This is a genomic window from Citrobacter sp. LUTT5, from assembly GCF_009905315.1.
GTDB classification, from domain to species: Bacteria; Pseudomonadota; Gammaproteobacteria; order Enterobacterales; family Enterobacteriaceae; genus Citrobacter; species Citrobacter freundii.
In genome coordinates this window covers 2,755,665-2,810,164 of the sequence record NZ_CP047606.1, presented here as the reverse complement: position 1 = coordinate 2,810,164, position 54,500 = coordinate 2,755,665, and the positions used below count along the sequence as shown (strand labels likewise).

69 protein-coding genes, 1 pseudogene and 1 other annotated feature (2 of these 71 cut by a window edge) are annotated in these 54,500 nt (G+C 51.3%); of the genes and pseudogenes, 59 read left to right on the top strand and 11 right to left on the bottom strand.

The window, feature by feature from the left end; translation table 11 throughout:
- The 17 genes from GUC46_RS24260 to GUC46_RS13440 form a co-directional block, all read left to right on the top strand.
- On the top strand, positions 1–77 hold the end of the coding sequence (locus GUC46_RS24260) for a DUF5320 domain-containing protein (RefSeq protein ID WP_312038875.1). The gene continues 346 nt to the left of window position 1, outside the view; 77 of the gene's 423 nt are visible here — the last part of the coding sequence; its start codon lies beyond the left edge, outside the window; it ends in the stop codon at positions 75–77.
- Between the two features lie 348 nt (positions 78–425).
- Positions 426–1,568, top strand: a complete 1,143-nt coding sequence (locus GUC46_RS24085) for a DUF551 domain-containing protein (RefSeq protein ID WP_236654167.1) — start codon at positions 426–428, stop codon at positions 1,566–1,568.
- Between the two features lie 3 nt (positions 1,569–1,571).
- Positions 1,572–2,159, top strand: a complete 588-nt coding sequence (locus GUC46_RS13510) for an NUMOD4 domain-containing protein (RefSeq protein WP_160180336.1) — start codon at positions 1,572–1,574, stop codon at positions 2,157–2,159.
- A complete protein-coding gene (locus GUC46_RS13505) occupies positions 2,156–2,428 on the top strand; it encodes a hypothetical protein (protein ID WP_049003300.1) in 273 nt (90 codons plus the stop codon). Before GUC46_RS13510 ends, GUC46_RS13505 begins: the two co-directional genes overlap by 4 nt.
- Positions 2,429–2,866: 438 nt before the next feature.
- The gene (locus GUC46_RS13500) at positions 2,867–3,124 is read left to right on the top strand and encodes a DNA polymerase III subunit theta (protein ID WP_106672185.1); all 258 of its coding nucleotides are present in this window, start codon (positions 2,867–2,869) and stop codon (positions 3,122–3,124) included.
- Between the two features lie 453 nt (positions 3,125–3,577).
- Positions 3,578–4,027: a recombination protein NinB gene (locus tag GUC46_RS13495; RefSeq protein ID WP_049003308.1), complete on the top strand. Its 450-nt coding sequence runs from the start codon at positions 3,578–3,580 to the stop codon at positions 4,025–4,027.
- Positions 4,020–4,190 carry a NinE family protein gene (locus tag GUC46_RS13490; protein ID WP_160180335.1) on the top strand — a complete coding sequence of 57 codons (171 nt, stop codon included), beginning with the start codon at positions 4,020–4,022 and terminating at the stop codon, positions 4,188–4,190. Before GUC46_RS13495 ends, GUC46_RS13490 begins: the two co-directional genes overlap by 8 nt.
- Positions 4,183–4,473 (top strand): DUF1364 domain-containing protein, encoded by a 291-nt coding sequence (locus GUC46_RS13485; RefSeq protein ID WP_160180334.1) that lies wholly within the window; start codon positions 4,183–4,185, stop codon positions 4,471–4,473. The genes GUC46_RS13490 and GUC46_RS13485 overlap by 8 nt, the downstream gene beginning before the upstream one ends.
- Entirely contained in the window at positions 4,470–4,832 is a 363-nt protein-coding gene (gene rusA, locus GUC46_RS13480; protein WP_160180333.1) for a crossover junction endodeoxyribonuclease RusA, read from the top strand. The genes GUC46_RS13485 and rusA overlap by 4 nt, the downstream gene beginning before the upstream one ends.
- The gene (locus GUC46_RS24255) at positions 4,829–5,026 is read left to right on the top strand and encodes a Lar family restriction alleviation protein (RefSeq protein WP_160180332.1); all 198 of its coding nucleotides are present in this window, start codon (positions 4,829–4,831) and stop codon (positions 5,024–5,026) included. Before rusA ends, GUC46_RS24255 begins: the two co-directional genes overlap by 4 nt.
- Positions 5,023–5,169, top strand: a complete 147-nt coding sequence (locus GUC46_RS13470) for a YlcG family protein (RefSeq protein ID WP_103770175.1) — start codon at positions 5,023–5,025, stop codon at positions 5,167–5,169. The genes GUC46_RS24255 and GUC46_RS13470 overlap by 4 nt, the downstream gene beginning before the upstream one ends.
- A complete protein-coding gene (locus GUC46_RS13465) occupies positions 5,166–5,780 on the top strand; it encodes a hypothetical protein (RefSeq protein WP_160180331.1) in 615 nt (204 codons plus the stop codon). Before GUC46_RS13470 ends, GUC46_RS13465 begins: the two co-directional genes overlap by 4 nt.
- 737 nt (positions 5,781–6,517) lie before the next feature.
- The gene (locus GUC46_RS13460; protein WP_099530457.1) at positions 6,518–6,847 is read left to right on the top strand and encodes a phage holin, lambda family; all 330 of its coding nucleotides are present in this window, start codon (positions 6,518–6,520) and stop codon (positions 6,845–6,847) included.
- Entirely contained in the window at positions 6,834–7,283 is a 450-nt protein-coding gene (locus GUC46_RS13455; RefSeq protein WP_160180330.1) for a lysozyme, read from the top strand. Before GUC46_RS13460 ends, GUC46_RS13455 begins: the two co-directional genes overlap by 14 nt.
- A gap of 225 nt (positions 7,284–7,508) precedes the next feature.
- Positions 7,509–7,715 (top strand): lysis system o-spanin lipoprotein Rz1, encoded by a 207-nt coding sequence (locus tag GUC46_RS13450; protein WP_160180328.1) that lies wholly within the window; start codon positions 7,509–7,511, stop codon positions 7,713–7,715.
- A 259-nt stretch (positions 7,716–7,974) separates the two neighbouring features.
- Positions 7,975–8,493 carry a Rha family transcriptional regulator gene (locus GUC46_RS13445; protein ID WP_152960167.1) on the top strand — a complete coding sequence of 173 codons (519 nt, stop codon included), beginning with the start codon at positions 7,975–7,977 and terminating at the stop codon, positions 8,491–8,493.
- 155 nt (positions 8,494–8,648) lie between these two features.
- Positions 8,649–8,852: a hypothetical protein gene (locus tag GUC46_RS13440; RefSeq protein ID WP_160180326.1), complete on the top strand. Its 204-nt coding sequence runs from the start codon at positions 8,649–8,651 to the stop codon at positions 8,850–8,852.
- 11 nt (positions 8,853–8,863) lie between these two features.
- On the opposite strand, the gene GUC46_RS13435 is transcribed toward GUC46_RS13440, so the two are convergent.
- Together GUC46_RS13435 and GUC46_RS13430 are read right to left on the bottom strand one after the other, a co-directional pair.
- Entirely contained in the window at positions 8,864–9,100 is a 237-nt protein-coding gene (locus GUC46_RS13435; RefSeq protein ID WP_160180797.1) for an ATP-dependent RNA helicase HrpA, read from the bottom strand.
- Positions 9,101–9,147: 47 nt separating this feature from the next.
- Positions 9,148–9,366 carry a DUF2158 domain-containing protein gene (locus GUC46_RS13430; RefSeq protein WP_160180324.1) on the bottom strand — a complete coding sequence of 73 codons (219 nt, stop codon included), beginning with the start codon at positions 9,364–9,366 and terminating at the stop codon, positions 9,148–9,150.
- Positions 9,367–9,398: 32 nt separating this feature from the next.
- On the opposite strand from GUC46_RS13430, the gene GUC46_RS13425 reads away from it, so the two are divergent.
- From GUC46_RS13425 to GUC46_RS13290, 27 genes are all read left to right on the top strand, one after another.
- Positions 9,399–9,971 carry a terminase small subunit gene (locus GUC46_RS13425; protein ID WP_160180322.1) on the top strand — a complete coding sequence of 191 codons (573 nt, stop codon included), beginning with the start codon at positions 9,399–9,401 and terminating at the stop codon, positions 9,969–9,971.
- A complete protein-coding gene (locus GUC46_RS13420; RefSeq protein ID WP_160180320.1) occupies positions 9,968–11,530 on the top strand; it encodes a terminase in 1,563 nt (520 codons plus the stop codon). The genes GUC46_RS13425 and GUC46_RS13420 overlap by 4 nt, the downstream gene beginning before the upstream one ends.
- A gap of 28 nt (positions 11,531–11,558) precedes the next feature.
- Positions 11,559–13,016, top strand: coding sequence for a DUF1073 domain-containing protein (locus tag GUC46_RS13415; RefSeq protein WP_201743316.1), 1,458 nt, complete (start codon positions 11,559–11,561; stop codon positions 13,014–13,016).
- The gene (locus GUC46_RS13410; protein WP_160180315.1) at positions 12,943–13,941 is read left to right on the top strand and encodes a phage minor head protein; all 999 of its coding nucleotides are present in this window, start codon (positions 12,943–12,945) and stop codon (positions 13,939–13,941) included. Before GUC46_RS13415 ends, GUC46_RS13410 begins: the two co-directional genes overlap by 74 nt.
- Before the next feature lie 62 nt (positions 13,942–14,003).
- Entirely contained in the window at positions 14,004–14,270 is a 267-nt protein-coding gene (locus GUC46_RS13405; protein WP_160180313.1) for a hypothetical protein, read from the top strand.
- Positions 14,271–14,329: 59 nt separating this feature from the next.
- Positions 14,330–15,715: a DUF2213 domain-containing protein gene (locus tag GUC46_RS13400; protein ID WP_160180311.1), complete on the top strand. Its 1,386-nt coding sequence runs from the start codon at positions 14,330–14,332 to the stop codon at positions 15,713–15,715.
- 3 nt (positions 15,716–15,718) lie between these two features.
- Entirely contained in the window at positions 15,719–16,150 is a 432-nt protein-coding gene (locus tag GUC46_RS13395; protein WP_160180310.1) for a hypothetical protein, read from the top strand.
- Between the two features lie 11 nt (positions 16,151–16,161).
- The gene (locus GUC46_RS13390; protein ID WP_160180309.1) at positions 16,162–17,259 is read left to right on the top strand and encodes a major capsid protein; all 1,098 of its coding nucleotides are present in this window, start codon (positions 16,162–16,164) and stop codon (positions 17,257–17,259) included.
- Between the two features lie 9 nt (positions 17,260–17,268).
- The gene (locus GUC46_RS13385) at positions 17,269–17,517 is read left to right on the top strand and encodes a hypothetical protein (RefSeq protein ID WP_160180308.1); all 249 of its coding nucleotides are present in this window, start codon (positions 17,269–17,271) and stop codon (positions 17,515–17,517) included.
- 2 nt (positions 17,518–17,519) lie between these two features.
- Positions 17,520–17,900 carry a hypothetical protein gene (locus GUC46_RS13380; RefSeq protein WP_057780789.1) on the top strand — a complete coding sequence of 127 codons (381 nt, stop codon included), beginning with the start codon at positions 17,520–17,522 and terminating at the stop codon, positions 17,898–17,900.
- 106 nt (positions 17,901–18,006) lie between these two features.
- Positions 18,007–18,219 carry a hypothetical protein gene (locus tag GUC46_RS13370; protein ID WP_201743311.1) on the top strand — a complete coding sequence of 71 codons (213 nt, stop codon included), beginning with the start codon at positions 18,007–18,009 and terminating at the stop codon, positions 18,217–18,219.
- A gap of 3 nt (positions 18,220–18,222) precedes the next feature.
- Complete coding sequence (locus tag GUC46_RS13365; RefSeq protein WP_160180306.1) at positions 18,223–18,459, top strand: hypothetical protein; 237 nt, start codon at positions 18,223–18,225, stop codon at positions 18,457–18,459.
- A gap of 3 nt (positions 18,460–18,462) precedes the next feature.
- Entirely contained in the window at positions 18,463–18,813 is a 351-nt protein-coding gene (locus tag GUC46_RS13360) for a hypothetical protein (RefSeq protein ID WP_160180303.1), read from the top strand.
- A 2-nt stretch (positions 18,814–18,815) separates the two neighbouring features.
- Entirely contained in the window at positions 18,816–19,256 is a 441-nt protein-coding gene (locus tag GUC46_RS13355) for an HK97 gp10 family phage protein (protein WP_160180301.1), read from the top strand.
- Positions 19,253–19,636, top strand: coding sequence for a hypothetical protein (locus GUC46_RS13350; RefSeq protein WP_160180299.1), 384 nt, complete (start codon positions 19,253–19,255; stop codon positions 19,634–19,636). The genes GUC46_RS13355 and GUC46_RS13350 overlap by 4 nt, the downstream gene beginning before the upstream one ends.
- 64 nt (positions 19,637–19,700) lie before the next feature.
- On the top strand, positions 19,701–20,444 hold the full coding sequence (locus GUC46_RS13345; protein WP_160180296.1) for a phage tail tube protein: 744 nt from the start codon (positions 19,701–19,703) through the stop codon (positions 20,442–20,444).
- A 57-nt stretch (positions 20,445–20,501) separates the two neighbouring features.
- Complete coding sequence (locus tag GUC46_RS13340) at positions 20,502–21,173, top strand: DUF6246 family protein (protein ID WP_160180294.1); 672 nt, start codon at positions 20,502–20,504, stop codon at positions 21,171–21,173.
- Positions 21,174–21,423: 250 nt separating this feature from the next.
- Complete coding sequence (locus GUC46_RS13335) at positions 21,424–21,984, top strand: NYN domain-containing protein (protein ID WP_160180292.1); 561 nt, start codon at positions 21,424–21,426, stop codon at positions 21,982–21,984.
- 57 nt (positions 21,985–22,041) lie between these two features.
- Positions 22,042–24,981 carry a tail protein (tape measure) gene (locus tag GUC46_RS13330; RefSeq protein ID WP_160180289.1) on the top strand — a complete coding sequence of 980 codons (2,940 nt, stop codon included), beginning with the start codon at positions 22,042–22,044 and terminating at the stop codon, positions 24,979–24,981.
- A gap of 8 nt (positions 24,982–24,989) precedes the next feature.
- Positions 24,990–25,220 (top strand): hypothetical protein, encoded by a 231-nt coding sequence (locus tag GUC46_RS13325; RefSeq protein WP_097759335.1) that lies wholly within the window; start codon positions 24,990–24,992, stop codon positions 25,218–25,220.
- A 37-nt stretch (positions 25,221–25,257) separates the two neighbouring features.
- Positions 25,258–25,755 carry a hypothetical protein gene (locus GUC46_RS13320; protein ID WP_160180287.1) on the top strand — a complete coding sequence of 166 codons (498 nt, stop codon included), beginning with the start codon at positions 25,258–25,260 and terminating at the stop codon, positions 25,753–25,755.
- Complete coding sequence (locus tag GUC46_RS13315; protein ID WP_160180285.1) at positions 25,755–26,225, top strand: hypothetical protein; 471 nt, start codon at positions 25,755–25,757, stop codon at positions 26,223–26,225. The genes GUC46_RS13320 and GUC46_RS13315 overlap by 1 nt, the downstream gene beginning before the upstream one ends.
- A gap of 76 nt (positions 26,226–26,301) precedes the next feature.
- Positions 26,302–26,766, top strand: coding sequence for an HNH endonuclease signature motif containing protein (locus tag GUC46_RS13310; RefSeq protein WP_121567062.1), 465 nt, complete (start codon positions 26,302–26,304; stop codon positions 26,764–26,766).
- Entirely contained in the window at positions 26,763–27,155 is a 393-nt protein-coding gene (locus tag GUC46_RS13305) for an NlpC/P60 family protein (protein WP_160180283.1), read from the top strand. The genes GUC46_RS13310 and GUC46_RS13305 overlap by 4 nt, the downstream gene beginning before the upstream one ends.
- Positions 27,142–29,619, top strand: coding sequence for a host specificity factor TipJ family phage tail protein (locus GUC46_RS13300; protein ID WP_160180281.1), 2,478 nt, complete (start codon positions 27,142–27,144; stop codon positions 29,617–29,619). The genes GUC46_RS13305 and GUC46_RS13300 overlap by 14 nt, the downstream gene beginning before the upstream one ends.
- Positions 29,620–29,676: 57 nt before the next feature.
- Complete coding sequence (locus GUC46_RS13295; RefSeq protein WP_160180279.1) at positions 29,677–31,407, top strand: hypothetical protein; 1,731 nt, start codon at positions 29,677–29,679, stop codon at positions 31,405–31,407.
- A 136-nt stretch (positions 31,408–31,543) separates the two neighbouring features.
- The gene (locus GUC46_RS13290) at positions 31,544–32,596 is read left to right on the top strand and encodes an acyltransferase (RefSeq protein ID WP_160180276.1); all 1,053 of its coding nucleotides are present in this window, start codon (positions 31,544–31,546) and stop codon (positions 32,594–32,596) included.
- Positions 32,597–32,667: 71 nt separating this feature from the next.
- On the opposite strand, the pseudogene GUC46_RS24080 reads toward GUC46_RS13290, so the two are convergent.
- Positions 32,668–32,781, bottom strand: a pseudogene (locus GUC46_RS24080) (hypothetical protein); the annotation flags it as partial.
- A gap of 269 nt (positions 32,782–33,050) precedes the next feature.
- Here GUC46_RS24080 and thrS point away from each other — a divergent pair.
- From thrS to selO, 14 genes are all read left to right on the top strand, one after another.
- Positions 33,051–34,979, top strand: a complete 1,929-nt coding sequence (thrS, locus tag GUC46_RS13280) for a threonine--tRNA ligase (protein ID WP_003832572.1) — start codon at positions 33,051–33,053, stop codon at positions 34,977–34,979.
- Positions 34,980–34,982: 3 nt separating this feature from the next.
- A complete protein-coding gene (gene infC, locus GUC46_RS13275; RefSeq protein WP_048997935.1) occupies positions 34,983–35,525 on the top strand; it encodes a translation initiation factor IF-3 in 543 nt (180 codons plus the stop codon).
- Positions 35,526–35,621: 96 nt separating this feature from the next.
- Complete coding sequence (gene rpmI / locus GUC46_RS13270; protein WP_003030583.1) at positions 35,622–35,819, top strand: 50S ribosomal protein L35; 198 nt, start codon at positions 35,622–35,624, stop codon at positions 35,817–35,819.
- 55 nt (positions 35,820–35,874) lie between these two features.
- Positions 35,875–36,231, top strand: coding sequence for a 50S ribosomal protein L20 (gene rplT, locus GUC46_RS13265; protein WP_003030578.1), 357 nt, complete (start codon positions 35,875–35,877; stop codon positions 36,229–36,231).
- A gap of 120 nt (positions 36,232–36,351) precedes the next feature.
- Positions 36,352–36,476: a sequence feature (Phe leader region), on the top strand.
- A complete protein-coding gene (gene pheM / locus GUC46_RS23935; protein WP_001386830.1) occupies positions 36,357–36,401 on the top strand; it encodes a pheST operon leader peptide PheM in 45 nt (14 codons plus the stop codon). Its footprint overlaps the feature before it by 45 nt.
- 124 nt (positions 36,477–36,600) lie before the next feature.
- Positions 36,601–37,584 carry a phenylalanine--tRNA ligase subunit alpha gene (gene pheS / locus GUC46_RS13255; RefSeq protein ID WP_003832580.1) on the top strand — a complete coding sequence of 328 codons (984 nt, stop codon included), beginning with the start codon at positions 36,601–36,603 and terminating at the stop codon, positions 37,582–37,584.
- Between the two features lie 15 nt (positions 37,585–37,599).
- A complete protein-coding gene (pheT, locus tag GUC46_RS13250) occupies positions 37,600–39,987 on the top strand; it encodes a phenylalanine--tRNA ligase subunit beta (protein ID WP_003030574.1) in 2,388 nt (795 codons plus the stop codon).
- Positions 39,988–39,991: 4 nt separating this feature from the next.
- Complete coding sequence (gene ihfA / locus GUC46_RS13245; RefSeq protein WP_003030571.1) at positions 39,992–40,291, top strand: integration host factor subunit alpha; 300 nt, start codon at positions 39,992–39,994, stop codon at positions 40,289–40,291.
- 153 nt (positions 40,292–40,444) lie between these two features.
- On the top strand, positions 40,445–41,425 hold the full coding sequence (btuC, locus tag GUC46_RS13240; RefSeq protein WP_003832584.1) for a vitamin B12 ABC transporter permease BtuC: 981 nt from the start codon (positions 40,445–40,447) through the stop codon (positions 41,423–41,425).
- A gap of 60 nt (positions 41,426–41,485) precedes the next feature.
- Positions 41,486–42,037, top strand: coding sequence for a glutathione peroxidase (locus tag GUC46_RS13235; RefSeq protein ID WP_049014469.1), 552 nt, complete (start codon positions 41,486–41,488; stop codon positions 42,035–42,037).
- A complete protein-coding gene (gene btuD, locus GUC46_RS13230; protein WP_003030567.1) occupies positions 42,037–42,786 on the top strand; it encodes a vitamin B12 ABC transporter ATP-binding protein BtuD in 750 nt (249 codons plus the stop codon). Before GUC46_RS13235 ends, btuD begins: the two co-directional genes overlap by 1 nt.
- A gap of 77 nt (positions 42,787–42,863) precedes the next feature.
- Positions 42,864–43,328, top strand: a complete 465-nt coding sequence (locus tag GUC46_RS13225; protein WP_003836644.1) for an NlpC/P60 family protein — start codon at positions 42,864–42,866, stop codon at positions 43,326–43,328.
- A gap of 316 nt (positions 43,329–43,644) precedes the next feature.
- Positions 43,645–44,358 (top strand): EAL domain-containing protein, encoded by a 714-nt coding sequence (locus GUC46_RS13220; RefSeq protein WP_003836643.1) that lies wholly within the window; start codon positions 43,645–43,647, stop codon positions 44,356–44,358.
- A 61-nt stretch (positions 44,359–44,419) separates the two neighbouring features.
- Positions 44,420–45,862, top strand: coding sequence for a protein adenylyltransferase SelO (gene selO / locus GUC46_RS13215; protein ID WP_016150131.1), 1,443 nt, complete (start codon positions 44,420–44,422; stop codon positions 45,860–45,862).
- Here the strand turns inward: selO and GUC46_RS13210 are convergent.
- From GUC46_RS13210 to ppsR, 8 genes are all read right to left on the bottom strand, one after another.
- Positions 45,859–46,638, bottom strand: a complete 780-nt coding sequence (locus GUC46_RS13210) for a heme ABC transporter ATP-binding protein (protein ID WP_003836641.1) — start codon at positions 46,636–46,638, stop codon at positions 45,859–45,861. The genes selO and GUC46_RS13210 overlap by 4 nt on opposite strands.
- Positions 46,631–47,623, bottom strand: coding sequence for an iron ABC transporter permease (locus GUC46_RS13205; protein WP_130714721.1), 993 nt, complete (start codon positions 47,621–47,623; stop codon positions 46,631–46,633). The genes GUC46_RS13210 and GUC46_RS13205 overlap by 8 nt, the downstream gene beginning before the upstream one ends.
- Positions 47,623–48,444, bottom strand: a complete 822-nt coding sequence (locus GUC46_RS13200; RefSeq protein ID WP_003843463.1) for a hemin ABC transporter substrate-binding protein — start codon at positions 48,442–48,444, stop codon at positions 47,623–47,625. The genes GUC46_RS13205 and GUC46_RS13200 overlap by 1 nt, the downstream gene beginning before the upstream one ends.
- A complete protein-coding gene (gene chuS, locus GUC46_RS13195; protein ID WP_130714720.1) occupies positions 48,441–49,472 on the bottom strand; it encodes a hematinate-forming heme oxygenase ChuS in 1,032 nt (343 codons plus the stop codon). Before chuS ends, GUC46_RS13200 begins: the two co-directional genes overlap by 4 nt.
- Positions 49,473–49,519: 47 nt before the next feature.
- A complete protein-coding gene (locus GUC46_RS13190; RefSeq protein ID WP_044712270.1) occupies positions 49,520–51,502 on the bottom strand; it encodes a TonB-dependent hemoglobin/transferrin/lactoferrin family receptor in 1,983 nt (660 codons plus the stop codon).
- 74 nt (positions 51,503–51,576) lie between these two features.
- The gene (gene hemP, locus GUC46_RS13185) at positions 51,577–51,765 is read right to left on the bottom strand and encodes a hemin uptake protein HemP (protein WP_003030556.1); all 189 of its coding nucleotides are present in this window, start codon (positions 51,763–51,765) and stop codon (positions 51,577–51,579) included.
- Between the two features lie 169 nt (positions 51,766–51,934).
- Positions 51,935–52,981: a 3-deoxy-7-phosphoheptulonate synthase AroH gene (aroH, locus tag GUC46_RS13180; RefSeq protein ID WP_003030555.1), complete on the bottom strand. Its 1,047-nt coding sequence runs from the start codon at positions 52,979–52,981 to the stop codon at positions 51,935–51,937.
- 126 nt (positions 52,982–53,107) lie between these two features.
- Positions 53,108–53,941, bottom strand: coding sequence for a posphoenolpyruvate synthetase regulatory kinase/phosphorylase PpsR (gene ppsR / locus GUC46_RS13175; RefSeq protein WP_003030553.1), 834 nt, complete (start codon positions 53,939–53,941; stop codon positions 53,108–53,110).
- 327 nt (positions 53,942–54,268) lie between these two features.
- On the opposite strand from ppsR, the gene ppsA reads away from it, so the two are divergent.
- On the top strand, positions 54,269–54,500 hold the 5' portion of the coding sequence (gene ppsA, locus GUC46_RS13170; RefSeq protein ID WP_003836625.1) for a phosphoenolpyruvate synthase. 2,147 nt of this gene lie beyond the right edge of the window; 232 of the gene's 2,379 nt are visible here — the first part of the coding sequence; its start codon is at positions 54,269–54,271; its stop codon lies beyond the right edge, outside the window.

The following is a 54,500-nucleotide window of genomic DNA, read 5'->3' as shown; positions in this document are numbered from 1 at the left end:
GTGGTCAATGGGTTCAGGATGGAGATGAGTACCTGCATATGATGACCGCCGCTGGCATTGGCGTGAAGGGAGAGTGAGATGGCGGACGTAACAAAAATGGAGTGTGTTCACTCCACTAATCCTGAGTGGTTTTCACCAGGTGATATTTATGATTCCGAGAAACGCGGACCTGATATTTGTATTTGTGGTGACAACCTCGTGTCCGACCTTAACCCGGAAGACTGGTACGAGATGAGCCAGCGAGTAGATGGACTATGGTTTCTTACCGGATTTCAGCAATCAGTCTTGTTTAGAGCCGTGAGGAATAACCCATGACAACTAACCACCCGGCGCACGGTCCTGTGTCACTCGATCGCCTGCACCAGATAAGCGAAATACTCAGCAAAGCAGCAGCACAAAGCGACGGCGGTAATCTCGGCTACGCAATGGCTGATGCTGTGAAGGCTATCGACGAGTTGCTGTCGGTGCGGAAGACGGCGGCGCAGGAAGCGGTGTATCAGGTATTAGACGATGGAAGTTGGACTGATTACAGCAAACAGCAACTGGAGGTCCTGCTTGAATCGAAACCATCCACACTTTTCCGAGTTGCCTACCCATCTCCAAGTTTAACGCAGCCAGCGCCGGTAGTGCCGGAAACTCTTCCATGCCCCGTGCATCTTGAGCCGGGTCTTAAATTCGGTAAGGGCGTTCGCACTCAGTGCATGCTGGGCGCATTGCGCTGTCGCGCTGACTACTACGCAGAACTGGAAGCCATGACGCCGGAACAGCGAGCAGAGCATGATGCCAATATCGCAGCATTCAAAGCCATGTTGCCGAAGCCAGATATTGAAATGCTGTCCTCTGCACTGAGAAATGCACCTTTAGCGCCGTCAGATAGCCAGGGCAAGCCGAGAGCGCCGGTAGTGCCAGAAGAAATCAGCATGTCCTCATTGCTTCCAGTCATGAGTGACCGGTTGGAGGCAGTAGGTTATGTGAATGGCTGGAACGCATGCCGTGCCTCCATGCTTCAGGGTAATTACCGAGACTTGTCGCAACCAGTAGACCCGCAAGTAGCAGAGTACGAGGAAATGATGAATCAGGCTGGCAACTCTCCATCAAAATACAGTCTACGTGATGGTATTGAATATATCCGCAACTCAGGCATTCCTGTAGATGTCGATAAAATTCAATCTGAACGTGTAGCTGGAAACCATACCGAGCAACACCTCGACATGGTCGAACATTCAGGTGATGCCAACGAAAATGTCGATTGCAGGTTGCCATTCGACCAATGGCTATCACAACAAAATGAGCAGATAGATGTCGATTGTGGCTGTGTAACCACTGAGGCATTTTACCACTGGTTGCGCGTTGCGTATGAGGCTGGCAACTCTCCGGTAACTACGGATGGTTGGATTCCGGTAAGCGAGCGGATGCCTGAAGGCATGAAAACTGTAATCACATCCAATGGTTTCGATATTGGACAAGGTTGGTGGGATGGAGAATGCTGGAAGTCATTTGACTGTCATGATGTCGTTCCCGGAAAGGTAACCCACTGGATGCAACTGCCAAATCCTCCTAAGGAGTAATTCATGAAATTATTACCAGTTGTTGACTGGGAAGGAATCTACCAGGTTAATGAGCATGGAGATGTCATAAGCATGCCTAGGATAATTTTGAGGAGAGATGGATCTAAACAGCGTTTTAAAGGAAAACAATTAAAGCCGTTTCTAAACGATGCTGGCTATCTCGTTGTCAGGTTGAGTGATGCCTCAAATGGCCGAAGGGAAGTTGCAAGAGTGCATAGGTTAGTAGCAGAAGCGTTTATACCGAATCCAAATGCCAAGCCAGAGGTTAACCATATCGATGGGGATAAAGCCAACCCGTCCTTATGCAATCTTGAGTGGGTTACTCCTCATGAAAATAGGATGCACGCCTGGAATACAGGACTAAGAAACCGGTCACACCTGCCAGCATACAAAGGGGAGATGCAGGCCAATTCGAAATTAAATGATGCAAGCGTCACAGAAATAAGATCGCTTAGATGCTCTGGGGTTTCATACGGAGTTCTATCTAAACGATATGGAGTTTCGAAACGAACCATTATCAGGGTTGTTACTGGAGAATCATGGTCTCACTTACCACTGCCAGCAGCACCGCAGCAGGAGGTGAAGCCGTGAAACATTTACGCTATGACTGTATTGGCGCTGCTTATGCCGGTAAAAGTAGGCACCCGCAAGAAGTAATTCGCGAACTTGGCATCATGTATGAACTAGCCATTCCTCAAAGCATGGGAGATCAGTGGTGGTTTTTTAATTGTCAGTACACAAATCTACCTAAATACATCACCGAAATGGAATGCGATAACTGGCTGGCAAACCAATACAAACTCCCTGGTGTGTATGTAACTTCATCGCATCATATCCCCCGGCAGGAGGTTAAGTCGTGAGCAAGCACATCATCAAATATGACTATCGTGACGGAGTTAAACTCCCTAAGCACGAGATTGAAACATGGTGCGGTCATCGGCCTGGGTCATTCGAATGGCTTTTTCGGGATGCTCAGCATGCGCTATTGAGCATTGAACAGGGATCTCTGCATGTTCCTTGTAAGAATTGTCTGTCCGCAATCATCAAAACGGCGCAGGAGGTGAAGTGATTGATTATCTCTTATTTTTCTACTCCGGAGGCATATTAGGTTGTATGCCTTTTCACTGGCAACTTCGTCGCAGTGAGAGGGTCATGTATCGTGTTATTAACACTATTCTCTGTTCCGCTATATGGCCGATACTGAGCATTCCTAAGGTGAATATCGATGGCTAAATCCGCAGCAGAACGCAAATCCGCGTAGTGATGTATAATCCCCTCAGGCCATCGAGGGGATTCTTATGTCTGACTGGAACATCGCAGCAAAACCAAAAGAAGAGCAGGACAAGGTTAACGTTGACCTTGCCGCCAGTGGTGTCGCGTACAAAGAGCGCATGAATATGCCAGTTATCGCTGAACAGGTAGCCCGTGAGCAGCCAGAGCATCTGCGTGAATACTTCATGGAACGAGTGCGCTTCTACCGCGAGCAGAGCCTGACGCTGCCAAAAGCATCCGATCCGCGGTATCTGGATATGGCAGCTCAGAACGAGAAGAAATAATGGGGTGCTTAATTGTTGCCGGTATAAATTTTTATATGCTGGCAGAAGGTGAATCATACCCAACCCCTAATATCGGCAACAATTACTCCGTTTCATACGTGGTTTTCCCTTACGAAGGCAAATGGGTCGCTCAGAAGCTTCGTAAAGGCGGTCGTTGGATAGATATAACAGACAAGCGATTCGACACCGAGAACGAGGCTTTCAACTTCACATACGAATACGCATTCACGCACAAAGACCGACACAATTTTTAATCCGCGCAACAGAAAGCAACGTTTGATTTCCCATAATCAACAAGCCATAATTACTTCACCAGAGCCTGAACAACTCCGGTGACTTCTGCGCATTTAAGGGGACTTAAATGCGACCACAATCTGAACTATCCACTTTTTCACAGATGCAGAAATGCACCTGCGATTTTCTGCATTCTGCGTTACCTCACGGAGGTGGCGTATGAAGCAGCAATTTCACCTCATTAACGACGCAATCAAGCAGAACGCTATCAACTACATCCGACAGTTGCCGGTGGATTCGAAGCGCCCACTGATTCTCGATATCAAAGAGATGACTCGTACACTGGATCAGAACCGCAAGATGTGGCCGCTACTGAAAGACCTGTCTGACCAGGTAACCTGGTTCGGCAATAAGTACGACTCTGACGACTGGAAAGACCTGATAACCGCTATGGTCGCCAAGGCCAAAAAACAAGAGCAGAGAATGGCTCCAGGTCTGGACGGAGGCGTTGTGATGTTCGGTCAGCGCACAAGCAAAATGACCGTTCGGCAGATGGTTGAAGTCATCGAGGCTATCTACTGGTTCGGCACTCAGCAGGGTGTGAAGTTCAGCGAAAAATCCCGGCTTGAAATCGAATGGGCGAAACAGTGGGGTGAGCAGCATGGCTAACCTCATCAATCGCGTCATGAATGGTGGTATTTACAAAGTGCCAGCTCGCGGCAAGCGTAAGCCGGAACCAAACCCTTCAGAGATCCCAACACTTCTCGGTTACACCGCCGGGCTCGTCGATAAGAAATGGCTGCGTCTCGCGGCACGGAGGAAGCATGGCTAATTTGTGCAAAGCAGCACGTGGTCGCGAATGCCAGGTGCGTATTCCGGGAGTATGCAACGGAAACTCTGAAACGACTGTACTGGCGCATATTCGCTTGGCGGGTCTGTGTGGCACAGGAATCAAGCCGCCAGACCTGATCGCCACGGTGGCATGCAGCCGGTGTCACGACGAGATAGACAGGCGAACGCATCTGGTTGATGCGGAGTATGCGAAAGAGTGCGCTCTGGAAGGAATGGCACGAACTCAGGTTATGTGGCTGAAAGAGGGGCTAGTGAAGATATGAACGAATATCGAATTAGCCTGGCATGGCCTCCAAGCAATAACCGGTATTACAGGCACAACAGGGGGCGAACGCACATCAGCACCGAAGGTAAGGCGTACCGAGATCTGGTAGCGGAAGTCATCAAGGCAGAGATGCTCGACATTGGCGTGACTTGCCCACTGAAGGTTCGCATTGAATGCTACATGCCCGATCGCCGTCGTCGCGACCTGGACAACCTGCAAAAAGCAGCATTCGATGCGCTGACTAAAGCCGGTTTCTGGATGGATGACGTTCAGGTAGTGGATTACCGGGTGGTGAAAATGCCGATCGTTAAAGGTGGTCGCCTTGAGTTGACGATTACTGAACTGGAGGACAAATGATTTACGACCTAAAGCTTCCGCAATGGGCCTCACTGCTACGCTGTCCATTTTGTGGGGGTGATGCTGAACTGGTTGCCGATGGTGACGGTGTTTATGCTGGATGCACTGAAAAAAATTGCCTGATTAAACCGATCACTGACACCTATCAAACAAAGCGCGATGCAATACGTGCATGGAATCGGAGGCCATCATGACATTCGAATCCTACTTTGCTGATCACCTTCGACTGCGCTGGACACGGTTACGCATCTATCGTCGGCCGGGCTCATTTGCCACTGACTACCGGATATTACGCAATTACATCAGTCGCTATAAAACATCAGGAGCAGAAGCATGAAGACAACGCCGATATTCTCAATGGTGAACTTTGTTGATGACGCTCATTTTCGGCGCGTGTGGCGTCACCCAAAAAAGACCATCACCAAAAAACAGCAGGCATGGGTGCATTACATGCTGTCAGTCTGGGGGCGCGTTAATCGTGGTGATGATTCTCCAGCAGGTGCTATCAACGTTATCGGTCGCCTGATGATTCGCAGCCACTGGAGCGAGGATAAAGCCAACCAGATAGAAAGAGTTGTTATGCGGCTTTATGAAGAGGATGGCCTGCGTGGTGATGTTCTCTATCAGAAAGCCAGAGAGCTGGTTATCCCTCAATCATCGTTCAGCAATATCATCGCTCTCGCCAAAGAATCAGATGATGCCGCTTTCGTTGAACGCGTGATGATTAAAACGCTCCACCGGGAAAGCCCCGTTCGTGATGTCGCTATTAGACGATATTGTGATTGCAACAACACGCAAGACATCGCTCGACGAATTCAATACCACACTGGTGCTGATATTCAATATTGCCGTAAGCGCGTTGTGTGGTGCGAGAACGTACTCGATGCGGAAATGTTTTACGCAATGAAGCGCGAATTAGAGAAGGAGATTCCAGAAATTGCCGCGTAAGTAGAAATATTTTGTAAATATCTTGATTTCGGGAAATAGAAGTGTATATTTCCATGTATGCTCGGACGTCAACGGCGAAAGAGCGAGGTGGTGAGATAAGCTAGGCGGCTCTCACCACTGAACCGCCTAGTTGGTATCTTCGACGCATCGTCTGGTACTCCAACCATCGCAGGCTGAGAGGTTTGCAAGAGCGTACGACACCATCGCTCAGCAAGTAGGTGTCCGGGGTGACTAATCAATGCGCCTGATGATTCTCTGAGATGAGATGAAACACATCGTGTAGCGTAGCCCATCAAAGGTCACTTGGGTGGATGGGGTGAGCTGAGCAACTATTTAATGGCCCTGAGTTAATAGCTCGGGGCTTTTTTGTATCTGCACAACAGGTAAGATTACTGACTGGATAAACAAAGCTCCGCACCCTACCAGACGAGGAATGCGGCAGTGCTCTTTCCGTTGTGGTGAATGCGCAGGCTGTTGCGCGCAGGAAAGCTTCGAGAGAACAAGGTGCCTGTTATGAGCCGGAGTTCAGCACCGGCCGCCACACACCAAATACCTACCAGGACCATAAGAGCGAAAGCTCAACGCACCACCCTCATATTGCCAGCCATCGTGCTGGCTTTTTCTATTTCAGGCCCCGGGAATCATCATCGACATGCTTCGTTGTTAAATCCAGCCCGAGGGCCTGACCCTTTCATCACACACAGCACCCGCTAACTATGCGAGGTGAGGCTATGAAAATGAATGACAAGAACCCTGAATTCTGGGCTGCGGTTTTGACCGGACTCAAAAATGCGTGGCCCCAGATTCTGGGGGCGTCAATGGCCGGACTCATTGCCTATGGTCGTCTGATATATGACGGTGCAACACGAAAAAATAAATGGCTTGAGGGCGTCCTTTGTGGCGCCCTTTCTTTATGCATCACCAGCGCGCTTGATGTGGTTGGCCTTCCTGTATCGATATCACCGTTCGTCGGTGGTGTGATTGGATTCGTCGGCGTAGACAAGCTGCGCGAAATCGCTATCAGCGCACTTAAAAAACGGGCAGGAGTGAACGATGATCACCAGTGAAAAGGGTATTCGCCTGATTAAGCAGTTCGAAGGCTGTAGGCTCACTGCATATCCTGACCCCGGAACTGGTGGCTATCCGTGGACCATCGGATACGGCTGGACTCACCCTGTAGACGGTAAACCAGTAAAGCGCGGCATGACCATCGACCAGGCCACCGCAGATCGGTTACTGAAAACCGGGCTTGTTGGTTATGAGAATGACGTTCTGAAAGTAGCGAAGGTTAAATTAACGCAGGGTCAATTTGATGCTCTTGTCTCATTCGCTTACAACGTTGGTTCTCGCGCCCTTTCCACATCAACCCTGCTAAAAAAACTGAATGATGGCGATATCAAAGGTGCTGCCGATGAGTTTCTTCGCTGGAATAAAGCTGGCGGTAAAGTTTTGAATGGGTTGACCCGTCGTCGTGAGGCGGAGCGTGCTCTGTTCCTGTCGTGATTGGCGCATTGGTAAGGCGTTACTGGTTGCAGTTGCTTGTGGTGGCAGTAATTGGCGTACTGGCTTTCTTCGTGAACCACTACCGCGACAACGCCATCACCTACAAAGACCAGCGAGACAAAGCCGCCAAGAATCTCAGCACGGCTAACGCCACCATCAAAGATATGCAGGTACGCCAGCGAGATGTCGCTGCGCTGGATGCCAAATACACGAAGGAACTGGCAGATGCTAAAGCTGAAAATTATGCTCTGCAGCGCAGGCTTGATAATGGTGGTCGGGTGCTCGTCAAAGGAAAGTGTCCAGTGCCTACCTCAACCGAAGCCTCCAGCCCCTCCGGCATGGGCAATGATGCCACCATCGAACTCTCTCCAGTTGCTGGACGAAACGTTCTCGGTATCAGAGCAGGAATTATCAGTGACCAAACATCACTGAGAGCTCTACAGGAATACATCAACACACAGTGCCTGAAATGATGGACAACCCGCACTAAGAATAGAAGAGCAGTAAACGGCAATATCAGCCTCGCGAAATGCGGGGCTTTTTTATGCCCGCAGTAAACCGCGCATCGCAGCGCATGACAATCCCGAGTCTTTCAGAAAGCTGAGCCTGGGAACTGCCGTATATGGTGGCGACCATCTCGGGGCGGCTTTTCTGTGCGAACAGGCTCATCTTTCTAAAAGGTAAAGACGCTATGAATAATCCGTCAGTTATTCCGGCCTTCGATTTCCGCGAAATGGTCACGACACTCGACAACAAGATAATCACCACATCGCTAAAGGTGGCTAACTATTTTGGTAAACGACACAAAGACGTATTGCGAGCCATCAGAAACCTTAAATGCTCCGATGATTTTACCCAGCGCAATTTTGCGCCCATTGATTTCATTGATAAAAATGGCGATGTTCAGCCGATGTATAACATCACCCGAGATGGATGCATGATGCTCGTGATGGGATTCACTGGTAAAACCGCCGCCGCAGTTAAGGAGTGTTACATCAATGCCTTTAACTGGATGGCTGAGCAACTTAGCAGAAGAGTTGCCATGGGCGAAGAAATGCAGCACCGCTACGCCATCAAAGAAACACGCTCAAAGCTGAAAGGCACGATCGGCAGCCGGTTGATGAACGAGCGGAAGAAAGAGAAGCGCGTCCTGGCGCTTGAACATGACCACATCATGCAGGTGACCCAGCCAGAATTGCTGATTGGTTGATCGCGACATTACAGAGGCTCTTCACCGAGGGGCTTCGATAATGATTTGTGTAACCCCGCAAGGATGGTGATCACATCTTGCTGACGGGTAAGCCGTAAGTGGCTAAGCACTTCTGAGAAGCAGGGCAACAGCTGCGACAAGGTAAAGAGGTAATCATGCCAGACATCTACCAAATCACGCTAACCACCCAAACAGGCGAAACCTTCACGGGCAAGATGTCACGACGTCAGCCTGAGCTGGTTAACGGCTTTGTGCCGCTGGCGACGGAGACGGGGGAGTGGCTGTATTTTTCCCCTGATGATGTGAAGCGCGTGCAATTCACGCCTGTGATAGACATGGTTGAAGAGAAGGGCGAGTGATCGCCCTATGTTTACCCACGAGCCTCTCGACCTTCCTCGTCCTCAGGAACTCGGTATCGCCAGTATTTGTCCGGCTTAACCCAAACGACGCTTTCACCGCTATCAACTCTGAATTTTTTGATTACTTCTGTTGATAGAGCTTGGTTACCATCAGCATTTTCTTTCAGATGTTGCTCGTTATCTTCTTTTATCAAGTAATCAACAACGTCTTCTTGATAAAGGCATCCATCTCTTTGAAGAGAGCTCATCATCAGATTAGAGACATCTTCAATGGAGAGCTTTATCGCGTTTGGGTTTATGGCTTTGGGTTAGTTTTGGTGAGTGACTCTTCAGGGAATTTTGCATCTGCTTCTTTACGCCCGGCAAACCATTGGCAGCGATAAGTACCGTTGAACTTCATTGTTCCATCAATATATTCTTTGACATGCTCGGCAACTGCCATAGCAGGACTGCCAACTACTAGGTATACGGTATCACCAATATTAAACTTTGGTGTGCGGTTATTATTTGACATAAATAATCCTTTTTTATAAATGAGAATAGGTTATGGCACTCACCGACAAGCAAGAAATGTTCTGTCGCGAGTACCTCATCGATTTAAACGCCACGCAAGCGGCTATTCGGGCGGGGTACAGCGCAAAGACAGCTAACCGCACCGCGTCCGAAAACCTGTCAAAACCTGACATCCAAAACAGAATCGCCGAACTGAAAGCGAAGCGCAACGAAGATGTGGGTATTGATGCAGATTATGTTCTACGGCGCTTGGTTGAGATCGACCAGATGGACGTCCTGGATATCCTCAACGACGATGGCAGCCTTAGACCGATTAGCTCATGGCCTAAAGCGTGGCGAACATCGCTAACCGGCCTGGACATCAGCACCACGATTCAGAACTTCGACGAGGAGACGGCGGAAACCATCCTCAAAAAGGTTAAATGGCCGGATAAGGTCAAGAACCTGGAGCTGCTTGGCAAGCACATTAAAGTGCAGGCGTTTAAAGAGCAGGTCGAGCAGAATGTTACGGCGACCCACAGCATTATGCCCGTTCCGTCCTGCGATAACGTGGACGACTGGGAAAAAGCGGCCCAGAAACAGCAGGGCGAGGTATTAGGTGGATGAATTACAAAGCCGTCTGGAAACCTCTGCCTGGATCGCAATCGCTCTCCCTTAGTTGCCCGTGTAACGAAATCCTCTACGAGGGGACGCGAGGGCCGGGTAAAACTGCTGCGCAGCTGGCGCGCTTTCGTCGCCTGGTCGGTCTGGGCTATGGCTCGTTCTGGCGTGGCGTCATTTTCGATACCGAGTATAAAAACCTCACCGATATCATCACGCAGTCAAAGCGCATGTATCGCCTGTTTAACGACGGCGCCCGCTATCTGGCATCTGCCAGTGAATTGCGATGGGTGTGGCCGACTGGTGAAGAGTTACTTTTCCGCTTCGGAAAAGAAGAGAGCGACTACTGGGACTACCACGGGCAGGAGTTTCCTTTTATCGGCTTTAACGAGCTGACTAAACAGCAGTCTGCCGAGTTTTACGAAATGATGTTCTCCTGCCGACGCTCGTCGTTCCGGCCTGAGAACTATCCGCTGGCTGACGGTGGGCTGCTGAAGCCTATCCCGCTGGAAACATTCAGCACGACAAACCCTTTCGGGATTGGTCATACGTGGGTTAAGAAGCGCTTCATTGAGCCAGCGCCACGCGGCACCATCATTCGTGAAACGCAGAAGGTGTTTAACCCGCAAACAGAGCGCGAAGAGGATGTGACGCTGACCCGCGTGGCCATCCACGGATCGTTCAAAGAGAACCCTTACCTCGACCCGCAGTACATTGCGACCCTGATGGCTATTAAAGACCCTAACCGACGCAAAGCGTGGGTAGAGGGCTCCTGGGATGTGACCAGTGGCGGGCGATTCGACCACCTGTGGAATGAATCGCTGCACGTCATTAAGCCATTCCGCATACCGGATAGCTGGACAGTTGACCGCTCTCACGACTGGGGGGAGTCGAAGCCGTTCTCTAACCTCTGGTGGGCGCAGGCTGATGGCACCGCTGCTGAGCTGCCTGATGGTCGGCAGTTCTGCCCGCCGGCAGGGACGTTAATCCTGATCGGAGAATGGTACGGGTGCCCGCCTGACGAGCTGAACAAAGGCCTGAATATGTCATCCACCAACGTCGCGAAAGGCGTGGCGTGGATTGATAAGCGGCTGGTGGGCGAAGGCGTCGACGAACCGGAAGAGATTCAAATCGACGGTGTTACGCAGGGCCAGCTCAACATTGTTCCGGGAATTAGCTCGGAGGTTATTCCGGGCCCGGCTGATAGCGCCATTTTCAACACTGGCGACGATGAGTTATCGATCGGACAGAAAATGGAAAATCAGGGTGTCGAATGGCTTGAGGCCAATAAGAAGCCTGGCTCGCGAGTAAACGGGGCCTCGGTATTCGCTGACATGCTTGAGGCGGTAGTTGAAGGTAAGAAGCTGGAATCTGGCATCCCTGAGAAACCTGCATTTTACGTGTTTGAGCATTGCCGCGGATGGATTAGCCGCATACCCGTGCTGGTTCGCGACAGCAAAAACCCGGATGACGTAGATACCCAGCAGGAAGACCACGACTGGGATGCAACGCGTTACCGCGTGCTGCACTCACCTCGCCGTTCAGGGGCGATATTCTTCACATAAGGACAACTCAGTGAGTAACGATACAGAAATGCAAGTCCTCGCTGGGCTGATTGTGAATAGCCTCAACGAGGTATCGCGATCTCGACAGCTTTATGCGGCTGGATTCAATAAATCAGGCAACACCAAGCGACATCATCTGTGGTGTGAATTTGGCTATCCTGAGCGCCTAGACTTTGACCACTTCTACAACATGTATGAGCGCAACGGTGCCGCGTTCGGTGCTGTTCATAAGCTACTGGATGCTTGTTGGTCTGATAACCCTGTAATAGTGGATGGTGACGAGACGAAGAAGTCTAAAAAGTCGACGCCATGGGAAAAGAAAGTCACCAAGCTCATGAAGAAATACTGGGCGAAGGTGAAGGACGCGGATAGACGTAACCTTGTCGGTCACTACTCAGCTCTCATTCTTCAGTTTGCCGATAGTCGTGAATGGTCTGAGCCAGTTAATCGTGACGTAATGCGTAATTCACGCGAACGCGGCCTGGTGAAGATGATTCCTGCATGGGAATCGCAGGTTAAGCCTGGGGAATTAGAGCAGGATCAGAAGTCCCCTGATTACGCCATGCCGAAGTTTTATTATTTCCAAGAGCAACCTGTAGGTGACAACGGCAGTATCGTTGGCCCTATGCGCTCCATCAAAATTCATCCTGAGCGCATCATCATTTTTTGCGAGGGCTCAGAAGATGAATCTTCACTGGCTGGCATCCCGTTCTTGCGTGCAGGCTATAACGACCTGCTTGATATGGCTAAAACCTCCGGCGGCAGCGCTGAGGGGTTCCTTAAAAACGCCAGCAGGCAGCTCGGCATTAACATGTCGAAAGACACCAAGATTGACAAAATCATGGAGGATGCCAAGAAGGCTGGTTACTCGGGGCTGGCTGAGGCGCTTAACGCAGCCATCCAGAAGCTTAACTCTGGAACAGATTCGGCTCTGGTAACCCAAGACGGAGAGGCTAAGGTGCTTTCCGTTGCTGCTGCCGATCCGAGTCCAACGTGGACAGTGTCAGCTAACCAGTTTTCCTCTTCAGTTCAGATGCCATTCACCATCTTGTTTGGTCAGCAGACGGGAAGGCTTGCTTCAGATCAGGACAAAAATGACTTTGCCAAGCGCTGTAATGGTCGCCGCAACGGGTTCCAGACTGGCCGGGCAAGTGCAGTTATAGAACGGCTTTGGACTGTGGAGGTTATCGAACCACCTAAATCTGGCGAAATCACGTTAACCTGGTCTGATCTACTCGCTCCAAGCGAGAAAGAGAAGATTGCCAACATGAAGGAAATGGCTGCGGTGGCGAAGGATACCCAGCAAGCCTACGGCACACCTGCTGTTGATGAGAACGAGGTCAGGGAAGCGGGAGAACTTGAGCCGCGTGAAGATGTAAAGCCGCCTGACCCAAATAAAAAGGTAACGACCGATGATCCTCTTTCCGATGACACCGGAGCAAAAGACGAAAGTCGGGACACCGGTAGTTCCGCGCAGCAAGGTTGACCCGACCCGATCGGCAAAGCAGGTAACCGCCATGTTCCGGGATATCGAGGAGCGGTATCTCGACATCAAGCGTGCGCTGAAAGCCCTGTTCGACCAGCGCCTGACCGGGCGAGAGCGTGAGGTTAACAGCCATAACTGGCACTTCCTCTGCCACGATAACGGCGCGGATATGCGGCTCTACCAGGTCAACGCCGGGAAGTTCATCTACGACATGTCGGCGCAGGAACTGGCTGACCTACTGGAAGCGGTGCAGTCGATTCTGGATGATTACCTGCTGGATGGTGGCGAGCAAAACCTCTGGGCGATGGATTACGTCGTCGCAGAAGTGCAGCGCGGCACGCTGGAGGCATTCAACAACCTCTCCCAGCAGTCGCAGGTTTACGCCAGTCAGACGACGTTACAGCAACTTTTAAGCAGCCCCGGTCACCTTAACCAGATAGCGGCGGCCAGGCTGACAACGTTCAGCGACTGGAAGGTTATCAGCGACACAGCCCGCGGTGACCTGACCAATATCATCACCGATGCGGTAGCCCGTGGAGTTAACCCACGTGAAACGGCCAGCGTCATCAGCAAGCGCCTCGATGTGTCGATGTCGAAGGCCAAGGCCATCGCTCAGACTGAGCAGGTTGGCGCGCTGCGGCAGGCACAATGGAACGAAACGGACTGGGCAGCGGATCGTCTTGGACTGAATACCGGCCTGCTGTGGCTATCTGCGCTCAAACCGACGACGCGCAGTTGGCACGCCAGCCGTCACGGAAAGGTCTACACCACCGAGCAGGTGCGTGACTTCTACGCCGAGAACGGAAACCGGTACAACTGCTATTGCAGCCAGATTCCGGTGCTGCTCAACGACGATGGAAGTATCTTCAACGACGGGCTGGCGGATAAACTGAAGAAAGAGCGCAAGGCATGGAAAGCTGGTTAAAATCATTTTTTCAATAACGTTATACATGCAATGATTCAGGTGTTCTTTAATTGGAGAAAGGCATGCATAACATACAAGCTCTTGATAAGTGGTTGCTTGGTCTTTGGTACACCTCCGGCGGATTAAACGATCAGCAGTTCAACATTGCTGCTTATGAGTTAATACGCTCCAACCCGGGAAGAATTTTAGATAGTGGAGAGATAAGAGAGTACATTCTATCCAAATACGATGGTGTCGCCGAAGAGGGGGGCGATATTTGGAACCGAGCATGCGAGAGAGCTTTCTTGGTGACAAATCTATCTGAATTCATGAAGATAAATAACATCTGATAAAAGGTCGCTTCGGCGGCCTTTTTTATTGCCAGAAAATCCACCAATAAGGACCCAGCATGAAACGCAATCGCGTTAACGTGCTGACCGTCGTCAACTCCGCTTCAAACATCACCACTGAAACCATCGACGGCAAGCCACATATCGTGGTTCGCGGCATCACGCCTGTCGTGGACGATATCGTGATGAACCGGAAGTTGTACCCGGCAGCAGAAATCGAAAAGGCCTACAACACGCTTGAGCGTAACCCCATGCCGCTGGGCCACCCGAAGGTTGACGGCAAGCATGTGTCTGCTCGCGATGTCCGGGCGGTGAATGAATATCACGTCGGCGCATGGTTGCAGAACGTCAGCCACAAAGACGGGAAAGTGACGGGCGATATGTACGTTAACCGCCAGTACGCCGAGTCAAGCGAGAAGGGCAAGCGCCTGATTAACCGCCTTGATGAGATGATTGCCGGTACCAACTCAGAACCCATCCATATCTCCACAGGACTGTTGTATTCCGGCATTGCTGCTAATGGCGAGTCGAAGGGCAAGAAGTACAACGAGATCGCCACCAACATGATGTTTGACCATGTGGCGGTGCTGCTCGACGAACCCGGCGCCGGAACGCCTGCAGAAGGCGTCGGCATCTTCGTGAACGCAGAAGGTAATGAGCAGCAGATCGAAGTTGCTCGCCTTGCTGATGGTATCGACTGCACCCGTGAAGGTCTGCTCAACAAGACCAAATTCTTTTTCACCAATGCCTCCAACTTCTCTTTTGACGACATTTCACGCGCTATCAGCGACAAGCTGCGCGAGGGCGACACAGAAGATAAGTGGCTATGGCCAGAAACGGTGTGGCCAGACAGCTTCATCTACCGCGATGACACCAGATACCTAAAGCAGAAGTACCTCATCGATGATGACGGCAAAGCCGTGTTCGTCGGCGAACCTGTAGAAGTCGTGCGCAAACCCATTGAGTACGAGATTAAAACCAACGGAGAGAACGATCCGATGAAAGAACTGATTATCAATGCGCTGCAAGCCGCGGGTAAGCCGACTGAAGGCAAGTCCGATGCCGAACTGATGGACGCTTACAACCAGTTGGCGGCTGAGAAGGCGGCAGCCAAAAAAGAAGGCGAAGAAGACATCGACCCCGCAACCGGCAAGCCCAAGAAAAAAGAACAGGCCAGCAACAGCGAAGAAGCACCGGCATGGTTTAAACCCTTCGCTGACGATCTCGCCGCTGTTAAGTCTGGCATTGCTGCCAACTCTGACAAAGAGAAAGGCGAAAAGCGCGCTACCGTAAAAGCTAAATTCGGGCTGGATGACCTCGCAGTGAATTCCCTTGACGGCGCGGCTCTTGATGGCCTGTTTGCTCAGTGCCAGACCTCCATCGGCCTGAATGGTGCATTCCGCCAGGTCAACAACAACGATTCTTTCAGCGAAATGCCGGAGTAAAAAATGGCTAAAGACGGGAAACACGTAATTCACGCGGGCGGTATTTTCCCCAACCCGCAACTTAATCGTGAAGGTTCTGCGGCCGCAGCGTTTCTGCCGGGTACCGTTATTTTCTTCAGTGCAGCTAAGCCGACTCCGTCGGTTGACGGCACCGAAGATGCGATCCTCTACGTCGCTAACTACGACTATCTGCGCTGCAAAACAGTTGACGATGCCTATGCTATCGGCGACTGGGTGGTAAACATCCAGCCAACCCCGGGCGTATTCCTCAACGTTCGCGCTGCCGCCGGAACCTACACCAAAGGTCAGCCGGTTTCTGTGGCCAACGGCAAAATCAAAGCACTGGCAGCAGATGAAACCATCTTTGCCTATGTCGAAGAAGACAAGTCCCTGACCGCTGCAGCAGGCGATCTGGTTCGCGTCGTGTTCAAGTAAGGAGAGAGTGAATGTTTGTATTTTCCACCCGACGCGCGACCGAGACGGGCAACCTCGAAGCGAACCAGGCGCAGTTCAATGAGCTGCAACTGGCGCGTAACATGAGTGCTCAGGCCGTTGCTGATTTCGTATCCCGCACCCGCTGGCGTGGTGATGCGGCGAACACACCAGTGCTGGACGCGACGAACGCTGTCGACGATATCCGCCGCCTGTATCGCGCTTATGACCAGACTGTGCTGGCTGAATTCGAACCAACTACGGAATTCACCCTGCTTAACGACCTGATCCCGTTGTCCCGCTCTGTCCGTCTTGAAGAGTCCGTGTACGAGTACGCTCGCACCGGTGGCCGCGGCTGGGCGCATACCTCCATGTCCGGCCAGATTGGTGCGGCGCTGGATGCGCGCGCGTACACCTTCGACGGTACGATGGTTCCGATCCACGACTCTGGCTTCAAATTCCAGTGGCGTGACCCGATTTTTAACAAAGGTTCCGCTCTGGCATCTCTGGCTGACGCTCAGCGCGGCTCTGTTGATGATGTTCGTCGTCAGTACGTGGATTACGTCTTCAACGGTTTCCGCGATTCCGCCGGCAACTATATCGCCTTCGATGGCAAGACCTGGAAGGGCGTCAAAGCCGATGAGCGCGTACAGATTGTAGATCTCAGCGCTTCCGGCCTGAACATCGACTTCACCGGTGCCAGCGCAACGGCGGAGCAAATTCGCAACGCGGCTATCGCACTGCGCGACGTGATGAAGCTGACCAACCTGCAGTATGCGCAGCAGACCTGGTATGTTTCCGGTGAGATCACCTCAAACCTGGAGCGCTACTTCAGCGACAATTACCAGTCTGACACCATTCTGCAAGAGCTGCTGAAGCTCTCAGGCATCGCTGCCATCAAAGAAGATGCGCAACTTTCCGGTAACCAGATCCTGATTGTTCCACTGACGGCCGGTGTTATCGCTCCGATTGTCGGTCAGGCTGTCGGTACCGTTGCTGATCCTCGCCAGTTCTATAACAGCGATTACGTATGGCGCACCTGGGGCGCGATGGGCCTGATGGTTAAGACCGACATCAACAATCGCAAATCCGTTATCTACGCGCACAGCTAAGGGGTATTTATGGCACTGGTAAAAGTGGTTCGAGACAACCTGCTTTCCGGTGCCAATCTCCAGAAACTGGAGGTTGGTGCGCAGGTTTCGGTAAGCGGCGATGTCGCTAAGCGTTGGGTAGCCGCTGGTCTGGTTGAAATCATTAGTGATGACGATCAGGTGCTGGAAGTAGCCACGCCGGGCAATGACGCTGCAGAGCAGGCAGAGCAGGCAGAGCAGCAGGAAGAATCTGCCAGCAAATCGAAGAAGGCGAAATAACCATGGCTGACCCAATCACAGCGGCAGACGTGCAGGCGTTCCTCGGTGAATTGGGTTACTCCATCCCGGGCGCGCTGCTGGAGCCGATCCTCTGCGTGGTGAACAAGATTATCCCGTGCCTCGATGGCGCAGGGTATGACGACTGCACCGCGAAGCTGATCCTGATGTATGCCGCCGCGCTTATGGCTACGTCGTCCGGCGCGCGCCGCATCAAATCGCAGGGTGCGCCGTCCGGCGCGTCACGCTCATTCGATTACGATGCTGACAGCATTACCTGGTTGCGCGACTCGCTGGCCCGCCTAGATACCAGCGGCTGCACCGGTGAGCTGCCAATCAGCGCCGGTAACAGCGTCGGCCTGTTCATGGTGGTCGGAGGCTGCTGATGACGTACAAATCAGTTAAGCACGGGCTGCCGCGCTCATTCACCCGCGTATGGGTGATGACCGATACCGGGCGGGAGACTACCGGCTACGTGAAATCGGACGGCGAGTGGCATATCAACTGCCCGCGCATCCGGGCGACTGGCGCGAAGGTGCTGAGGTGGAAAGAATGAAGCGAGGCGGGTTACTGAAAAACAGCAGACTTTATCGTGTTGGCGAAGTCGTTATGGACTCGTGCATCGCACCGAACGCCATTAAGCGCAGTGAGCAACTTAAAGGCCAAGGCGGAAACGTAACGGTTGTGCTGCGCTGGAAGGAGTGAAATATGGCTACTGTAAAAAACATGGTTAGCGCGTTGAATGTGACGGTCATTTTTCGCGTTGCTGGAGAGGTTAAGACCTTCAGCGAGACAGTGGTTTCACCAATCGTCATTGAGCGATATTTGCAGCTGGAATGCGGTGATGTCATAGGTCTTTTCTTGCCGGTCGGTAAAGGCCAGCAGGTCAATGCGCTGAATATCGAGTGGTTTGAGATTGAGCGCATTCCAGTGCCAAAGGAGTAACGCGTGTCGAGTGTTGCAAACTGGTCTTACACCGCTACAGCGACCATCTGGCGCAAGCTGGAAGGCAATGACGAATACGGCGATCCGCTGGGCTATGCCGAGCCTGAGCAAATCCTCTGTGATTACGAGGGCGGGCTCAGCAAGAAGTTAGCCAGTCTGGGCGCTGAAATCGTCGTGAAGAATACCGTCTGGACGGAGTTCGCGCTGGCGGCCGCCGGTGATTACCTGCTGATTGGCGCGTCAATCGAACCCGACCCGGTTGTCGCCGGTGCCGACGAGGTGCGGCAGGTTATCCGTTACGCCGACACATTCGAGCGACTGGCGGATGATTACGCCATCTTGACTGGGGTGTAGCCATGGGCATCAAGGTGAAGGGCATCGGCCAGGCCAAGAAAAATCTCACCGATATTATCAACGATGTTAGAGGGCGGAGGGTAGTGCGTGGCATTCAGTCAGGTTTGATCCTGATAGGCTCTCGCGCCGCTTATTACACGCCTATTGACACATCAACTCTGATCAATAGTCAGTTTCGTGAAATTGATGCTGGCGGGGTGATCATAACAGGGCGCATCGGATATTCAGCCAACTATGCGGTTTATGTGCATGAGGCATCCGGGAAACTAAAAGGACAACCTCGCGCTCACTTTGGCACTACACGCGCTGGCAAGCAGTTTGGCGGCGGTACAGAGAAAGGCAATTACTGGGATCCTCATGGTGAGCCTCAATTCCTGAACAAAGGCGCGAATGATGAGCGCGATAACGTTGATGCGGTTATGCGCAAGGAGCTTTCGCTATGACACCCATGATGCACGAGCGTGTCCGCAACATGTTCGGCGACGCCGGGCTAACGACCGGCTTCACGGTGCAGCAGTTGATGTACGACGACCCGAAAGACCTTTCGAAGGCGATCATGGTGTTCAGGCCAAACGGCGGCTCGAATATCCGCACGGACCTCGGCTCTGAGTATCACGTCCTGGTTGATGTCATAGGCGCGAAGGACAAGCGCAAAGACGCGCTCAATGCCGTGCAGCGCATCGTCGATTACGTCCAGGCCAACCCCATGGCTGACGAGTGCGTCGGCTACATCCAGAACATGGGCGCAATTCCCGCGCCGGTGCTCACAGAAGAAGGGCGAATAGTCTTCCGACTCCAGTTCGCCTGCACTTACGGCGAATAGCCATCCCAACCAAATAACCCGCTCCGGCGGGTTTTCTTTTTTATACGTCAAAGAGGAGTTTCACATGGCTAATTGCCAGAACTCGAACGAGCGCCTGTTCGGCGGTGCGGTCGTGCTGGAAGTCGCTGATGGCTGCCCGGATGTCAAACCACTCGAATCTGAGTGGAAGGCGCTGGCTGCTGGTACGTCGAAGGGCTTCGACTTCAACCCGAACTCGGTTACCTCTGATGCGGATGACGGCGGCGGCTATGTCGAGACCATCATCACCAACAGTGATCTTACCTTCAGTTTTGAAGGTGAAGTGCGCAAGAAGGACAAGCTGGATCAGTACGGCGTCGGCAAATTCATTAAGTACTTTGCTGACGAGCTTGCTGCCAAGCGTCAAACGGGCATCTGGGTGCGAATGGAATATGGCCCGGTTGAATTCATCGGCTACATGAACATCACCGCGCTGAGCTCTGACGGCGGCACAAATGACATCGTCACGTTCTCTACCGAGTTCAAAGTCGGCGACGCAAGCACCATCGAAGTGAACGAAATTACTGCGGTTGCGGTGACTGGCGTGACGGTAACCCCGACAACCAGCACCGGCACGGCAGGCGGTACCAGCACCTTCACGGTGAATGTCGCACCAACTGGCGCAACAAACAAAGACTTCACTGTAGCGACTACCGACGCGACTAAAGCAACGGCTACCGCCTCCGGCAATACCGTTACCGTGACGCGTGTCGCCACTGGCAGCGCGCAAATCATCATCAACACCGAAGACGGCAACTTTGTGGCCGTGCATACGGTTACCGTTACGTAACGGACATTCCAAAGGGCGGCGTGCTGCCCTTGATAATGACCGTTTAGTGGAAGACTTATGACCGCTTTAATCGATATTGGTGAACTCTCAATCAGCGACAGCCGCGAAGGCGGGAAAGATTACCTGCTGCGACCTTCATTCGAGGCCATGACCAGGATCGGCACTCCGGAAGAGATTGTGCAGGCGTACGCCACCATACACGGCAATGACGTGGCTCAGCTTATTGAGGTGTGCGCTGGCACGCTTGGGCGCTTTCCAGCCTGGATTGCTCCATCATTCAACCGCGCTGCTGAGAAGCTGTTATCAACTTGCATGCTGGTGCTGCAGGCGTGCTGCGATGACGATCTGACGCCAATGATCGGCGAGTGGAAAGGGTGGCGGCACTGCGTCGTCTACCGCCCTGGCCAGATGCCGAAGAACGACATCATCGTGCTGGCGCAGCACCTCATGCAGCACGGAGTCTTGGGAAAAGCCAAGGTCCGGCAGTTACAGCGCCACGAAACGGGCGAGCGCACCACAGAGTTTAAAGCCTTCGACTATATCAGCGCGGCACGTAGTCACTTCGGCATGAACCGTGCTGAAGCATCTCAGTTAACGATGACCGAATTTCAGATGCTGCTGGCGGCGAAATACCCGGACCAGAAAGGCTTCACTCGCGAAGAGTACGACAGCATCGCCGACGAATACCTGGCTAAACAGGCCGCACGCAGGGCAAAGGTTAGTAGTTAATACAATGAAATTTACAAAATTACCTTTTATTTTGCACCGCCTTACTTGCAGGGTTATTGAGTAGGAGTTATAGTTCGCAACAATGATGTGGGCGGCTCGCACCCCATACAAGTGAGGTTTACCTCCGCGAGCCTAACCCACCACTCTCCCACTAATTCCCCGTATTCGGTTAATAAAAATGGAAAGACAGTACGCAGTACTTCTTGACGCAGGGTTCTTGCGCCGAAAATTAGGTTCTCAGGCAGCACCAATGACAGCTCAAAATGTCGAGGATTTAGTTAATAAAATTAAAGGACGAAATGAGTTATTAGGGATGCGGTTGTATCGTGTGTTTTATTACGATGCTGAACCTTTCACTGGTACTAAGACACATCCTATATCCAACGTTGTTACTAACTTTGGCGCCACACAAATGGCCATTGATTGTAATACATTGTTAGATGAGCTTAAGGTCAAGCCTTTTTTTGCTGTGCGCCTAGGGGAACTCAATTTTAGAGGGTGGAAGGTTTCAGATGCTGCTCTTCAGTCTGGGGCAGGGGGGACAGCAACAATTAATGCTCATAATGTTTCTCCCAATCTTCAGCAGAAAGGTGTTGATATGAGGATCGCATTAGATATCTCATCCATGACGTTAAAGAACCAGGCAGACGTTTTTTGTCTGGTCACAGGTGACTCAGATTTTGCACCCATTATCAAATTTGCGAGATCTGAAGGAAAGCAAGTATTCACATATACTCTCGGTCATAGAGTCAAACCATCTTTGCCTATTCATTCTGACCTCCATATTTCTGAAACGTACGCCAATTTGTAAATTTTAATCATTTCTTAAAACCCGCTCCGGCGGGTTTTTTTATGCCCGGAGAATGACATGGCAGGTGAGAAGAACGCCGGTAGCATCGTTTATGAAATCAGCGCCGACGTTGAGCCGCTGTTACAAGGCGGCAAACAGGCCATTGATGCTCTGGATAAACTGGATGCTGCAGCCCAGCAATCGGGTAAGGGAATGGATAACCTCGACCAGAGTACCTCACAAACCGGATCCGCGTTTACCGAACTGGCTGGTTATGCCAACTCCATGGATAACCAGTTGCGCAAGCTGAACACCAACGTGAGCGGTATTGCCCGGGCAATGGAAGAGGCCCGTAGCGGTACCGGAGGCGCGAGCAGTGAATTCAGTCGAGCAGAATCCATCATCGAGGCGCTGGGTAACCAGCTGGCTGTGCTTGACGAGGCTCAGGAGAATGGCGCGCGCAGTGCCGCAGTCCTCGCTGCACAGCTTCGCGCAGGGTCGAAAGCGACAGACGAAGAGAAGCAGAAGATCGGTGAGTTGACCGGCCGCCTGTATGACATGAAGACTGGCGTTGAGAATGGCGCAAAAGGTACTGGCAGCTGGAAGTCCAGCATGCAGCAGGCAGGCTATCAGGTTCAGGACTTCATTATCCAGGTACAGGGAGGACAATCTGCTCTGGTAGCGTTCGCGCAGCAGGGATCACAACTTGCTGGTGCGTTCGGCCCTGGCGGGGCAGTCGTTGGCGCCATAATCGCCCTTGGCTCGGTACTGGCTGGCGTGCTTATTACTTCGCTGAATGGCGGTAAAAACGCCATGGATGCGCTGAAAGACGCAGCTGAAGCGATGGATAAGGTGATCACCATTTCCTCGCAAGGCGTGGCCGCGCTTTCCGACAAGTATGCTGCCCTGGCGCGCGTAAATGCCGACGTGGCTACTTTGCTGCGCAATCAGGCGCTGCTCGAGTATAACCAGGCCATCTCAAAGATTCCTAAAGCCATTAGTGACGCGTCTGATGCTTTCATTACGTTAGGCGATCGAGCACTGGCGGCTGTTGGCGGTGCGTCTCCAAGCATCAAAAAGTTCAACGATGAACTTTCTGCGCTTGGTGTTACCACCACAGACTGGAGTCAGGCCATTCAGCAGGCCAACAGCCAGGGTCAATATGCCTCTGGTATTGTGAACTCGCTTTCTGCAACAGTGAGCACCCTTTCTTCTCGACTGGGAATCAGCAAGCAGTCAGCGTTTGATCTGGCAAGAGAACTATCAGACCTGAGCAATAACCCGTCGCCTGAAGCACTTCAGGAACTGGCGAAAAAACTCCAGGAAATGAAGTCATCATCCAAAGACGGGCAGTCAGCCATTGCTGAACTGGCAGGTAAGCTTGTCGATCTGGCAAGAGAGGCGGCCAACGCGAAAATCAACGTCGACAGCCTGAACAAGTCCACCGACAACCTTACGGCCGGGCAGAAGAACCTCATCAAGCAGTCTGAGCGCAACCTTGCGCTTTCGAAACTGCAAGGTGAGGCCCGCGCGCGGCTGCAGGCGCAATACGCTGCCGAAGATGCAGGTTTTGCGAAGGATGATCCGCATGCCAAGCAGATGGAAGATGATGCTGCCGCTACGTATAAAAACACGCAGGCGCAGAAGACGCTTAAGTCAGAGCAGAGCAAGGGAGCCTCTCAGGCAGAGAGAAACGCAAAGGTTCTGGAAGAGTATCGGCAAAAAGCAAACCTTTCAGCTGACTCAACTGCGGATCTTTCTCGGGAACAGGCGATTCTTGCCGCTCGACAGAAGCTTACCAATCCGACACCACAACAGATCGCTCAGGTAGAGCGTGATGCGGCGGCGGCTTGGGATAAAGCTGCGGCTCTAAAAGCACAGAATGCAGTTCCTACACTCAAGGAAAACGCTGATTACGCAGCGCAGAAGAAAGCTCTTGAGAGCCTGAAGGGCCAAAAGGACGCTAACGGTCAGCTAATTCTCTCTCAGGAGCAATACAACCAGGCATCTGAAAAGCTTGAGCAGGACCATCAGGTGGCGCTTGCAAAAATCAGGGCGCAGCAGGTTGTAACCCCGCAGCAGTCGGCTAAAGGTGAAGTAGATCCGGTTCAGAGGCTTGCTAACCAGCATGCTCAAGAATTGGCTTTAATCCAGCAGTTTGAAAGCCAGAAGGGTCAGTTAACCCAGAGAGGACTTGAACTGACGAATGCGGCCAACAGGAAGTACGATCAGGAGAGGATTGCAGCTCAATGGGAGATATTCAGAAATCAAAATGCAGGGACGGAAGCGCTGGCCGCTTCAATCGACGCGCTGGCAGGAAATGCTTCGAACGCATTAACGGGAATTATCACCGGTAGCATGACGGCCAGTGATGCAATGCGCTCTCTTGGTAGCACGGTTCTCAACAGCCTGGTTAATACCTTCGTGCAGATGGGGGTTGAGTGGGTCAAGTCGGCAATCATGGGATCTGCGGCCCAGACATCGGCCATAGGGACTGTAACGGCAGTTCAGACTGCAGCGACTGGTGTTCAGACGGCAACGAGTGTTGCAGCGGCTGGGACAGTGGCGGCGGCATGGACCCCGGCGGCAATCCTTTCCTCAATAGCCTCGATGGGTACGGCGGCGGCTATCGGTCTCGGCGCGGTAGCGGGCGTTATTGGTGCGAACCTGCTTGGCAAACGCAAGAATGGCGGCCCGGTTAGTGCTGGCGGGATGTATCAGGTCGGCGAAGGCGGCATGCCGGAGATTTACCAGGCCAGCACCGGTAAGCAGTACATGATACCGGGTGACAACGGCAGGGTGATCAGCAATAAGGATATGACCTCAGGGGGCGGTGTGAACGTCATAATCAACGTTCAGAATATGACGGGAGCCACATTCGATGCTCAGGCTACGAGTAGTGGAGATGGTACAATAACCGTGGATGCCATCATTGCTGATCTAAATAATGGTGGTCCAATTTCTCAGGGCATAACAAGTAATTTCAATGCCAAAAGAACACCACGTGGTCAAAATTGAGAGGGAACATGGATAGTATTTTGCCGGGCGAATCAAAAAGCATGCCACTTGAAAGCGGGAAGGTTGTCAAATACTCAGCTAACCGGGCTGTCAATTTTGAGTTTTTGCTGACAGATGGCACTTATATTACCGGTGTTATTCCTGCTGGTGAGACACTTGAGTTTAAGAGTAACGGCTCTATTCAAGAATTTAACATTAAAATTTTTGAAGCTCCGAGACGACCAACTGCCATAGATTAAACCCGCTTCGGCGGGTTTTTTAATGCCTGGAGTTTAGATGCCAATTATCGACTATCCCGACTGGCTGCCGCTGGCGCAGAAAGCCAGTAAAAACATGACGCTCGATACCGTGTTCCAGACCGATCAGCCAGCGGTAGGCCCGGCTATCTTTCAGAACCAGACCGATGATCTAAAAGTGACCTGGTCACTGACGTGGATCTTTACGTCGGCAGAGGAGCGCGCATTCCAGCAGTGGCTGCGCAGTCCTAACTACCTAAACCGTGGGCTAAATTGGTTCCGTATGATGGTGAATCTCGGCGGAAGTGGGTTACAGCTGCAAGAACTCCACTTCACGCAGATGCCTGTTCAGACAAACATCACAAACGGCGTTGTTACATGGACTGGGACGGTTATTGCTAACCACCTCTACAACTCCGATGACGAGTTCGACGACATTATTGTTGAGCTGCCGCCGCCGTGGGATTTGTGGCTGGATATCGTGGTTACTGGTTATCCGGACGGACGCGATCCGGAATCTTTGCCGAGGGTGCCGTAATGCCGAGCTTCAGAGAGTACAAGCAGCAGCGGCCGACCCGCGGGCTGTACGACACCATCACCTTCTATCATCCATCCTTTGGCTATGTCCGACTGGTCGACAAGCAGTTCTTCCCGAAGACGCTCGGCGGCCAGGCGTACACGCCAGCGCGCTTTGAAATTGAAGAGAGTCAACAGAGCGGCACGCCGGTGATCGACGCTACGGTTAAGTTAGGGAGACTGTCGTCTGATATCAAAGCGCTAATGAAGCAGTGGAAAGGTGCATCACGGTTAACAGCTATCACGGCCACACGGCAAATCTTCGACAGCGGTGATATGTCAGTTCCGATTAAGTCGTGGCAGTTATACGTCAAGACGGTAGATATTGACGCTGATGCCGCTTCTGTGACGCTTTCTGTCACTAACCCGCTGAATAATAATATTGGGAGATTATACGACCCCAGCGAATATACTGGGCTTCAATATTTATGAAGTGGTATAATTATTCGACTCGTTACTCCTCCTGCTCGTTTTAAATATATTAATCTATTCTTGTTGAGGTCTCTATATGAATTGGCATGAACTTTTCAGATATGATGATGGAAAGATATATTGGAATTTGAGAAAGAGTGGGATCAGATACGGAAAGTCACCAAACAAGACCACTACACAAGGATATCTCTCTGTAATCGTTGATGGAAAGCAATTGCTTGTTCATAGGATTATTTATGAGATGCACCATGGTGAAATACCTATCGGTCATGAAATTGATCATATTGATGGCGATAAAAAAAATAACAACATAGATAACCTTAGGGCGGTTAGCAGAACTGTTAACTCAAGGAATAAAAGAAAACTCACTGGTAACACATCAGGTGTTACTGGCGTGGATTTTTTGAAGAGAAGAAATGAGTGGCGCGCAAGATTGGCAAAAACTCATCTTGGTTGGTTTCCTGACTTCCCTTCAGCTTGCGAGGCGAGAATTATTGCTGAAGTGAGGAGCGGCGATGTAACTGGTAGGCACGGCACATGAAAACCTCTGATTTCATCAGCAAGGTGATCGGCCTGCCGTGGGCTAACCGGGCTTGCTCGTTCGATAGGGTGGATTGCTGGGGTTTGGTAGTGCTGTATTACCGTCACGTTATCGGCATTGAGCTGCACCAGACTCCGGACTACGAAGCCGGCGAGGACTTCTTCACCTGCTATCAGGGTGACGTCGTTTTCTGGCGCCAGGTCGATAAACCAGTTGAAGGCGGGATATTCGTCGGGTACCGCGGCGCGCAACCAGCGCACGTGGGGCTGGTGCTTAACCGGCAGGCACTGCACTCGCGGGGAGAGAACGGCAGCGTGCGCATGGACTCATTGCTGGTTATTCAGCGGGCATTCACTAAAGTGGAGTTTTTCGAATATGGCGCTGGTTGAAATATCGAATTTTCCAGGAACGCCTAAGCTGCGTTGCAGGGTGCCTAACGGCACCCTTTTTTATGACTGGCTGGCGGCCAATGATGCCACCTTTCACAGTGATCTGCTGATCGTCCGCAACGGCGTGAGGTTAAGTGATGATGATGAGCTGGCATTTGAACTGAGCGAACTGGACACCATCCAGATTTTCGACCAGCCAAAGGGCATCATTAGCGACATTCTCAGCCCGATCTTCAAAGTTGTTGGCGCTGTGTTTTCATTCCTTGCCCCGAAGCCAGCAATAGCTAATAACGGTGGAAACACTGTCGATTCTCCGAACAACAGTCTGACCGGGCAAACGAATACCGCAAGGGTATACAAAGCGAAGCCTGATATTTACGGGCAGGTCAGATCGTTTCCAGACTTGATTCAGGAATCGATGTTTGAATATGTACGCCAGAGTGAGAACGACGGCGGCCTGAAATACGTCACTGAGTGGATGTGTATCGGTATCGGTAAGTATGACTATGAGTCTGTTCGTTACTCAGAGTCGAGTCTCGGATCGATGGCCGGTGCTGAGTATCAGTTTTATCAGCCTGGTGAGGTAATACCGACTATTAACGAGGGCTATTCGTTCGACGATGTCGACGGGCAGGAGATGCCAGGGCCAAACGAAAGCGACAATTTCCCGGTAGAATCGGCTACTGCCAATAGCGTGGTTAGTGGTGATTATGCTGGCGGCCAGATAGCGATGAAAATCGTCAAGCAGGCTGAGTTCGACTACTTCATGGGGCTGGCACTTCCACACTCCGTCACCTTTACTATCAACGTCACTTATGACACGACATCAGGCAGTATTACTGAAGATGTGCTTTTCTCTGGAACGTTAATTTCTGCTGTGCAGAGTGATGATGGTTCTGTGATAAACCCTGTTAAGTGGTACACGTTCACCATGACAGATTTGCAGGGGCCACCTACCGTTCCATCTACAGCCACCATCAACACAACGAAATTTATTCTCAACGATAATGAGGCGCTTGTTGTGGGGCCTTTCTTCTCACCGGTTGAATCAACAGAGCTTTGGCTGCATACACAGTCATCACTGGGGGGCGGTAACTGGACTGACTGGACGGTGACAATCTGGAAAATCGACGACGATTACAATCAGATCCCCGGCACACAACAAACCTTTACCTATCACCAGGGAACGCCGCATAAGTCGACAAGCGAAGTGTTTTATCGCACGGATAAAATAATCCCGGCAGGAGGATTTGGTAAGTATGCCATCAACTTCCAGCGCACAAACAACTCAAATGATGCGTCCATTCTTAAGGTTGAGGAAATACACGCTGTCAACATCAGAAACAACGTAGTTCATCCGACCGATACGTTGGTTCGCGTCAAGGTGAGGGCGACAGAGAACGCACTGGGAAGCCGTGACAGAAAGTATAACGCTCTGGTGACTCGTCAGACCATCAGTTACAACCTGACGACACAGACCGTCGATTATACATTGCGTCCATCGCGTTCCTTTGCTGACGCGGTTGCACATACCTGGCTTGTAATGGGCGGGCAGCCAGAAAGCAGCATTGACCTCTACGGACTGTATTCGATTGCTGAAAGCCTGCCTGACGAACGGCTGGGTTACTTCGACTACACGTTTGACGACGAGAACGACTCGCTGGGCGACAGGGTGCAGGCGATCTGTAATGCAGCGTCTGTTATGGCGTACTGGGATGACGGTGTACTGACATTCACCCGCGATCAGAAAGTCGGTTACCCGGCAGCAGTGTTCAACCGGGCAAACATGAAAACGGACGAATACAAAATGACGTATGAGGCCACGCTGCCAGGCGGTTACGACGGTGTTCAGGTCTCCTACGTTCACCCGACTACGAACAACAAGACGTACATCAACTATCGTGTTCTGAACGGCGTTATCGTCGAGCAGGAAGCGGAGAACCCAAACAAGCTCGAGATAGTAGGATTCCGTAACGAGTACCAGGCTCGTGAGCGAGCGCTACGCGAAACAAAGCGCCTGATTTACTCACGTGTGAAGATGAACGCCAAGGTGTTCGAGGACGGAATTATCCAGGTTGGAAGCGTCATTCAGATGCCGGACATCTACGACAGCAACCAGCAACAGGGTTACATCACCGGTCGCACCGGGAATGACTTCGACACCAGTGAGCCGATCACATTTACTGGAGATATGTATGTGCTTGTCACCGACAACATGGGTAACCCGACACTGCGCCATCCGGCTACGGCCCGCAGCGATACAAAGTACGGATTCACCGCGGCTATCCCTAACATTCAGCTCAACATATGGAACGGAGACACTGTGCAGCTACCATCGCGCTATCTGATCGCGACAGTGGAAGAGCTGGACAGTCAGCTATGGACGGTCAATAGCATCAAACCGAACACAGATAACACGGTATCTCTGACCGTCTCAGAGTACAGCGACTCAGTCTACGAATAATACCTTATCCAAATACCACAACCCGGCCACCGAGCCGGGTTTTTTTATGGAAAAAATATGAGCACTACACCAACTAACATGCCGGTTCCGAGCGAAAAGCCGCAAGATCTGAAATTCAACGCCGGGAAAATTGATGAATTTGTTACGTCAATGGCCCAGCAGTACATCGATCGTTTTGGGAATGCACATTACACGATTGAAGGTCTTAAGCAGTTAACTCTTCAGCAGATCTACAATCTCGGCTGGAATCTGGCGGGAACATTTCAGGGCGGTGGGACAGTTACTGCTGCTGGTGATGTACTGCAGGATACGTCGACAAATGTCTGGTACAGATGGGACGACCTGACAACATTGCCAAAAACAGTTCCTGCTGGCTCTACGCCAGAATCATCAGGTGGGACAGGTGAAGGGAAATGGCAGCCAGTAGATATCAGTGATGTATTGAGAAAAGATTTAGCGGCAGGGACAGGCTCCCTTCTTGTAGGATACGATCTCAACCAGCCATCATCACAACTAACCACGGTAGACAGAAAGCTCAGAAACTCTATCGATTTGGCTGCTGATTTTGTTCCTGGCGGGGTAATTACAGGTCAACCAGATCTGACTACAAACCTTCAGGCTGCAATTGTGGCCGCGCACACTTTAGGAATTCCAGAGGTAACAGTCGTTGGTGATTTCTATATCTCAGATATGGTGTTGCTATATCCTGGTGTAACCATTGTTGGTGGAGGGTATGACAAAACATTTATCAGAGCCACTAACAGCTTTCCTGCCGGCGGAACAATGATCCGCGGCATACGTCCATCGGGATGGGTGCCGGGTGCTCACAATATGGGGATTCGTGATGTTTACCTGGTAGGGAGAAATGCAAAAGATATTAATGCTATTGATATCAATGATGCTTCTTACCCAAGATTTACGCGTGTGCGAATGGACTTATTCAATAATGCACTATCATTTAATAAATGGATTGACGATACTCGCGTAACAACTGGGGGGCTAACTACATATCCTAATGCACATGATACATCTGCAGGTGGGCAAAGCTATTTCGGAGTAGTAGAACAATGCTATGCTGGTAATTGCATTCGTTGTGTAGATTTTAATGGTATTGTTAATCGATGGACATTCATAAGTAATACATTGACAGCAAGCGATCTTGCTTACAATTTCAGTAATCCTCGCGGTGTATACGAAACTAATACTTTTATATCTTGTAATATTGAAGGTGTGAAAAGCGCATGGGAATGGTTTTTTTCTATTAACTCTCCATACAATAACACGTGGATTACAACATCAATTGATAACTCTAATAGCTTCCAATGCCTTGCAAAAGACCCAGGCAGACAAACATTTATAAACCTAAGCTTATTTCCATTCAATAATTCTCAGTTTGTATCTTTCTATGGAATAAACCCTGATGGAATTAGAAGCACCGTCATTGGATCTAACTGGAAGCCTAACGATGCTAATATGCAAACTCCTGAGAACTTATCTAGGGAGCCTATTCACGCTTTGAATGGAATTTTTAATAAAAAATTCGGAACGCTCCATGTAAACAAAACATTCGCAGTAGATGAGCAGATGACATATCCTGTTCCTATTGATGGAGTAACACAAGGGGTTGCTTTTGCTTGGTCATCAAGTAAGGCATATCCAACGCTAAACATATCTGTAGCATCAATAACAGCAGGTCAGGCGGTACTTTCTATTTGGAACGGTACTGCATCACCAGTTGTTGTAGACGCCGATTTCTATGTAACTCCATTGGGTAAGAGCTATTACTAGCAATTGTATTGGTAAGAACTTAATTTTTTAGCTTATAATATGTATATTAATATATGTTATGGTTATAAAAATGAGTTTAAACATAAGAAAAAGTAATAAGCTTGATTACATTCAAGCCATGAGGGGGTTCGCGGCTATGGCGGTTGTTATTTGCCATTTAAGGGATCTTTTTCATGGAACGCCATATTCCTCTTTTGTTGACAGGTGGATGCTACCAGGGGCATATGGCGTTGATTTATTTTTTATGATAAGTGGGTTTATAATAACATACACTGGCATGAACTATACAAGTCATGACAGTGTGAAATTTATAGTAAAAAGAATTTTAAGGATCTGGCCTCCTTATGCTATATGGACGTTAATATATGTTATTTATTTCTACGGACTGAATTTAGATTCATATATGTATGAAAAAATCATAAAAAGCCTGCTTTTCATACCTCTTAATTTTGACTCCGCTCTTTATTTTGGCTCGGCTGTTCTTCCTCCAGGGTGGACGTTAAATTATGAGATGTATTTTTATCTTGTTTTTTCTATATGCCTTGTCTTTGGAAGGTTTAGGTTTATCGTAATGGGGATGTGGTTTTTGATTACATTGCTTAGTGTGCCATATTTTCTTAACCTGTCAGGATATAAGCCAGCATTCATTGGCGGTGGATATCTTAATCTAATGATGCAGAGCTTAATATTTGAGTTTTTATTTGGAGTAATATGTGCTCTTATATATAAAAACGGAAATTATTTCTTGAAGTCTAAATTTCAAGTATATCCATGTCTAGTTTTATCATTAGCAATTCCTTTGCTCGCCTACATCCTTGGAGTTAAAACACAGGATCACGGACCAGCAAATTTTGGCATGTTCCTTATTCCTTCGTTCTTGCTTATAGTGCTTTGTGGAAAGTATATAGAGGAAAACTTTTCAATACCTAAAATACTTACTCACATAGGTGATGTATCATTTTCATTGTATCTGTGCCATATAGTTGTGATTAACGTAGTATATGTTATTGTTTCTCGCTTTATTGATGATTCCATCCATAAAGGAATTGCAACTGTAATAATTACTATTCCTTTAGCTACATTTATAGCATCACTTTCTTATAAGTATATTGAATGCAATCTTCATTCTTTTTTGGATAAGTTGTTTTTCCGTTTCAAAAACAAGAATGTTAGAGAAACCGCACAATAAATATCGTGCTTTTAATTTTAAAAATTTTTCACAAAGCCATGTCATAAGAAGCATGGCTTTTAGATTCCTCCCTACAGCACCTTCTCATCAAGCCAGTCCGCCCACCATTGCATCATTTCCCGGCGCTTATCCATGTACTGAGCGTGATTGTATATCCAACGAATGGATCCGCTGTTAGCGAGCGCTCGCATCTTATTCACTTAGTCGATCGCATCCATTGTTGCAAGACAATTTGAATCAATGTGAAACAGAGTGGTGCAATCACCACTTTTTTAGTGTTACCATCATTTTACCGGGTGAGGGACTGAGGATGTCAGTTTTTCATTTGTGTACCAGATTGTGTACCAATTTAGCGATTGTTGGTTAGATGGTTGCACAACTTATTGTAAACAAATAAATTTTCTCTTTGTATGTGATCTTACGTGTGGGTCACCACTGCAAATAAGGATATAACATGCCTGTTATTACTCTTCCTGATGGCAGCCAACGCCATTACGACCACGCTGTAAGCCCCATGGATGTTGCGCTGGACATCGGTCCAGGCCTGGCGAAAGCCACTATTGCTGGCCGTGTTGACGGTGAGCTGGTAGATGCTTCCGATCTGATTGAGCATGATGCGAAGCTCTCCATCATCACCGCGAAGGATGAAGAAGGTCTGGAGATCATTCGTCACTCCTGTGCGCACCTGTTAGGGCACGCGATCAAACAACTCTGGCCGCACACCAAAATGGCGATCGGACCGGTTGTTGATAACGGTTTTTACTACGATATCGATCTTGACCGTACGTTAACCCAGGAAGACGTCGACGCGCTTGAGAAGCGGATGCACGAGCTCGCTGAGAAAAACTACGATGTCATTAAGAAGAAAGTCAGCTGGTACGAAGCGCGTGAAACCTTCGTGAAGCGTGGCGAGACCTATAAAGTCTCCATTCTTGATGAAAACATTGCCCATGATGACAAGCCTGGCTTGTACCATCATGAAGAATATGTCGATATGTGCCGTGGCCCGCACGTGCCGAATATGCGTTTCTGCCATCACTTCAAATTGATGAAGACCGCAGGGGCATACTGGCGTGGCGACAGCAATAACAAGATGCTGCAGCGTATTTATGGTACTGCATGGGCAGATAAAAAAGCCCTGAATGCCTACCTGCAACGTCTGGAAGAAGCGGCCAAACGCGACCACCGTAAAATCGGCAAGCAGCTTGACCTGTATCACATGCAGGAAGAAGCGCCGGGTATGGTGTTCTGGCACAACGATGGCTGGACTATCTTCCGTGAACTGGAAGTCTTTGTTCGCTCAAAACTGAAAGAATACCAGTATCAGGAAGTGAAAGGTCCGTTCATGATGGACCGCGTGCTGTGGGAAAAAACAGGTCACTGGGACAACTACAAAGATGCGATGTTCACCACCTCTTCTGAGAACCGTGAATACTGCATTAAGCCAATGAACTGCCCTGGCCACGTACAGATCTTTAATCAGGGTCTGAAATCCTATCGCGATCTGCCGCTGCGTATGGCTGAGTTTGGTAGCTGCCACCGTAATGAACCGTCTGGTGCGCTGCATGGACTGATGCGTGTTCGTGGCTTCACTCAAGATGATGCGCATATCTTCTGTACTGAAGAGCAGATTCGTGATGAAGTTAACGCGTGCATTCGTATGGTCTACGATATGTACAGCACCTTTGGCTTCGAGAAAATCGTCGTCAAACTGTCCACTCGCCCCGAAAAACGTATCGGTAGCGATGAAATGTGGGACCGTGCTGAAGCTGACCTGGCCGTTGCGCTGGAAGAAAACAACATCCCGTTTGAGTTCCAACTGGGTGAGGGCGCGTTCTACGGTCCGAAAATTGAATTTACCCTGTATGACTGCCTCGATCGTGCATGGCAGTGCGGTACTGTACAGCTGGACTTCTCCCTGCCGTCCCGTTTAAGCGCCTCTTACGTTGGCGAAAACAACGAACGTCAGGTGCCGGTTATGATTCACCGTGCAATTCTTGGGTCGATGGAACGTTTCATCGGTATCCTGACCGAAGAGTTCGCTGGCTTCTTCCCGACCTGGCTTGCGCCGGTTCAGGTTGTGGTCATGAACATCACCGATTCTCAGTCTGAATACGTTAACGAATTAACGCAGAAACTACAAAATGCGGGTATTCGTGTAAAAGCAGACTTGAGAAATGAGAAGATTGGCTTTAAAATCCGCGAGCACACTTTACGTCGTGTCCCTTACATGTTGGTCTGTGGCGACAAAGAGGTAGAAGCAGGCAAAGTTGCCGTGCGCACCCGTCGTGGCAAAGACTTGGGCAGCCTGGACGTAAATGAAGTGATTGAGAAGCTGCAACAAGAGATTCGCAGCCGCAGTCTTCAACAACTGGAGGAATAAGGTATTAAAGGCGGAAAACGAGTTCAAACGGCACGTCCGAATCGTATCAATGGCGAGATTCGCGCCCTGGAAGTTCGCTTAACAGGTCTGGAAGGCGAAGCTTTGGGTATTGTGAGTCTGAGAGAAGCGATCGAAAAAGCTGAAGAAGCTGGAGTAGATTTAGTTGAAATCAGCCCTAACGCCGAACCGCCAGTTTGTCGTATTATGGACTACGGCAAGTTCCTTTATGAAAAGAGTAAGTCTTCTAAGGAACAGAAGAAAAAGCAAAAAGTTATCCAGGTTAAGGAAATTAAATTCCGTCCTGGCACCGACGATGGCGATTACCAGGTAAAACTCCGCAGCCTGGTACGCTTTCTGGAAGATGGCGATAAGGCTAAGATCACGCTGCGTTTTCGCGGTCGTGAGATGGCCCACCAACAGATCGGTATGGAAGTGCTCAACCGCGTCCGTGACGATCTGAGTGAACTGGCAGTAGTCGAATCCTTCCCTACGAAGATCGAAGGCCGCCAGATGATCATGGTGCTCGCTCCTAAGAAGAAACAGTAAGGCCTTCAAGTAGCAATGTCTGTGGAGCCTACGGGTTCCACAGCCGTTGTTCGCCTACGTTTCGTTTATTAACAATGCGAAGTGGAAGTTATTAAAATGCCAAAAATTAAGACCGTACGCGGTGCTGCTAAGCGTTTCAAAAAAACCGGTGGTGGTGGATTTAAGCGTAAGCACGCAAACCTGCGTCATATTCTGACCAAAAAATCTACTAAGCGTAAACGTCACCTGCGTCCAAAAGGCCTCGTGTCTAAAGGCGATCTGGGTCTGGTTATCGCGTGCCTGCCGTACGCATAAGCCGTTAACGTTTAATTCATTTTTTTACTAAGAATATAGATACAGGAGAGCACATATGGCTCGCGTAAAACGTGGTGTAGTTGCCCGTGCACGTCACAAGAAAATTTTGAAACAAGCTAAAGGCTACTACGGTGCGCGTTCTCGCGTATACCGCGTTGCCTTCCAGGCTGTTATCAAAGCTGGTCAGTACGCTTATCGTGACCGTCGTCAGAAAAAGCGTCAGTTCCGTCAACTGTGGATTGCGCGTATCAACGCAGCAGCACGTCAGAACGGTATTTCTTACAGCAAATTCATCAACGGCCTGAAAAAAGCCTCTGTTGAAATCGACCGTAAGATCCTGGCTGACATCGCAGTATTCGACAAAGTAGCGTTCACCGCTCTGGTCGAAAAAGCGAAAGCAGCTCTGGCATAAGCCGGTGAAAAGAGGGAGCCTGGCTCCCTCTCTTTTATTTGCAGTACAATCAATTAGTTGACAATTTATCCGTAAGCCTTTTCAATAAAGGTTGTCCGGTTTTTACCACACAAGGTAACGCAAGCATGAATGCTGCTATTTTCCGCTTCTTCTTTTACTTTAGCACCTGAAATCAGGAGGCTTGCGCGTGAAAGAAGAAACGGAAAACAGCGCCTAAAAGCCTCCCTGGTGGAGGCTTTTTTTATACGCGTCATCCTTCAAGTTGTCTCTGTATTGGCTGCATTCGCTCTTTTGCTGCGTTGATACAACTTGAATGATTTTGCGTATATATGAGCGACTAGTGAATATCGCAACATAACGAGGAAAACCATGTCACATCTCGCAGAGCTGGTTGCCAGTGCAACGGCCGCCATTAACCAGGCTTCAGATGTTGCCGCGTTAGACAATGTCCGCGTCGAATATTTGGGCAAGAAAGGGCACCTGACCCTTCAGATGACAACCCTGCGCGAACTGCCGCCAGAAGAGCGCCCGGCAGCAGGTGCGGTGATAAACGAAGCCAAAGAGCAGGTGCAGCAAGCGCTGAACGCGCGTAAGGCCGAATTAGAAAGTGCTGCCCTGAATGCTCGTCTGGCAGAAGAAACTATCGATATCTCCCTGCCAGGGCGTCGTATCGAAAACGGCGGTCTGCATCCTGTAACGCGTACAATTGACAGGATTGAAAGTTTCTTTGGTGAGCTGGGCTTTACCGTGGCGACTGGTCCGGAAATCGAAGATGACTATCATAACTTCGATGCGCTGAACATTCCTGGCCATCATCCGGCGCGCGCTGACCACGACACTTTCTGGTTTGACGCGACGCGTTTGCTGCGTACGCAGACTTCCGGCGTGCAGATCCGCACCATGAAGGAAAAACAGCCGCCGATCCGTATTATCGCCCCGGGCCGTGTATATCGTAACGATTACGATCAGACTCACACCCCGATGTTCCATCAGATGGAAGGGCTGATTGTTGATACCAACATCAACTTCACCAACCTGAAAGGCACGCTGCACGATTTCCTGCGTAACTTCTTTGAAGAAGACCTGCAGGTTCGTTTCCGTCCTTCCTACTTCCCGTTCACTGAACCTTCTGCGGAAGTAGACGTGATGGGCAAAAACGGTAAGTGGCTGGAAGTACTGGGTTGCGGGATGGTTCACCCGAACGTGCTGCGTAATGTTGGCATCGATCCGGAAATCTACTCGGGCTTTGCATTTGGTATGGGGATGGAGCGTCTGACCATGCTGCGTTACGGTGTTACCGATCTGCGTTCTTTCTTCGAAAACGATCTGCGTTTCCTCAAACAGTTTAAATAAAGGCAGGATAAAACAATGAAATTCAGTGAACTGTGGTTACGCGAATGGGTAAACCCGGCGATTGATAGCGATGCTCTGTCAAACCAAATCACAATGGCAGGTCTGGAAGTTGACGGTGTGGAACCTGTTTCCGGCGCGTTCAACGGCGTTGTGGTGGGTGAAGTGGTTGAATGTGGCCAGCACCCGAACGCTGACAAACTGCGTGTCACCAAAGTGAATGTAGGCGGCGACCGTCTGCTGGATATCGTCTGCGGTGCGCCAAACTGCCGTCAGGGGTTGAAAGTGGCTGTGGCAACCGTTGGTGCCGTTCTGCCGGGCGATTTCAAAATCAAAGCCGCGAAACTGCGCGGTGAGCCGTCTGAAGGTATGCTGTGCTCATTCTCTGAGCTGGGTATTTCCGACGATCATAACGGGATTATCGAACTGCCGGCCGATGCGCCAATTGGCACCGATATCCGTGAATACCTGAAGCTTGACGACAACACTATCGAAATCAGCGTCACGCCGAACCGCGCCGACTGCTTAGGCATTATCGGTGTCGCACGTGATGTTGCTGTGCTGAATAAAGCTCCGCTGGTTGAGCCGGAAATCGCGCCTGTAGCGGCAACCATTAGCGACGTCCTGCCGATTCAGGTTGAAGCCGTGGAAGCCTGTCCACGCTATCTGGGCCGCGTGGTTAAAGGCATCAATGTTAAAGCGCCGACCCCGCTGTGGATGAAAGAAAAACTGCGTCGTTGCGGTATTCGTTCAATCGATGCCGTGGTTGACGTGACTAACTATGTGCTGCTCGAACTGGGCCAGCCGATGCACGCATTCGACAAAGACCGCATTGAAGGCGGAATTGTTGTCCGTATGGCAAAAGAGGGTGAGACCCTGGTATTGCTGGATGGCAGCGAAGCGAAGCTGAATGCGGATACGCTGGTGATTGCGGACCATAACAAAGCGCTGGCGATGGGCGGCATCTTTGGTGGCGAACATTCCGGCGTGAATGATGAAACGCAAAACGTCCTGCTGGAATGTGCATTCTTCAGCCCGCTGTCTATTACCGGTCGCGCACGTCGTCACGGTCTGCACACCGATGCTTCTCACCGCTATGAGCGTGGTGTTGATCCGGCTCTGCAACATAAGGCCATGGAACGTGCAACGCGCCTGCTGATCGATATCTGCGGCGGCGAAGCGGGTCCAGTCATTGACGTGACGAACGAAGACACGCTGCCAAAACGCGCAACCATTACGCTTCGTCGTAGCAAACTGGATCGTCTGATCGGACACCATATTGCGGATGAGCAGGTGAGCGACATTCTGCGTCGTCTGGGTTGTGACGTGACGGAAGGGCAGGATGAGTGGAAAGCGGTCGCGCCGAGCTGGCGTTTCGATATGGAAATCGAAGAAGACCTGGTCGAAGAAGTCGCCCGCGTATACGGTTATGACAATATCCCGAACACGCCGATTCAGGCGGGTCTTATCATGGGTACGCATCGTGAAGCGGATTTGTCGCTGAAACGTGTAAAAACCATGCTGAATGACAAAGGCTACCAGGAAGTAATTACCTACAGCTTCGTCGACCCGAAAGTCCAGTCGCTGCTGCACCCGGGTGAAGAAGCGCTGCTGCTGCCAAGCCCAATTTCTATTGATATGTCGGCTATGCGTTTGTCCCTGTGGACCGGCTTGCTGTCTACGGTAGTGTATAACCAGAACCGTCAGCAGAACCGCGTACGTATTTTTGAAACGGGTTTACGTTTCGTACCGGATACACAGGCCAATCTCGGGATCCGTCAGGATCTGATGCTGGCGGGCGTGATCTGCGGTAACCGTCATGATGAACACTGGAATCTGGCAAAAGAGACCGTTGATTTCTATGATCTGAAAGGCGATCTGGAAGCGGTTCTCGACCTGACCGGCAAACTGGCAGACATTCAGTTCAAAGCTGAAGCGAATCCAGCACTGCATCCGGGTCAGTCTGCGGCGATTTATCTGAAAGGTGAACGTATTGGTTTCATTGGGGTTGTTCATCCTGAACTGGAACGTAAACTGGATCTGAACGGTCGCACTCTGGTGTTTGAACTGGAGTGGAATAAGCTCGCAGACCGCGTGGTGCCTCAGGCGCGTGAAGTTTCTCGCTTCCCGGCGAACCGTCGCGACATCGCGGTTGTTGTGGCCGAAAACGTTCCCGCTGCGGATATTTTATCCGAGTGTAAGAAAGTTGGCGTAAATCAGGTAGTTGGCGTAAACTTATTTGACGTGTACCGCGGTAAGGGTGTTGCGGAGGGTTATAAGAGCCTCGCTATCAGCCTGATCCTTCAGGATACCAGCCGTACACTTGAAGAAGAGGAGATTGCCGCTACCGTCGCCAAATGTGTAGAGGCATTAAAAGAGCGATTCCAGGCATCATTGAGGGATTGAACCTATGGCGCTTACAAAAGCTGAAATGTCAGAATATCTGTTTGATAAGCTTGGGCTTAGCAAGCGGGATGCCAAAGAACTGGTCGAGCTGTTTTTCGAAGAGATCCGTCGTGCTCTGGAAAATGGTGAGCAGGTAAAACTCTCTGGTTTTGGTAACTTCGATCTGCGTGATAAGAATCAACGTCCGGGCCGTAACCCGAAAACGGGCGAAGATATTCCCATTACAGCACGGCGCGTGGTGACCTTCAGACCCGGACAGAAGTTAAAAAGCCGGGTCGAAAACGCAACGCCCAAAGAAGAGTGATTTAACGATCCGTTAAGTCACTTGCTCTGCCATCAAAGCGGCAGCGCAAACCATGATATATAACTAAAAAGGCCGCTCTGCGGCCTTTTTCCTTTTCACTACCGAATCAGCACCGTAGAATCACCTTCATCTCTTTTCAGCAGAATGGAAAACATGCTGACTTTCGCCCATCAACAGCAGCGTCGAAATGTGCGCTGGATACTGTCACTGTCAGTACTTATGCTACTGGCAACGATTCTAAGCTTGTGCGCAGGAGAACAATGGATCGCTCCCGGCGACTGGTTCAGCGCCCGCGGCGATCTGTTCGTCTGGCAAATCCGACTTCCCCGTACCCTTGCCGTTTTGCTGGTAGGCGCTGCGTTGGCCTTATCAGGCGCAGTGATGCAAGCTCTCTTTGAAAATCCGCTCGCCGAGCCGGGATTATTAGGAGTGTCTAATGGCGCGGGAGTCGGGCTTATCGCGGCGGTGCTGCTGGGGCAGGGGCAACTTCCCGGCTGGGCATTGGGCCTTTGCGCCATTGCCGGGGCGCTGATTATCACGCTCATACTGCTACGTTTCGCCCGCCGTCATTTGTCTACCAGCCGTCTGCTGCTGGCAGGGGTGGCGCTGGGGATTATCTGTAGCGCGCTGATGACATGGGCCATCTACTTCTCCACATCATTTGACTTACGACAGCTGATGTACTGGATGATGGGGGGCTTCGGTGGCGTAGACTGGCATCAGGCCTGGCTCATGGTGGCGTTGATTCCGGTACTGGTGTGGATCTGCTGTCAGTCGCAGCCGATGAATATGCTGGCATTAGGAGAGACGTCTGCTCGTCAACTGGGGCTGCCCCTATGGTTCTGGCGCAACCTGCTGGTGGTCGCCACAGGCTGGATGGTCGGCGTGAGCGTGGCTCTGGCAGGGGCGATTGGTTTTATTGGGCTTGTGATCCCGCATATTTTGCGACTGTGCGGCCTCACCGATCATCGTGTTTTATTGCCAGGTTGTGCGTTGGCTGGTGCAATCGCATTACTGTTTGCTGATGTTGTCGCGCGTCTGGTGCTGGCCTCGGCTGAGTTACCTATCGGCGTGGTGACGGCCACCATGGGCGCACCGGTATTTATCTGGTTATTGTTAAAAGCCGCGCGCTAGAACGCGTTGGTTCGGTCTATGATTAAAAACTGAAAATCCACCTGTTGTTCTGGAGATGCTATGCAAAACACTATCCTCGATACAGAAGTGACGACCATCGACGGCGAGGTTACCTCACTGCAGCCGTATTCCGGAAATGTGCTGTTAATCGTCAACGTTGCTTCAAAATGTGGACTGACGCCGCAGTACGAGCAACTGGAGAATCTGCAGAAAACCTTGCACCAACAGGGCTTCAGCGTTCTTGGTTTCCCTTGCAATCAGTTTCTGGGACAGGAGCCGGGCAGCGAAGAGGAAATAAAAACGTACTGCAGTACCACCTGGGGCGTAACTTTCCCGATGTTCAGCAAAATTGACGTCAACGGCGAGGGACGCCATCCGCTGTATCAGAAGCTGATTGATGCCGCGCCAACGGCCGTTGCACCTGCGGATAGTGGGTTCTATGAGCGAATGGCGAGCAAAGGTCGTGCGCCGCTCTACCCGGACGATATTCTGTGGAATTTCGAGAAGTTTTTAGTGGGTCGCGATGGAAAAGTGCTGCAACGATTCTCACCGGATATGACGCCTGAGGATCCCATTCTGGTGCAAACCATCAAGCAGGCGCTGGCAAACTAATGTCTCGATTGATGCAGCTACAGGACGTCGCGGAATCGACCCGTCTTGGCCCGCTTTCTGGTGAGATAAAAGCAGGAGAGATCCTGCATTTAGTGGGACCAAACGGTGCCGGAAAAAGTACGCTGTTGGCGCGTATGGCGGGTCTGACGAACGGAGAGGGCAGCATCACTTTTGGTGATATGCCGTTGGAGGAATGGCCGGCTGCCAGGCTGGCGCAATATCGTGCCTATCTTGCGCAACAGCAAAATCCGCCGTTTGCGATGCCGGTCTGGCATTTTCTGACGCTGCATCAACCCGACAAAGCACGTACCGATCTGTTACAGGAGGTCGCCGATGCGCTCGGCTTGGGAGATAAACTGGGGCGCGGCGTGAACCAACTCTCCGGCGGTGAGTGGCAGCGTGTGCGCCTGGCTGCGGTTATCCTGCAGATTTGCCCACAAGCGAATCCATTAGGTCAGCTTTTACTCCTGGATGAGCCGATGAACAGTCTGGACGTCGCGCAACAAAACGCACTGGATCGATTGTTGAGTCAGCTGTGTTTGCAGGGCATAGCGATTGTGATGAGTAGTCACGACCTTAATCACACCTTACGCCATGCGCATAAAGCCTGGCTACTCAAACGCGGGAAACTGCTTGCCAGTGGCTCTCGAGATGCGGTACTGACGCCGGCCAATCTGTCTGCGGCCTATGGCGTCAACTTCCGACGTTTGGATATTGAAGGGCACAGAATGCTCATATCAACCACTTAAGTTAAATGGGTTCTTGAAAATCATATAATTTCCACGCTAAATTGGTATAAAAATAAAATTCAGAGGATTCGTACTGAATGCGCTTTTGGCTCCTTTTAATCACAGCATTGTTTTTGGCGGGCTGCAGCAGCCATCGTGCGCCTGCGCCAAATGCCCGCTTGTCGGATTCAATCGCCGTTATTGCCGGTCTTAATGATCAGCTACAAACCTGGCATGGCACACCCTATCGTTATGGTGGTATGAGTCGTAGCGGGGTGGATTGTTCTGGATTTGTTTTGATGACGATGCGCGATAAATTCGATCTGCAACTCCCACGCGATACGCGTACGCAATCAAAGATTGGTACCGAAATTGATAAAGACGATTTGCTGCCCGGCGATCTGGTTTTCTTTAAAACCGGGTCTGGGGAAAGCGGTTTGCATGTCGGTATTTACGATACCAATAATCAATTTATTCATGCTTCAACCAGCCGTGGAGTGATGCGCTCGTCTCTGGATAACGTTTACTGGCGTAAAAACTTTTGGCAGGCGCGACGTATTTAATCCTCACAACTCCGAGGCTGCCATCGAGTGGCAGCCTCGACATCACCGTTTGAAAGTTAACTTTTATTTCTGCTTTTGGTTAGACAATACCCATGAACATTAAGAGCGTATCTTGCTAAAAATATGATTTATTCCGAGATATTAAAAAGTGCAAAGCTGGATATTCGCTTATAATCAGGATAAGCTAAAAAAAAGGATTCGATTTACCGGCTAAAAAGGGAAAAATGAAAGGGCCTCTACTTGCATCAGCAGTAACGTATTTCTTCATCCTTTGCTACAGGATGCCGGATAACACCCATGCAGCGGGGCTGGCACGATGATTGTTTCACTGGATAATCTTTACCATTCTGAGTTCTCTTTTCTTCCTGCGAGAAGCGAAAAAGGCGATCTTGAATTCGTCGACATCATCACCAATTTCGCCAGTGCACATGGGGATGTGCGTATACCCACCGAGCTGGTCCTACCTCGGATGTCAGACGACGAACAATGTCGTTTATTTGTAGAAAAACTAGAATTAATCGAAACGTGCCAACATTTTTTTATTCAGCGAAAAGTATTTGCCTGGATTAATTTAACGCCAGCAATTGCTAATACTTTATTATCAGATACTGAACTTGCTTCACAAGTTGAACGATTTTCATTTCTGGAGCTGACTATTAATGAAAGCTATCCGGAGTTAAACAAAGGTAAAGATAATCCAACATTGGCCGCACTTGCTGCGCGATTTCCATTAGTCCTGACAAACTATGGTGCTGGCGGTATATCAACCCGGGCAATTTTTGACGGTCTGTTCAAACGCGTCGTTCTGGATAAAAACTTTGTTCAACAAAGGATTGCACATATTTCGTTTGAGCCGTTTATGCGGGCTATTCTGGCGCAACTATCTCCCAGCTGTGAGTCAATAATCATTAGCGGAATTGATACACAAGAGATGCTGGAGCGCGTTTTGCCTGTAGGATTCAGTGCCATGCAGGGAGGATTGTGGCCTGCAGTGCCTCCTGCGCAGATAATTTCGCTTGCTAAGATATAACCCTTTTATTTGCTGGTGTTTAACAGGCTATTAACAGTCTACACTAGAGGCAGGAGGCCCTATGACCCTGTCTTTTACCACTCGCTGGCGTGATGAACTACCAGCAACTTATACCGCGCTTTCACCCACCCCTTTGAAAAATGCGCGCCTTATCTGGCATAACGATGCGCTGGCGGAGCAATTAGCTATTCCTGCGGCGCTATTTGATATTTCAACTGGTGCGGGCGTTTGGGGAGGCGAATCGCTGCTTCCCGGGATGTCGCCTTTAGCCCAGGTTTATAGTGGACATCAGTTCGGCGTCTGGGCAGGTCAGCTTGGCGACGGACGTGGGATCCTGCTGGGCGAACAACAGCTCGCGGATGGTTCAACGTTTGACTGGCACCTGAAAGGCGCCGGACTCACGCCGTATTCCCGCATGGGTGATGGGCGCGCCGTGCTGCGCTCGACCATTCGCGAAAGCCTTGCTAGCGAAGCGATGCACTACCTGGGAATACCGACCACGCGGGCATTGTCGATTGTCACCAGCGACACGCCGGTGTATCGCGAAACGGTCGAAGCGGGAGCGATGCTTATCCGCGTGGCGCAAAGCCATATGCGGTTTGGCCATTTTGAGCATTTTTACTATCGCCGGGAGCCGGAAAAAGTGCGCCAGTTGGCTGACTTTGCGATTCGCCATTACTGGCCGCAATGGCAGGAAGACGCCGATAAATATCAGCTGTGGTTTAACGATGTTGTCACGCGTACTGCGACGTTAATCGCTGACTGGCAGGCGGTAGGGTTTGCGCATGGTGTTATGAATACGGACAACATGTCGATTCTGGGTCTGACGATGGATTACGGTCCATTCGGTTTTCTTGATGATTACGTGCCCGATTATATCTGTAACCACTCTGACAACCAGGGGCGATACAGTTTCGATAATCAGCCGGCCGCCGCGTTGTGGAACCTGCAACGTCTGGCGCAAACCCTGTCGCCGTTTATCCCGGTCGAGGCGCTCAATGATGCGCTGGACAGTTACCAGCTGGCGCTGTTAACTCGCTACGGTCAGCGGATGCGGCAAAAGCTCGGCTTCTTTAGCGAGCAGAAAGACGATAACGAACTGCTTAGCGAGCTGTTTAGTCTGATGTCGCGGGAAAGAAGCGACTATACGCGAACGTTTCGCATGCTCAGCCAAACGGAACAACACAGTGCGCAATCTCCGTTGCGCGATGAGTTTATCGACCGCGCAGCGTTTGACGACTGGTTCACGCGGTATCGCTCGCGCCTTCAGCAAGACAATATTGCCGATGCTGCCAGACAAACACAGATGAAGGCGGCTAACCCGGCGATGGTATTACGTAACTGGCTGGCGCAACGGGCGATTAGTCAGGCAGAGCAGGGGGATTACGCCGAGCTGCATCGGTTGCACCAGGCGTTGCGTACCCCGTTTGCCGATCGTGATGATGACTATGTCAGCCGTCCACCTGACTGGGGAAAACGGCTGGAAGTGAGTTGTTCAAGCTAAGGGGCCAGAAATACCTGCGGGGAGGCGTTGGCCGGATGCTGGCCAACGTGTACCTGAGCACCGTACCAGCGCTTCAAGTCATCGGCCTGTAACACAGTTTCCGGTGTTCCCTGCGATACCAGCCTGCCGTTGTGCAGCAGCACTATTCTGTCTGCCCACAGTGCGGCGAGGTTCAGATCGTGAAGCACAATGCACACATGCAGCTCTCCCGAAGAGGTAAGCGTTTTTAGCATGCGCAACAGATGCTGCTGGTGGTAAAGATCCAGCGCGGAGGTCGGTTCATCAAGGAATAACCAACCACGAGGCGCACCGTCGCACCAGAGTTGTGCCAGCGCACGGGCTAACTGTACTCGCTGTTGCTCGCCGCCGGAAAGCGCGGCGTATTGCCGACCCGCCAAAGGTGTGCATCCGGTCATTTCCATCACCTGAGCGATAAGCCGGGGCTCCTGCTGTTGGGTCCACGGCGCGCGGCCCATCGCGATGACGGCCTCTACCGGCCAGTCGAATCCCAACTGTGTTTGCTGGCGCATCACTGCCCGATGCCGCGACAGGGTCTGGGTAGACCATTCATGCAGCGGTTTGCCCGCCAGCACGCAACGCCCGGTTGCTGGTTTGAGAAAACCGGTCAGCAGGCGCAGCAGGGTGGATTTCCCCGCACCGTTTGGGCCGATGAGCGCAACCAGTTCACCTTTTGTAAGGGCGAGCGATACGTCGTCAATCACCGCTCTGCCAGCTACGTGATAGTGAAGCCCTTCAGCGATGAAATGTTCAGCCATGCGCTCCTCGCTGACGAAAAATAAGCCATAAAAACCACGGTGCGCCGAGAAGACTGGTCAACAGACCGACCGGCATCTCCGCAGGCGCAACCGCCGTACGAGCCAGGGTGTCGGCAATCAGCAATAAAAACGCGCCCGCCAGCACGGAACCCGGAATAACGGCCCGATGGTCTGAGCCGAGCCACATACGTATTAAATGTGGGATTACCAACCCGATAAAGCCAATCACCCCGCTTACCGCCACGGCTGAGGCAACCAGTAATGCGCTACAAAGCAGCAAAATACGCTGGATTGTACGTACATCAACGCCGAGATAATGCGCCTCTTCCTCACCCAGTTGCAGAAGATTCAGCGCCGGAGCAAGTCGCCAGATGATCAGCACTGTCGGGATTGTCAGTGAAGTGACAGCCAACAGCGTGGACCACTGTGCAGCCCCCAGACTTCCCATTCCCCATAGCGACAGCTGGCGCAGTTGCGCATCATTACTGACCCACGACAGTACGCCAACCGCCGCCCCGCAGAGCGCGTTGATGGCAATGCCGACCAGCAGCAGGCGGGAGAGCGAACCGTCGCGCTGTTGGCTGAGGATAAAAATCACTACTGTTGCCGCTAGCGCGCCGAAAAAAGCGGCCAGCATTGGAGCATACAACATCATCAGCGCGGGCAAAGAGACAGGCAGCACCACCCACAGGGCCACAGCGCAGGCGGCGCCGCTGCTTATTCCCAGTAATCCAGGGTCTGCAAGCGGATTGCGAAACAGCCCCTGCATCACGCAGCCAGAGAGCGCCAGAGAGCCGCCAATCACCAGTGCCAGCAGGACGCGGGGAAGGCGAATCGTGATCCAGATTTGACGCAGTGCCTCATCGCCATCACGCCAGAGCAGACTTACCGGCAGGCGCAACGCGCCAAAACCGGTAGCCAGAACCGTCATTGCAACCAGCATCAATGCCAACATCCACAACGAACAGGTGATCCGCCGGGACATCAGGGCAATTGCTCCGCTTTAGCACGAAGCTGCAAAATAGCCTGTGGCGTGCGAACGCTGAAGCCCAACAGCGCCATATCGTCAACCTGCAATACCTGTTTATTCCTTCCGGCAGGTGTTTGCGCAAGTCCCGGTAGCGCCCACAGGTTATCTTCGCCACCCATCGCCTTAACGCCGTCCTGCGAAATCACCACCAGATCGGGTTGGCTGGCAATGACGCCTTCTTGTGACAGCGGCTGATAGCGATTAACGCCCTGCATGGCGTTGCGTAGACCTGCGGCACGAATCGCCGCATCGGCTCCGGTTTGCTGGCCCGCCGCCATTGCGGTCATCCCGCCATGATTGAGAATAAACAGCACACGTTTATTAAGTTCAGACGACGGGAGCGTCGCCAGTTCCTGACGTAACGTTGCGCGCAGCGTTTCGCCGTCGGCCTCCCGATGAGTAGCCTCAGCGATAACCCGAACTTTTTCATCAATCGCGTTAAGATCGTTGCTTGCTGGGATCGTGACAACCCTGACGTTGCTCTGCTCAAGCTGTTTTAGCGCTAAAGAGGGCTGTGCCTGCGCGCTGGCAAGGACCAGCGTAGGGCGGGTAGCCAGGATCCCTTCGGCGTTGAGCTGGCGCAAATAACCAACATCAGGTAACGCGGTTGCCGCAACAGGCCACTGGCTTGTGCTGTCTCTCGCCACAAGGGAGGGTTGTGCTCCCAGTGCGTAGACAATCTCGGTGACATCGCCACCGAGCGCAACAACCCGTTCCTCGGGCGCAGCCAGCGCCGCGAAGGGCAGCAGCGCGATCAGGGCCAGCAGTTTTTTCATGCGGCCAGTCCTTTCGGCGTCAGTGCGTCAATCTGTGCGCGCCATTGCGTCTGCTCCGGCTCGCCTTCCGTACGTTGACCATACAGCTGGGCGATTTGCGTGCCGTCGGCAGCAAACAGCTCCAGACTGGTGACGTGACCATCGGCGGTCGGTTTACGCGTCACCCACGTTTCCGCCACGCTCTCTTCCAGTAGATGCAGGGTAAAGGTTGGGTTGAAGATGTTCAGCCAGCCTTTCATCGGCACCAGTTTTTCTATTACGCCGGTAAATATCTGTACACAGCCGCGATTACCCACAAAAACCATAATTTCGTTGCCATCCTGACGCGCGGTGTCGAGTAATTGCGCCAGTGCGTTATTAGAAACCTTACAGGCCAGATCGTCGCCAACCAGATTAAACGCCTGTTGACGGGTGAGATCGTGGCGTTTCAGCAGACCGAAGAACTGATGGACATCGGTCATCGCTCGCCACTCTTGATCAACGGTCTGTGCGTCGACAGTGACGGCGGTAGGCACAGAATTGTTGACGGGTTGCAGCACCAGCGGCGGGTTTTCTGCAAAGATGAAACGGGTCAGCAACGCCGCCCATTCCTCAACGAGGGTATTTTGTGTGGTATAGACCTTCAGCAGTGCGTCTCCCTGATGGTCAAAGAATTGAATGCTCTGACGCTCGCCGTGGGCGGTGGTCTCACTGATATGAAAAGCGCTTGCCCACTGATTGAGGAACAGGCGCAGGTCGAGGGCGCGTGGATTAAGAACCAGCCCGGCATGGCCGTTCAGGTGCTGATTGGTAAAAGCGCCAACCTGTTCATGCACCGCATATTCGTTGCGGCAAATGCATTTGGTTTCACCTACGGCTTCCAGTGCGCCGAGGATTTCGCGGACTTCGCCACGTAAGCGCCAGGCGTCATGGCCGACGCGCGCAAAGGTCAGTTCGGCTTCACTAATATTCATCAACCCTGCAATGTCGCGTGCGTATTTGCCGGGATTTTCTTTCTTCAGTTCCAGCCAGCGTGTGTAATGATTCATTGTCTCTTCCTTCCAGATTGCGGCCCCGGCGAACCGGGGAAAAGTGATTACCACTGATAACTCACGAAAATTTTGCCATTACGACCATCCTGCGGAATGCCTTGCGGCGACCAGTACTCTTTGTCGAAGGCGTTGCCCAGTACCAGCGTGGTGGTCATGCCTTTCAGTGCTTGTTGGCCCTGATAGCTCACGTAAAAATCGTTTACCGCATAGCCAGGTTGTTTAGCGTAGGTGCTGCTGATATGCGTTGAACGGTCAGCAAATGTCCCAATCCAGCCTACGGAGAAACCGCTGTGCGCAACCGGCACATTCAGTTTGCTGGTGACGGTGTCGGGGTTAATGCTGGAAATGTATTCACCTGTGTCAGTATCTTTGCCGCGTGTGCGGTTATAGGCCATGTCGAGGCTGAACAGGTCGGCGGTATATTTCGCCATCACGTCCCAACCCCAGATTTTGGCATTGGGAACGTTATAGGACATGGTTGTCGCAGCGGCGAAGTCGACGCTGGTGGAGATGTAATCTTTTGCTTTGGTGTCGAAATAGCTGGCTTTAAATTCGAGCGCATCGCTCGCCATCAGCAGATCGTCAAAGCGCAGGCCAAATCCGTATTCCTGCGTTTCGTTGGTTTCCGGGCGCAGGTTAGGGTTTGGCACCCAGTAGTTAGTGTAGAAACGACCAATCGAGAAGTGTTTCGCATCGTTATACATCTCGCCCATGGTTGGCGCACGGAAGGCCTGAGCGTATGAACCGAACAGCATCAGCCAGTCGGCTGGCGTAACGGTGAGTCCGGCGCGGGACGACCATTTGTCAGCATCAACATCTTCATAGCCGTCGCTGCTGCCGCGATAAGAGTCATAACGGGTACCGCCCAGCAGCGTAACCGGCAGGTCGCGCAGGGTGATTTCATCCTGTAGCCAACCGGAGCTGAAATCGATCTTTGCCTCCGGGAAACCGGTGGTTGAACCACCCGGTTGTTGTTCCTGGCGATAGTACTCACCGCCGTAGGTCAGCAGGTGAGATGCAAAAGAGTCGGTAAACAGGCGGCTGCGGTTGTCGATCTTCCCGCCTTTGGTGGTTTGCTTGCGAAATTCGCCAGTGTTATCTGCGTTCTGAGCATTAATGCGCGCTTCGGACCAGTAGATACGGGCATCCGCGTTCAGCCAGTCATTGTCCGCAGGAGCAAGCGAGTAGGTCAGTTGCGCATCACGCTGGATCGTTGAACGGTTGGTCATCGGGTTGCTGGCATCCGCCGCACTGGTCTGCGGGTTTTTAGGTTCCCGGGCGTCATTGTTGTAGTATCGCAGCGAGCCGGCCAACGTCTGGGCGCTGTCAATTTTCCAGCTACCTTTCGCCAGCATATTGTTGATTGCTTCATCGTTTGGCGCTGTAGCACCGTCGCTTTGGCGCAAATCACCGCGATCGCGACTCGACCATGCAAGCAGTCCGTCCAGCGTATCGGTGCGCCCAAATGCGCTGGCGCCCATACCGAGGCTGTGATCGCCGGTTGCCGCGGTACCGAACACGCGGTAACCGCTGTTTTGTCCGGCTTCCAGCAGATCTTTGGCATCCGCAGTGTCATAGGCGATCACGCCGCCCAGCGCGCCGCTACCGTACAGTAGTGCGGAAGGGCCACGCACGACTTCGATACGTTTGATAAGCGCCGGGTCGAGGAAGGTGCTGTTCAGGTGCCCGGTGTCAGTTCCCTGACGAACGCCGTCAACCAGTACCAGAACGCCACGTCGATCGTAGCCGCGCAGATTCACGTCCTGGCCGTTGGTACGACCCGTTCCATCGAGGGTTAGACCCGGAACCGTCCGCAACAGATCGGCTGCCGAACTGGCGGTCTGGTTTTCCGGGGCGGTGGCATCAATCACGCTGACCATCATCGGCGCTTCAAAGGCACTACGGGCATTGCCGGTGGCGGTGACGGTCATATCCTCGACCGCCGCATAGGCTACGATGGGCAGGTTACTGACAATCGCCAGCGCCAACAGCGATGGGCGCAGGGAAGCGGTGTGCAGGTAAGGCATAGCAACTCTCCATTAGGAAATCGAAAAGCGCTGGCTGCCTGGGTATGACCTGGGTGGCTGGCGAAATGTGTTGTTTATTTAGTCAGAATGAGTTTTCCGGCTTGCGTCTGGCGCAGCAGGTAGTGCTGACCATCATGCTCTATGATCACGCGTCCTTCGTTACCCAGCAGGGTTTTACTGTCAATTCGTCGCTCGTTTGGCGCGACGGAAGGCGGTGTTGTGTCTTTTGTAGGCGTAGCCGTTGTGTTATCCATACGTGACATAGTGTTTAAAAATAACAATCAATGTAACAATGATAATCATTATCATCAAACTGCAAATTTGCGGCAAGCGTTTTTGTGAAATAATTGTGACGAGAACGTTTTTTGCACAACAATCGGGGAAAAACAAAGGATTAGCACCGGGCAAAGTGATATTGCCCGGCGAACAGCATTAAAAACGGCTATCAACCGCAGAGGCGAGTTTTTCAACCAACAGTTCAGTATCTTCCCAGTTCAGGCACGGGTCGGTAATGGACTGACCGTAAACCAACGGCTGGCCGCTAACGATTTTTTGAGTACCTTCACGCAGGAAACTCTCCGCCATGATCCCGGCAATTGCCGTCGAACCGTTACGAATTTGCTGGCACACGTCGTCACAAACGTCCAACTGACGACGATGCTGCTTCTGGCAATTGCCGTGGCTAAAATCGACCACCAGATGCTCAGGCAGGGAAAATTCGTGCAGGGTATCGCAGGCGGCGGCAATATCTTCAGCATAATAATTCGGCTTTTTACCGCCACGCATGATGATATGCCCGTAAGGGTTACCGCTGGTCTGATAAATGGTCATCTGACCGGTTTTATCCGGCGAGAGGAACATGTGACTGGCGCGGGAGGCGCGAATCGCATCGACGGCGATGCGCGTGTTGCCATCCGTTCCGTTCTTAAAACCTACCGGGCAGGAGAGCGCGGAGGCCATTTCACGATGGATCTGACTTTCGGTGGTGCGCGCGCCAATAGCTCCCCAACTGATTAAATCGGCAATAAACTGGCCGGTCACCATGTCGAGGAATTCAGTCGCCGTGGGGACGCCCAGTTCGTTGACCTGCAACAGCAGTTTTCGCGCCAGTTCAATACCGTGGTTTACACGATAACTGCCGTTCAAATCCGGGTCGGAAATCAGGCCTTTCCAGCCCACGACGGTGCGTGGCTTTTCAAAATAGGTACGCATCACGATTTCCAGACGCGCCTGGTGCTTTGTGCGCAGCGCCTGTAATCGTGTCGCGTATTCCATCGCGGCATCAAGATCGTGAATCGAGCAGGGACCTACGATCACCAGTAAACGGGGATCTTCACCATTTAAAATTTTTTCTATCCGACGTCGGGAGTCCGTAACATGACGGGCGACGGAGGATGAAACAGGATGCCGTTGCGCAAGCTCTGCTGGAGTGACCAGGTTGTCAATACGCGCAGTACGGAGTTCATCGGTTCTGTTCATTACTTGTCTCAGAAATTTGTTGCTTCAACGGCAGGACTACCGGGAAGTGATGTACATCACAATATCACACTCATCCTGCCTGGTGGCGAGCATAATAACAAAAAAACGAACCAATGCACTAGCATTCTAGTACATGCGGCGATTCAGTCCCATGATATCGAGGATCTTGGTAGCAATCTCTTCTACCGAATAATTGGTACTGTTCAGCCAGGGGATCTGGTTTTTCCGGTACAGCGCTTCTACCTCTGCAACTTCCATTCGGCATTGGCGCAGCGAAGCGTACCGGCTGTTCTCACGGCGCTCTTCGCGGATGGCCGCCAGGCGCTCAGGGTCGATAGTCAGACCGAACAGCTTATGCTGCAACGGCTTCAGGGAGGCGGGCAGCACCAAATTATCCATATCATCGGCAATAAAGGGGTAGTTGGCGGCGCGGATACCAAACTGCATGGCCAGATACAAACTGGTCGGGGTTTTGCCGCAACGAGAAACACCAAGCAGGATCACCTGGGCCTGATCGAGGTTGCGCAACGAAATACCGTCGTCGTGGGCGAGGGTGTAGTCAATGGCGGCAATGCGCGCATCGTACTTGTTGAGGTTACCGGGATTCAGACCGTGCGTGCGATGGGCGATAGGTGTAGGGTCGAGCTTCATCTCGTGTTGTAGTGGGGCAACCAGCGCCTGCACTATATCCTGACAAAATCCCTCGCTTTGCAGAATGATTGAGCGAATTTCTGGCAGGACGATGGAGTAAAACACCAAAGGGCGCACGCCAGTTTGTTGGTAGATCGCGTCAATCTGGTCTTTAACCGCGCGCGCACGACTCTCATTTTCCACAAACGGCAGCGTAATGCTGCTGATCGTGACCGGGAATTGCGACATCACCGCGTGACCCAAGACCTCGGCGGTGATGGCCGTACCATCAGAAATATAAAATACGTGACGATCAACAGCATTATCCATTTTGCTCATCCTGGGCAGACATAATTCTCTGAAAGCATAAATTAAAATTCGCCAGAAGCGAATATTGCTGCATCTTTTTTATAAAATGAAACGGTATTTTTATAATTAATGAAAAGTACATTTCATTTTTCGGAACAAATGTTTATACCGGTAGTTTTTGTGGAGATCCCCTGTGGCTCGCGGGTTTGCGCAAATGCGGAAACAATCTGAAAAAATAAAAAATAAAGTTGCTTGAACGATTCACCGTTTTTTTCGCTGGAGTAAATATGCAAAGATAATTACGCAAAATTGAGTTTCCTAACCTCGTTCAAATATAAGGATTGTTCGATGTCCAACAATGGCTCGTCACCGCTGGTGCTTTGGTATAACCAACTCGGCATGAATGATGTAGACAGAGTTGGGGGCAAAAATGCCTCCCTGGGTGAAATGATTACTAACCTTTCAGGTATGGGTGTTTCCGTACCGAATGGTTTTGCAACGACCGCCGACGCGTTTAACCAGTTTCTGGACCAGAGCGGTGTAAACCAGCGCATTTATGAGCTGCTGGATAAAACGGATA

What these genes read in the sequence shown, in the direction of transcription:
- GUC46_RS24085 (WP_236654167.1), top strand. Translation starts at nt 426, where the DNA reads ATGGCTGATGCTGTGAAGGCTATCGACGAGTTGCTGTCGGTGCGGAAG.
- GUC46_RS13510 (WP_160180336.1), top strand. Translation starts at nt 1,572, where the DNA reads ATGAAATTATTACCAGTTGTTGACTGGGAAGGAATCTACCAGGTTAAT.
- GUC46_RS13500 (WP_106672185.1), top strand. Translation starts at nt 2,867, where the DNA reads ATGTCTGACTGGAACATCGCAGCAAAACCAAAAGAAGAGCAGGACAAG.
- GUC46_RS13495 (WP_049003308.1), top strand. Translation starts at nt 3,578, where the DNA reads ATGAAGCAGCAATTTCACCTCATTAACGACGCAATCAAGCAGAACGCT.
- GUC46_RS13490 (WP_160180335.1), top strand. Translation starts at nt 4,020, where the DNA reads ATGGCTAACCTCATCAATCGCGTCATGAATGGTGGTATTTACAAAGTG.
- GUC46_RS13485 (WP_160180334.1), top strand. Translation starts at nt 4,183, where the DNA reads ATGGCTAATTTGTGCAAAGCAGCACGTGGTCGCGAATGCCAGGTGCGT.
- rusA (WP_160180333.1), top strand. Translation starts at nt 4,470, where the DNA reads ATGAACGAATATCGAATTAGCCTGGCATGGCCTCCAAGCAATAACCGG.
- GUC46_RS24255 (WP_160180332.1), top strand. Translation starts at nt 4,829, where the DNA reads ATGATTTACGACCTAAAGCTTCCGCAATGGGCCTCACTGCTACGCTGT.
- GUC46_RS13470 (WP_103770175.1), top strand. Translation starts at nt 5,023, where the DNA reads ATGACATTCGAATCCTACTTTGCTGATCACCTTCGACTGCGCTGGACA.
- GUC46_RS13465 (WP_160180331.1), top strand. Translation starts at nt 5,166, where the DNA reads ATGAAGACAACGCCGATATTCTCAATGGTGAACTTTGTTGATGACGCT.
- GUC46_RS13460 (WP_099530457.1), top strand. Translation starts at nt 6,518, where the DNA reads ATGAATGACAAGAACCCTGAATTCTGGGCTGCGGTTTTGACCGGACTC.
- GUC46_RS13455 (WP_160180330.1), top strand. Translation starts at nt 6,834, where the DNA reads ATGATCACCAGTGAAAAGGGTATTCGCCTGATTAAGCAGTTCGAAGGC.
- GUC46_RS13450 (WP_160180328.1), top strand. Translation starts at nt 7,509, where the DNA reads ATGCTAAAGCTGAAAATTATGCTCTGCAGCGCAGGCTTGATAATGGTG.
- GUC46_RS13445 (WP_152960167.1), top strand. Translation starts at nt 7,975, where the DNA reads ATGAATAATCCGTCAGTTATTCCGGCCTTCGATTTCCGCGAAATGGTC.
- GUC46_RS13440 (WP_160180326.1), top strand. Translation starts at nt 8,649, where the DNA reads ATGCCAGACATCTACCAAATCACGCTAACCACCCAAACAGGCGAAACC.
- GUC46_RS13435 (WP_160180797.1), bottom strand. Translation starts at nt 9,100, where the DNA reads ATGAGCTCTCTTCAAAGAGATGGATGCCTTTATCAAGAAGACGTTGTT.
- GUC46_RS13430 (WP_160180324.1), bottom strand. Translation starts at nt 9,366, where the DNA reads ATGTCAAATAATAACCGCACACCAAAGTTTAATATTGGTGATACCGTA.
- GUC46_RS13425 (WP_160180322.1), top strand. Translation starts at nt 9,399, where the DNA reads ATGGCACTCACCGACAAGCAAGAAATGTTCTGTCGCGAGTACCTCATC.
- GUC46_RS13420 (WP_160180320.1), top strand. Translation starts at nt 9,968, where the DNA reads ATGAATTACAAAGCCGTCTGGAAACCTCTGCCTGGATCGCAATCGCTC.
- GUC46_RS13415 (WP_201743316.1), top strand. Translation starts at nt 11,559, where the DNA reads ATGCAAGTCCTCGCTGGGCTGATTGTGAATAGCCTCAACGAGGTATCG.
- GUC46_RS13410 (WP_160180315.1), top strand. Translation starts at nt 12,943, where the DNA reads ATGATCCTCTTTCCGATGACACCGGAGCAAAAGACGAAAGTCGGGACA.
- GUC46_RS13405 (WP_160180313.1), top strand. Translation starts at nt 14,004, where the DNA reads ATGCATAACATACAAGCTCTTGATAAGTGGTTGCTTGGTCTTTGGTAC.
- GUC46_RS13400 (WP_160180311.1), top strand. Translation starts at nt 14,330, where the DNA reads ATGAAACGCAATCGCGTTAACGTGCTGACCGTCGTCAACTCCGCTTCA.
- GUC46_RS13395 (WP_160180310.1), top strand. Translation starts at nt 15,719, where the DNA reads ATGGCTAAAGACGGGAAACACGTAATTCACGCGGGCGGTATTTTCCCC.
- GUC46_RS13390 (WP_160180309.1), top strand. Translation starts at nt 16,162, where the DNA reads ATGTTTGTATTTTCCACCCGACGCGCGACCGAGACGGGCAACCTCGAA.
- GUC46_RS13385 (WP_160180308.1), top strand. Translation starts at nt 17,269, where the DNA reads ATGGCACTGGTAAAAGTGGTTCGAGACAACCTGCTTTCCGGTGCCAAT.
- GUC46_RS13380 (WP_057780789.1), top strand. Translation starts at nt 17,520, where the DNA reads ATGGCTGACCCAATCACAGCGGCAGACGTGCAGGCGTTCCTCGGTGAA.
- GUC46_RS13365 (WP_160180306.1), top strand. Translation starts at nt 18,223, where the DNA reads ATGGCTACTGTAAAAAACATGGTTAGCGCGTTGAATGTGACGGTCATT.
- GUC46_RS13355 (WP_160180301.1), top strand. Translation starts at nt 18,816, where the DNA reads ATGGGCATCAAGGTGAAGGGCATCGGCCAGGCCAAGAAAAATCTCACC.
- GUC46_RS13350 (WP_160180299.1), top strand. Translation starts at nt 19,253, where the DNA reads ATGACACCCATGATGCACGAGCGTGTCCGCAACATGTTCGGCGACGCC.
- GUC46_RS13345 (WP_160180296.1), top strand. Translation starts at nt 19,701, where the DNA reads ATGGCTAATTGCCAGAACTCGAACGAGCGCCTGTTCGGCGGTGCGGTC.
- GUC46_RS13340 (WP_160180294.1), top strand. Translation starts at nt 20,502, where the DNA reads ATGACCGCTTTAATCGATATTGGTGAACTCTCAATCAGCGACAGCCGC.
- GUC46_RS13335 (WP_160180292.1), top strand. Translation starts at nt 21,424, where the DNA reads ATGACAGCTCAAAATGTCGAGGATTTAGTTAATAAAATTAAAGGACGA.
- GUC46_RS13330 (WP_160180289.1), top strand. Translation starts at nt 22,042, where the DNA reads ATGGCAGGTGAGAAGAACGCCGGTAGCATCGTTTATGAAATCAGCGCC.
- GUC46_RS13325 (WP_097759335.1), top strand. Translation starts at nt 24,990, where the DNA reads ATGGATAGTATTTTGCCGGGCGAATCAAAAAGCATGCCACTTGAAAGC.
- GUC46_RS13320 (WP_160180287.1), top strand. Translation starts at nt 25,258, where the DNA reads ATGCCAATTATCGACTATCCCGACTGGCTGCCGCTGGCGCAGAAAGCC.
- GUC46_RS13315 (WP_160180285.1), top strand. Translation starts at nt 25,755, where the DNA reads ATGCCGAGCTTCAGAGAGTACAAGCAGCAGCGGCCGACCCGCGGGCTG.
- GUC46_RS13310 (WP_121567062.1), top strand. Translation starts at nt 26,302, where the DNA reads ATGAATTGGCATGAACTTTTCAGATATGATGATGGAAAGATATATTGG.
- GUC46_RS13305 (WP_160180283.1), top strand. Translation starts at nt 26,763, where the DNA reads ATGAAAACCTCTGATTTCATCAGCAAGGTGATCGGCCTGCCGTGGGCT.
- GUC46_RS13300 (WP_160180281.1), top strand. Translation starts at nt 27,142, where the DNA reads ATGGCGCTGGTTGAAATATCGAATTTTCCAGGAACGCCTAAGCTGCGT.
- GUC46_RS13295 (WP_160180279.1), top strand. Translation starts at nt 29,677, where the DNA reads ATGAGCACTACACCAACTAACATGCCGGTTCCGAGCGAAAAGCCGCAA.
- GUC46_RS13290 (WP_160180276.1), top strand. Translation starts at nt 31,544, where the DNA reads ATGGCGGTTGTTATTTGCCATTTAAGGGATCTTTTTCATGGAACGCCA.
- thrS (WP_003832572.1), top strand. Translation starts at nt 33,051, where the DNA reads ATGCCTGTTATTACTCTTCCTGATGGCAGCCAACGCCATTACGACCAC.
- rpmI (WP_003030583.1), top strand. Translation starts at nt 35,622, where the DNA reads ATGCCAAAAATTAAGACCGTACGCGGTGCTGCTAAGCGTTTCAAAAAA.
- rplT (WP_003030578.1), top strand. Translation starts at nt 35,875, where the DNA reads ATGGCTCGCGTAAAACGTGGTGTAGTTGCCCGTGCACGTCACAAGAAA.
- pheS (WP_003832580.1), top strand. Translation starts at nt 36,601, where the DNA reads ATGTCACATCTCGCAGAGCTGGTTGCCAGTGCAACGGCCGCCATTAAC.
- pheT (WP_003030574.1), top strand. Translation starts at nt 37,600, where the DNA reads ATGAAATTCAGTGAACTGTGGTTACGCGAATGGGTAAACCCGGCGATT.
- ihfA (WP_003030571.1), top strand. Translation starts at nt 39,992, where the DNA reads ATGGCGCTTACAAAAGCTGAAATGTCAGAATATCTGTTTGATAAGCTT.
- btuC (WP_003832584.1), top strand. Translation starts at nt 40,445, where the DNA reads ATGCTGACTTTCGCCCATCAACAGCAGCGTCGAAATGTGCGCTGGATA.
- GUC46_RS13235 (WP_049014469.1), top strand. Translation starts at nt 41,486, where the DNA reads ATGCAAAACACTATCCTCGATACAGAAGTGACGACCATCGACGGCGAG.
- btuD (WP_003030567.1), top strand. Translation starts at nt 42,037, where the DNA reads ATGTCTCGATTGATGCAGCTACAGGACGTCGCGGAATCGACCCGTCTT.
- GUC46_RS13225 (WP_003836644.1), top strand. Translation starts at nt 42,864, where the DNA reads ATGCGCTTTTGGCTCCTTTTAATCACAGCATTGTTTTTGGCGGGCTGC.
- GUC46_RS13220 (WP_003836643.1), top strand. Translation starts at nt 43,645, where the DNA reads ATGATTGTTTCACTGGATAATCTTTACCATTCTGAGTTCTCTTTTCTT.
- selO (WP_016150131.1), top strand. Translation starts at nt 44,420, where the DNA reads ATGACCCTGTCTTTTACCACTCGCTGGCGTGATGAACTACCAGCAACT.
- GUC46_RS13210 (WP_003836641.1), bottom strand. Translation starts at nt 46,638, where the DNA reads ATGGCTGAACATTTCATCGCTGAAGGGCTTCACTATCACGTAGCTGGC.
- GUC46_RS13205 (WP_130714721.1), bottom strand. Translation starts at nt 47,623, where the DNA reads ATGTCCCGGCGGATCACCTGTTCGTTGTGGATGTTGGCATTGATGCTG.
- GUC46_RS13200 (WP_003843463.1), bottom strand. Translation starts at nt 48,444, where the DNA reads ATGAAAAAACTGCTGGCCCTGATCGCGCTGCTGCCCTTCGCGGCGCTG.
- chuS (WP_130714720.1), bottom strand. Translation starts at nt 49,472, where the DNA reads ATGAATCATTACACACGCTGGCTGGAACTGAAGAAAGAAAATCCCGGC.
- GUC46_RS13190 (WP_044712270.1), bottom strand. Translation starts at nt 51,502, where the DNA reads ATGCCTTACCTGCACACCGCTTCCCTGCGCCCATCGCTGTTGGCGCTG.
- hemP (WP_003030556.1), bottom strand. Translation starts at nt 51,765, where the DNA reads ATGTCACGTATGGATAACACAACGGCTACGCCTACAAAAGACACAACA.
- aroH (WP_003030555.1), bottom strand. Translation starts at nt 52,981, where the DNA reads ATGAACAGAACCGATGAACTCCGTACTGCGCGTATTGACAACCTGGTC.
- ppsR (WP_003030553.1), bottom strand. Translation starts at nt 53,941, where the DNA reads ATGGATAATGCTGTTGATCGTCACGTATTTTATATTTCTGATGGTACG.